Raw genomic sequence first — 57,671 nt, 5'->3', positions numbered from 1 at the left:
GTTCATTGATTAATGTACTGGTAGTAGATGATTCAGCGTTTATGAGAAAAATGCTTACAGAATTCATAAACAGCCAGGCGGACATGACAACAAAAGCGGTCGCAAGGAATGGGAGCGATGCTTTGGAGAAGCTCAGCAAGGAGTCCTATGATGTCATGACTCTGGACGTGGAAATGCCGGTAATGACAGGCATTGACGTATTAAAAAAACTTCCTGTGCAGCGTCCGGCAGTCATCATGGTCAGCTCAAAAACACAGCGCGGCTCAGACATGGCCGTTCAGGCATTGGAGCTCGGAGCTGTAGAAATAGTTGCAAAGCCCTCTGGGTCAATATCACTGGATATAGATAAAGTAAAAGAAGAATTTCTCTCCAAAATAAGGGCAGCGGCAGCGGCGGGCACGGGGAAGCTGCTGCAAAGCAGAACAAGTTTTAAAACGGTCATTCTTCCGCCTGCTGCCCCGACGGAACAAATGATTGCTACAAGCTCCAGAAATGTACTGGCGATCGGCACATCCACTGGAGGGCCGAAAGCTCTTCAGACGGTTATACCGGCACTGCCGGCATCTCTTGCTGCTCCGGTATTTATTGTGCAGCACATGCCTCCATCTTTTACAGAATCACTGGCTAAACGGCTCAATCAGCTGTCGGCTCTGGAGGTAAAAGAAGCCTCGCATAATGAAACAGCAGAAAACGGGGTTGTCTATATCGCCCCGGGCGGCAGACAGATGCGTGTAGGAAGAAAAGAAGGAAGAGTGTTTCTCTCGGTGACAGATGAAGAAGCAAACGAAGGACATCGTCCTTCTGTAGATGTTCTTTTTAAGTCTTTAGCAGCGTTAAACCATATCTCTGTTAGTGCAGCAATACTTACCGGCATGGGAAAAGATGGGACGGAAGGCGTAAAGCGTCTGCTTGAAAACCATAACGTACGAATTGCCGCTGAATCGGCAGAAACGGCCGTCATCTACGGCATGCCGAAGGCGGCAGCACAGCTAGATGGCGTGGAGAGCCTGCCGCTGGAACAGGTAGCAGCGTTTCTCACACGTTCGGTCTCCCATTAAGGCTTACTATAGAAAGGGTGCAGAGAATGAATAAGTTACTGGATGAAAGGTTGGCAGACATGCTGAGAGAGGCAGCTAATATCGGTTCCGGGCATGCTGTCAGATCGTTATCCATACTGCTTGGAGAACCTGTTACTATGCAGCCTGTTGATCTAAAGGTGGTCTCGTTTCAAGAACTTATGTCCGAATATGGAGAGAAAGAAGAAGTGATGGCTGCTTCTCTGCTCCCTTTTTATGGTGATTTAGCCGGCATCGTTTACTTACTTTTTTCGCAGGAAGATATGAACGCTTTAGCCGGTTCGCTCATAGGACGGCCGGTAACAATGGAAGAACTGAAAAAAGATCCGTATTTACATTCCATGCTGAAGGAACTTGGCAATATTTTGTCCGGGGCATATATTTCCGCTATTGCCGATTTTACTTCTCTGGATATGCAGACAGGCTCTCCATCGGCTGCCGTCGACATGGCTGTATCTCTATGGAACGAAGGATTAACCTACATGCAGGAAGCCAGAAACGAAGTGCTGTTTCTGGAATCAGAATGGAAAAGCGCCTCTCTTCCGGGCGGAACAGCCTCAGGACGATTTTTATTTCTGCCGGATGCCGCTTCTTATCAAGTGCTCGTCCAAAGGCTGGAGGAAAAGTTCTATGCATAATAGTACAGCACAGTTATATATCCGGGTTGGAATGTCCGACTGGAAAGTATCTGCAGAAAAAGAGCTGCTCCGTACCTCCGGCCTTGGTTCCTGCATTGGCGTTGTCATATATTCTCCCGTAAAACCGCTGGCAGTGATGGCGCATATACTGCTGCCCGACTGTCCGGAGGATCAATGGGAGAACAAACAGCTCAGAACAAAGTTTGCCGACACTTCTATAGAAGATATTGTTTATTTTTTCCGGCAGCACCATATTTCCAGCCGGAAACTGGCCGCAAAAATGGCAGGAGGGGCGCAGATGTTTGCTATGTCTCCTGTCAAAGAAAACAAAAGTATCGGCCTGCGCAATGCGGAAGCTGTTAAAGAAGCTCTGCAGCATTACTCTGTGCCTCTGCTTGCTGCGGATACCGGCGGGGACAAAGGCAGGACCATTACATTTGATCCGGGCTCATCCAACCTGTACATACGAAAAGCCTATGGCGAAGAGAAAGTCATTTAAAACAGCAAAAAGGGGGAACTACAATGGCAAGAACAACCTTTCATGAGCATCAGGAACTTTGGGAAAAGTGGATCGAACATAAAGACATGGAGGCGTGCAACCAGCTTATGCACGAATATCAGCCTCTCGTTCATTACCACGTACAGCGGATCGGTGCCGGACTGCCTAAAAGTGTACGACGGGATGATCTGTGGAGCCATGCAATGGCAGGTCTTTATGATGCGATGAAAAAATTTGATTTCAGCCGCGACTTGAAATTTGACACCTACGCATCTTTTCGTATAAAAGGATCGATCCTGGACGGTCTCCGGCAGCAGGACTGGATGCCCAGGTCTTTGAGGGAAAAATCAAAAAAGCTGGAAGAGACAACGGAAATGCTCGAGCAGAAGCACGGCAGGTACGTGACGGAGGAAGAAGTAGCCCAGCAGATGAACGTCACTACGGCAGAGGTTCGAAAAGTGAGCGCAGAAAGCTTTTTTGCCAACGTTCTTTCCATGGATGAGGAAAGTGCAGAAGGGGACAAATCAGAAACATTTAAAGTTGCAATACGCGATGAAAAAACCTTGAGTCCGGAAGACATGATGATGAAAGATGCTTCTATTAAGGAACTTGCAGAAGTGATTCAATCGCTTAATGACAAAGAAAAGATGGTCGTCAGCCTTTTTTATACTGAAGAGATGACGCTCACGGAAATCGGTGAAATTATGAACCTGTCCACTTCCCGCATTTCCCAGATCCATTCCAAAGCGCTTTTTAAATTAAAACAGGCCCTGGAAAAAAGAAAACTGCAGAACAACGGATGAAAATCGGTTTTGATGCCTGCAGACAATGAAATATTTTTACAAATAAATAAAGCTCATTATCTTGATTTGCCTATAAGCATATGATATATTAATTGACGGTGTTAAATACACACGCCCGGCTGATCTGTAACAAGGTGGCTGCACAGCGCAGCTCAATTGCAGAGAAGATGCAGGCGGAGGAAAAAACCTAAGGAGGAATCAATCATGGCAGTTATTTCCATGAAACAATTACTAGAAGCAGGGGTACACTTTGGTCATCAGACTAGACGCTGGAACCCGAAAATGAGCCGTTATATTTTTACTGAAAGAAATGGTATTTATATCATTGACCTTCAGAAGACGGTTAAAAAAGTAGAAGAAGCATATAACTACGTACGCGACATTGCTGCAGACGGAGGAAAAATTCTTTTCGTTGGAACGAAGAAGCAGGCACAGGATTCAGTCCGTGACGAAGCTATCCGTTCAGGCCAGTTTTATATCAATCAGCGCTGGCTCGGGGGAACTCTTACAAACTTTGCAACGATCCGTAAGCGTATTGCACGCCTAAAGGATATCGAAAAAATGCAGGAAAATGGAACTTTTGAAGTCCTGCCTAAAAAAGAAGTAATGCTCCTAGTTAAAGAAATGGACCGTTTGGAGAAATTCCTTGGCGGAATCAAAGAAATGAAGAAGCTGCCTGCAGCCATTTTCATTATTGACCCGCGCAAGGAAAGAATTGCTGTCGCAGAAGCGCACAAGCTTAATATCCCAATCGTTTCTATTGTAGATACAAACTGCGACCCGGATGAAATTGACAAAGTAATTCCTGGTAATGATGACGCGATCCGCGCTGTACGCCTTTTAACTTCAAAAATGGCAGACGCTGTTATTGAAGCAAATAGAGCTAATGAGCAGGCTGAACTTGAGAAAGAAACAGAAGAAGAAGCTGCTGAAAACCAGGAAACAATTTCATAATCACAGCATCATAACGATTGCTGTACACAAAAGGGTGGTATAAGGGGATTGCCCTTTATCATCCTTTTGCTATAGAAAAGAAACAGGCATTTATTCTGAGGAGGAATATAACAATGGCAATTACAGCTGGTATGGTAAAAGAGCTCCGCGCAAAAACAGGAGCCGGAATGATGGACTGCAAAAAGGCACTTACTGAAACAGACGGTGACATGGATCAGGCAGTTGATTATCTTCGTGAAAAAGGTATCTCCAAAGCGGCAAAGAAAGCAGACCGTGTAGCAGCAGAAGGACTTTCTTCTGTACTAATCGAAGGAAACAAAGCAGTTATTCTTGAAATCAACGCTGAAACAGATTTCGTTGCTAAAAACGAAAACTTCCAGAACCTCGTAAAAGACGTAGCATCGTATCTTCTTACCGAAGAGCCGGCTGATGTGGATACAGCACTTGCTTCTACTTTTAAAGAAGGAGTAACGCTTCAGGATTACCTGAACGATCAAATTGCAAAGATCGGCGAAAAAATTTCGCTGCGCCGTTTTGAAATTGTGAAGAAGAGCGACAATGACTCTTTCGGATCTTATCTTCATATGGGAGGCCGCATCGGCGTTCTTACCCTTCTTGAAGGAACAACCGATGATCAGGCTGCTAAAGATGTAGCGATGCACATTGCTGCGATCAATCCAAGCTACACGTCCCGTGATCAGGTACCGCAGGAAGAAGCAGATCGTGAAAGAGAAGTTCTAAAGCAGCAGGCACTTAACGAAGGCAAGCCGGAAAACATTGTTGAAAAAATGGTGGAAGGCCGCATTAATAAGTATTTCGAACAGATCTGCCTGCTTGATCAGGAATTCGTAAAGGATCCGGATCAGAAAGTCGGCAAGTATGTGAAAAGCTTCGGCGCTGAAGTGAAAGGCTTTGTCCGTTATGAAGTTGGAGAAGGCATGGAAAAGCGTGAAGATAACTTCGCAGAAGAAGTTATGTCCCAAGTGAAAAAATAATGGTGCAAGCGGGTATGCTCCCTGGATACATCCAGTGGGGCAGGCCCTCTTTCCATGTTATAGAAGAATTGTACAATAATACCTGACAATCGGGGGTAAATGATGGAAAAGTATAATAGAGTCGTACTAAAATTAAGCGGTGAAGCGCTTGCGGGAAAACTGGGGTATGGAATCGACCCGGAAGTTATCCAGTCTATAGCGATGCAGATTAAAGAAATTGTTGTATACGATGTAGAAATTGCTATCGTAGTCGGCGGAGGTAATATATGGCGCGGAATGGCAGGAAGCGCTAAAGGGATGGACCGCGCAACAGCTGATTACATGGGAATGCTTGCTACCGTTATGAACTCGCTGGCTCTTCAGGACAGCCTGGAAGACAACGGGGTTCAGTCCAGAGTACAGACTTCCATTGAAATGAGACAAGTTGCTGAACCATACATAAGACGTAAGGCGATCCGGCATTTGGAGAAAAAACGTGTTGTTATTTTTGCTGCAGGTACTGGTAATCCATACTTTTCTACGGATACAACAGCAGCTCTCCGTGCTGCTGAAATTGAAGCAGAAGTAATTCTTATGGCTAAAAATAAAGTGGATGGCGTGTATGATGCAGATCCATTTATTCATCCGGAAGCGAAAAAGTACGAGGAGCTTACGTACCTTGATCTATTAAACGGAAATCTCGGCGTTATGGATTCGACCGCTTCTACGCTATGTATGGACAATGACATACCACTTCTGGTATTTTCAATTATGGAAGAGGGCAATATTAAAAAAGCTGTATTAAAAGAAAAAATTGGTACAGTAATCAGGGGGAAATAAACATGGCAGAGAACGCAAAACAAGAAGCATCCGCAAAAATGAAAAAGTCAATCGACTCCTTTCACCGTGAGCTTGCTACGCTGAGAGCCGGAAGAGCAAACCCTTCTATGCTTGATAAGGTTATTGTCACCTACTACGGAGCAGAAACGCCGCTTAACCAGCTGGCCTCTATTTCTGTCCCTGAAGGACGGCTGCTGGTCGTAGCGCCTTATGATAAATCTTCCATCAATGACATGGAAAAAGGAATTCAAAAAGCAAACCTCGGCCTGACGCCAAGCAACGACGGCGAAGTGATCCGAATTGCTATTCCAGCTCTTACAGAAGAACGCCGTAAAGATTTATCCAAATTGATCGGGAAATATGCAGAAGAGGCTAAAGTAGCTGTCCGCAACCTTCGCCGCGATGCAAATGAATCCCTTAAAAAGCAGCAGAAAGATGGAGATATTACAGAAGACGATCTCCGTCGTCAGCAGGATGATATTCAAAAAGTAACAGACCAGCACATTGCTGAAATTGATAAAGCAGCTGCTGATAAAGAAAAAGAAATTATGGAAGTATAAGCTTCCAGACTAGTTCATAGAAAGAATGTAAAACCCTCTTCTTGCAGGAGGGTTTTTCCTTTTATAAAGCGAAAGAGAGAAAAGGAAGCGGTCCATAAAGGAAAAGTTTCCCTCATCTCTTGTGTTTGAGAGCACTAATGCTTTAAGATGAAAAAGGACTGCATAACTCTGCCGGAATAGAACACAGGCAGAAAAAATAATAAGTTACATATTAAAAGAAGGCTGGTGCCCCAACCATGATTGATAGATTTTTAAAAAATCCAGAACAACGCTCGCATCAAAAGGCCGACGCTGCTAAATCAGATAATATACCGGCTCACGTTGCTATCATAATGGATGGAAATGGGCGCTGGGCTAAGGAAAGAGGCATGCCTCGCGTAGCTGGACACCGGGAAGGCATGAAAACCATTAATCGTATTGTCGAAAAAGCCCATTTGATGGGAATAAAATATATTACCCTGTACGCCTTTTCTACTGAAAATTGGAAACGGCCGAAATCAGAAGTAGAATTTCTGATGAGAATGCCGGAGAAGTTTATTACGAAGGAACTGCCGGCGCTTATGAAAAATAATGTCAAAGTACAAATGATGGGCAGCACGGATTTACTGCCAGCCCATACGATGAAAGCTGTAAAAAAAGCGATCGACGATACGGCTGACAATACAGGTATTGTCATGAATATTGCGATGAACTACGGCGGACGGGATGAGCTGGTACGGGCTGTAAAAGCGCTTGGAGAAGAAGTGGAGAATGGCTCCATTCGGGCAGAAGATATAGAAAAAGACATTCATTCCAAACTTTTCAGCAGTGATCTTCCGGATCCGGATCTTCTTATCCGTACAAGCGGAGAAATTCGTTTGAGTAACTTCATGCTCTGGCAGCTGGCTTACAGTGAGTTTTGGTTTACAGATGTTCTCTGGCCGGACTTTAATGGGGAGCACCTCGAAGAGGCTATTAAGGTGTTTCAGGAAAGGAAACGGCGGTACGGGGGCGTTTAGGATGGGAGAGACACGATGAGACAACGAATAGTAACAGCAGTAATTGGAGGTATTATTCTACTTGGCGCTGTTATTGCAGGCGGAGTGTTTTTTACTGCCTTTGTAACACTTATCGCTTCAGCTGCGATGTATGAGCTGATTCGAATGAAACATATTAAACTCAGATCTTTTATGGGTCTGATCAGTATGCTGTTTATGTGGACTCTCCTCATTCCGGCAGATTGGCTGGACGTTGTTTTTTTAGATCATGTATCGAAGTCAGAGCTTTTCTTCGTTATGATATTATTTCTGCTTGCATGGACCGTGGTGACGAAAAATTCTTTCACTTTTGACGAGGCCGGCTTTGTGATTTTATCAGCGGTATACGTCGGTTATGGATTTTACCACTTAATTATTACGCGTCACATAGACGATATCGGACTGCTTGTTGTATTTTTCACTTTATTTATTATCTGGGCTACCGACTCCGGGGCTTATTTTATCGGAAGAAAATGGGGAAAGCATAAGCTGTGGCCGGACATCAGCCCCAAAAAAACAATTGAAGGATTTATAGGTGGAATTGGTGCCGCGCTTATCGTAGGGTGGGTATTTCACATGTTCTTTCCTATATACTCTTCCGCATGGATCGTAACGGCATTTATCTTAACGGCATCTATATTCGGACAGCTGGGGGATCTGGTGGAATCAGCGTTAAAACGTCATTACGCCGTGAAGGATTCCGGAACGCTTCTGCCGGGGCACGGTGGTGTACTGGACCGCTTTGACAGCTTAATTTTTGTCATGCCGCTGCTTCACTTTTTCTATTTTTTATCGTAGGTCGTACATACTACAGACAGGCTGATCACTAAAGGAGACGATTATGAAAAAAATCTCACTGCTTGGATCCACAGGATCTATTGGTACACAAACGCTGGACGTTATTAAAAGCCATCCCGAAGAGTTTTCGCTCGCTGCTATGACAGCCGGTAAAAATATCACTCTTGCGGCAGAACAGATAGCACTGTTTAAGCCGGCGCTTGTCAGCGTAGAACGGAAAGAAGATGCAGAACGGCTGCAAAAAGATTTTCCGAATACGCGCATACTTTTTGGCAGAGAAGGGTTGATTGAAGCCGCTTCCTACAACGAGGCGGACTTTCTCATGAATGCAGTAATGGGAAGTGTGGGACTCGAACCGACACTTGCCGCGATTAAATCAGGAAAAGATATCGGTATTGCCAATAAGGAAACGCTCGTCACAGCCGGCCATATTGTGACGCAGGCGGCTAAGGAGCATAATGTGCTGCTGCTTCCGGTTGACAGCGAGCATTCAGCTATTTATCAATGTCTTCTCGGCAATAGAAGAGAAGACGTAGATCGTTTAATTATTACAGCTTCCGGCGGAAGTTTCCGGGATTTAAACCGGGACCAGCTGCACAATGTAACAAGAGAAGATGCGTTGAATCATCCCAACTGGTCGATGGGGGCTAAAATAACGATAGATTCAGCAACAATGATGAATAAAGGGTTTGAAGTTATTGAAGCACACTGGCTCTTTGATATGCCATATGAAGATATTGAAGTTGTTATCCACCGGGAGAGCATCGTGCATTCCCTTGTGGAATACAAGGATAAAAGTGTAATTGCACATCTTGGATCCCCTGATATGAGGGTTCCTATCCAGTTTGCTCTGTCCCAGCCTAAAAGGCTTGAATTAAAAGATACAAACAGGTTAAACTTATGGGAAGCAGGAGCACTTCATTTTTCGAAGCCCGATTTTGACCGTTACCGCTGTCTGCAGTATGCTTATGATGCAGGAAAAACTGGAGGCACGATGACAACCGTTTTAAATGCGGCAAACGAAATCGCCGTAGCCGAGTTTTTAGCCGGCAGAATTTCATTTACAGCAATCGAAGAATATATAGAAAAAGCAATGCATCGGCACTCGTCCCAGCTTGCTCCTGATTTACAGACCATTCTTGAAGTGGATAAAGAAACAAGGGAATATGTGGCCTCTTTAATAGGGTAAAGGTGGGAAAAAATTGGATACATTAATTGCAATAATTATTATTTTTGGAGTGCTGGTGGCAGTCCATGAATGGGGGCATCTTTACTTTGCCAAAAAAGCCGGTATTTTATGCCGGGAATTTGCAATAGGCTTCGGCCCAAAAATATTTTCAACAAAACGCAATGAGACACTCTACACGGTAAGGCTGCTTCCTCTTGGAGGCTATGTACGGATGGCTGGTGAAGAACCGGAGCAGGTGCAGATTAAGCCTGGCTATGAAGTAGGACTTGTCTGGAACGAAGCCGGCAAAGTAAAAGAAATCATCGTGAACAATAAATCAAAACATCCTGAAGCAAAAGTAGTTTCTGTAGAGCGTATAGATCTGGATAAACAGTTGTTTATCGAAGCATATACAGACGATGAAGAAGAACTGCAGCGCTTTGATGTAGATGATGCCTGTAATATGATCGTAGACGAAAAGCCGGAACAGATTGCCCCTTACCACAGGCAGTTTGGTTCCAAAAAGCCGGGTCCTAAATTTCTTACCATATTTGCCGGACCGGCGATGAACTTTATTTTAGCCTTTGTGCTGTTTATGACGTTTGCTCTCATAAATGGTGTCCCGACTGAAGAGGCTTCCATGGGAGAACTCGTTGACGGAAGCCCCGCACAGGAAGCCGGTCTGGCAGAAGGTGATGAGGTTAATGCTGTGGACGGCCAGCAGGTCGACACGTGGCAGGAAATGACGGCAGTTATTCAGCAGAACCCGGGCGAACCGGTTCCATTTGAGATTGTACGTGACGGTCAGGAACAGACGATTACCGTTGAACCGGACAGCGTATATGATGAAATGGCAGAACAGGAAATCGGGCAGATCGGCGTGAATGCGCCGGCTCCGGAGCATTCCTTTCTCGGATCAATAGAATACGGCGCAACAAGCGTTGTTAATGTAGCTACGCTGATTTTCCAGGTGCTGAGCACGATACTAACCGGACAATTTTCACTCGATGATCTGGCCGGCCCTGTTGGTATCTACAACGCGACGGGTGAAGTGGCATCACTCGGCATTCTGGTGCTCGTTCAATGGGCCGCAATGCTGAGTGTGAATCTAGGTATTGTCAATCTTCTGCCGCTTCCGGCTTTGGATGGTGGAAGGCTTATCTTTATCGGTCTGGAAGCCATACGCCGCAAGCCGATTGATCCGCAGAAAGAAGGCATGGTCCATTTACTTGGATTTGCCCTGTTAATTCTGCTGATGCTTGCTGTGACGTGGAATGATATAAACCGTTTCTTTTTATAATAGTGCTGCAAGGCTTCAGTGCCCGAGCTTTCTCGATGGAGATAACGACTCAAAAGGTAAGCCTTTTGTCGGGAGCGGGTACTGGTGCCTTTATTTTATCCAAAAAATGATACCGGCAGAACAAGGTCTGTCTGTTTAACTTAAGGAAGAGGGTTTCTACTACTATGAGACAACAATCATTTTTCAGCCCCACAATGCGGGATGTGCCGCAGGGAGCAGACATAACGAGCCATCAGCTGATGCTGCGGGCCGGACTTATCCGTCAGACGGCTTCAGGTATATACAGCTATCTACCGCTGGGCTACAAAGTACTTAGAAAAATTGAAAATATCGTGAGAGAAGAAATGAACAACGCCGGTGCACAGGAAATTCTGATGCCGGCCGTACAGCCAGCTGAAATATGGGAAGAGTCCGGCCGCATCCACGATTACGGACCGGAATTGATGCGCTTAAAAGACAGACATAATCGTGATTTTGTTCTTGGCGCCACGCATGAAGAAGTTATTACTTCCCTTGTACGGGACGAGTTAAATTCTTATAAAAAACTTCCGGTGAACCTATACCAGATTCAAAACAAGTATCGCGATGAAAGACGGCCACGCTTTGGCGTGCTGCGCTCCCGCGAGTTTGTCATGAAAGACGCTTATTCCTTTGACAGCAGTGAAGAAGGTCTGGAAGAGAGCTATTGGAACATGTTTAGGGCCTACCAATCCGTGTTTAAACGGTGCGGCCTCGATTTCCGCCCGGTGGAAGCTGATGCCGGAGCGATCGGCGGTAAAGGCGGCACCCACGAATTTATGGCACTTTCCGATGTAGGAGAGGACACAATTGCTTATTCGGATGCTTCGGATTTTGCAGCGAATATAGAAGTGGCAAAAATTGCCGACGGTTATGAAAAACCTGCGAAGCCGGAAGCTTCCATGGAGCCGGTGGATACACCGGCGATGAAAACGATTGACGATTTGATGAAAGGTCTTTCGATAGAAAGCACCTCTATTATTAAATCTGTTCTATTTATTACAGAAGAAGAGCCTGTGCTTGTTTTAGTCAGAGGAGATCATGAAGTAAACGAGATCAAAGTAGCCAACATGCTCGACACTTCAGAAGTCAGACTTGCAGATGATACAGAGGTCGAGCGGCTGATGGGATGCAGGACAGGTTTTATCGGTCCGGTCCGCGCTCCGGACAACGTCAGAATACTAGCTGACTTTGCTGTGCGCGGCATAGCAGAGGCCGTAACAGGAGCTAATGAAGCAGATAAGCATTTTATGAATGTGCACCCGGACCGTGACTTTAAAGTCAGTTCCTATGAGGATCTGCGTTTCATAAAAGAAGGAGATCCCGCTCCGGATGGACTGGGAACCATTCGTTTTGCTAAAGGAATCGAAGTCGGCCAGGTGTTTAAACTGGGTACCAAGTATTCCAAAGCTTTAAAAGCTGATTTCCTGGACGAACAGGGAAGAGCACAGCCGCTGATTATGGGATGCTACGGCATCGGAGTGAGCCGGACTATTGCAGCGATCGTTGAGCAGCATCATGATGAATCCGGTATTATCTGGCCGAAGAACGTGGCTCCTTTTGATATACACCTGCTTGCGATGAACGTAAAGCAGGAAGATCAGGCGGCCCTTGGAGAGTCTTTATACAAGGAGCTGCGCGAAGCCGGCTTTGATGTATTATATGATGACCGTAAGGAACGGGCCGGCGTAAAGTTTAAGGACGCTGATTTATATGGTATTCCAATTAGAGTAGCCTGCGGGAAAAAAGCAGGGGAAGGCATAGTGGAAGTAAAGCAGAGAGAGGGCGGAGAAGCAGTGGAAGTAGCTGCAGCCGACCTTATGGACTATTTAAACAAGCTCGTTTAACCAAAGAATCACGCTATTATCCCATGGACCTTTGTTAGAAATGACACTTTCTAATAGAAGAAAACCATGGGATAATTTTATGAAGAACGTAATGAAAGGGGTGCTCTGCAGTGAGCGCAGACAACCGTATCAGGGAAGAAAGATTCCAGCTGCTGATGGAGCAGCTGGACGTCCCCTCTGACATAAAAGAGAGATACCTCCAGGAGGGGCGGATAGAAAAGCTTGAAATCAGTAAGCAGGAGAAAAAGTGGCATTTTTATTTATACCTTCCTGTACCGCTTCCTTATGATATTTTTGAACTAATTGAAAATAAAATGAATGCAGCATTTACTCATGTAGCATCTACTGCTTTTTCGATTCAATATAACGAAGAACAGCCATTTGACCGCCTGTCTTCCTACTGGCCGGCTATAGTTAACCGAATTGATGGAATGGCTCCTCATCTGCGCCAGCGCCTGAACGGCGGGCAGCCGGCTATCGAAAATAATACGATTACGCTGGCCTGCAAAAATGAAGCGGAAGCCTCGATGATGGAGCGTAAGCTCTCTGACTCCCTGCAGGTCATTATGCCCGGACTTGGATTTGGAAAATGTATCGTCAAAGGAGAAGTGAAAAACTCTGAGCAGGAACGGGAAGCATTCGAAGAGAAAAAGAAAGAAGAAGATCACTCCAAAGTAGTAGAGGCCATGATGGAACGTAAAAAACAGGAAGACCGCTCTAAAAAAGCCGGCGATTCTGGTTCACTTCGTATCGGCTATCCTATTAAAGAAGAGCCGGTTCCGATTGAAACGATCCAGGATGAAGAACGGCGGATTGCGATTCAGGGATACATTTTTGAAGCGGAGACAAGAGAGCTCCGGAGCGGCCGCACGTTATTAACATTCAAAATAACAGATTATACTGATTCTATCAGCGTTAAAATGTTTTCCAGAGATAAAGAAGATCTGCCGATGTATCTGGCACTTAAAAAAGGAATGTGGGTAAAGGTAAGAGGAGGCGTGCAGAACGATACGTTTGTACGCGACCTTGTCATGATCGGAAATGACGTGACGCAGATCCAGCCGGCAATAAGAACAGACAAAGCGGAACCGGAAGAAACAAGAGTCGAGCTTCATGCGCATACGAATATGAGCCAGATGGACGCGACGACCACGGCCTCCGAATATGTAGCAAAAGCAGCCGAATGGGGACATAAAGCTGTGGCTATTACGGATCACGGGGTGGCGCAGTCCTTCCCGGATGCGTATAACGCCTCGAAAAAGCACGGCGTTAAAATCCTTTACGGACTGGAAGCCAATCTGGTCGATGACGGTGTTCCCATTGCATATAACGAAGCGGACCGGGATCTTGCTGCCGGCACGTATATAGTGTTTGACGTAGAGACCACCGGACTAAGCGTTGTGTACGATACGATTATTGAATTGGCAGCCGTTAAAATTATGGATGGAGAAATTGTCGACCGGTTTGAGCGTTTTGCAAACCCTCATCAGAAGCTTTCTGAGACGATTATTGATCTAACAGGCATTACAGACGATATGCTTGAAGGCGCGCCGGAAATAAGTGAAGTACTCTCAGATTTCGAAACCTTTATGGGAGATGGAATTCTTGTTGCCCATAACGCAAGCTTTGATATGGGGTTTTTAAATGAAGGCTACCGGAAAATGGAACAGGAAAAAGTAGCAAATCCGGTTATTGATACGCTGGAACTGGGACGTTTTTTATATCCGCATTTGAAAAATCACCGGCTGAACTCCCTATGTAAAGCATTTGATATTGAGTTAGTCAGCCATCACCGGGCGATTTATGATGCGGAGGCGACAGGATATCTGTTGTGGAAAATGCTCAAAGATGCCATGAATAAAGACATTGCCAATCATAATCAACTGAATCAAAATATGGGCCAGGGGGATTTCTACCGGCTTCGTCCTTCGCACTGTACGCTCATTGCCCAGACCCAGGAGGGACTGAGAAATCTTTACACGCTCATTTCCAAGTCCCATCTGGAGTACTTTTTCCGTACTCCGAGAATTCCAAGGTCGGTTCTGCAGAAGCATCGTGCAGGGCTGATTGTCGGATCCGGCTGCGACAAAGGAGAAGTATTTGAAACGATGATGCAGAAGTCAGCGGAAGAGGCGAAGGCGGCCGCAGAATTTTATGATTATTTGGAAGTTCAGCCGCCTGGAAACTACGCGCATCTCGTAAAAAAGGAACTGCTTAAAGATGAGAATGCGATTTATGACATCACCAAAAAAATCGCCGCTCTCGGGGAAGAATTAGGCAAGCCTGTTATTGCCACAGGAAACGCCCATTATATCGAACCGGAAGACAGCGTGTACCGGAAAATACTTGTTGCCTCGCAGGGAGGCGCGAATCCTCTGAACCGTCAGACGCTCCCCGCTGTTCATTTCCGCACAACAGATGAAATGCTGGAAGAGTTTTCGTTTCTTGGCGAAGAGCTGGCAAAGAAAGTAGTCGTAACGGAATCGAGGGCTCTTGCCGACTCGGTGGAGGAGATTCATCCGATTCCGGACAAGCTGTACACGCCGACCATTGAAGGCTCGGATAAAGAAATTAGAGACATGTGCTATACGAAAGCCGCGGACCTGTACGGCTCGCCGCTTCCTGAAATTGTCGAAAGCAGGCTGGAAAAAGAACTGGCCAGCATTATCGGGCACGGATTTGATGTTATCTATCTTATCTCGCAGAAGCTGGTTAAAAAATCACTGGATGACGGCTATCTGGTTGGTTCCAGAGGATCGGTCGGCTCTTCGTTTGTAGCCACGATGACCGAAATTACAGAAGTGAATCCACTTCCGCCTCACTACGTCTGTCCGTCCTGCAAGCATTCCTATTTCTTTAACGACGGCTCTGTAATGTCCGGCTATGACCTGCCCGACAAAGCATGCGAGAAGTGCGGGAGCACATATATTAAAGAAGGACAGGACATTCCATTTGAAACGTTCCTGGGATTTAAAGGGGATAAAGTTCCTGATATTGACTTGAACTTCTCCGGCGACTATCAGCCTAGAGCCCACCACTACACAAAAAATTGTTCGGTGAGAAAAACGTGTACCGTGCCGGCACTATAGGAACGGTCGCTGATAAAACGGCGTATGGGTACGTCAAGGGCTATCAAAGTGATCATGATATGCACCTGCGCGGAGCAGAAATTGATCGGCTGGTATCCGGATGTACCGGTGTTAAACGTACGACAGGACAGCACCCGGGAGGTATTATTGTTGTACCGGAAGAATATGATATCCACGATTTCAGCCCGGTGCAGTTTCCGGCAGATGACAAAACATCGGAATGGCGGACAACTCATTTTGACTTCCATTCCATTCATGATAATCTGCTGAAACTTGATATTCTAGGACACGATGATCCAACTGTTATCCGTATGCTTCAGGATCTAAGCGGTATTGATCCGAAGACCATCCCGGTGGATGATAAAGAAGTAATGAAAATATTCAGTTCGCCGGAAGTTCTCGGAGTGACTTCGGAGCAGATTATGTGTAAAACCGGAACATATGGTATTCCTGAATTTGGTACGAGGTTCGTCCGGCAGATGCTTGAAGAAACCAATCCAACCACTTTTTCAGAGCTTCTGCAGATTTCCGGACTGTCCCACGGTGCGGACGTGTGGCTTGGAAATGCACAGGAACTGATTCAGAGCGGCACATGTCAGCTTAAGGATGTTATCGGCTGCCGTGATGATATAATGGTCTACCTCATTTACAAAGGGGTCGATGATGCCCTGGCCTTTAAAATCATGGAGTTTGTCCGAAAAGGAAAAGGGCTGCAGGAAGAATGGGTAGAGGAAATGAAAAAGCACGGCGTGCCGGACTGGTATGTAGAGTCATGCTTAAAAATTAAGTATATGTTCCCGAAAGCCCACGCATCAGCCTATGTATTAATGGCGGTGCGAATAGCCTATTTTAAAGTGCATCATCCGATGTTTTTCTACGCTGCCTATTTTACTGTGCGGGCCGATGATTTTGATTTAAATACAATGATTAAAGGCGGCACGTCCATTAAGAGCCGTATTCAGGAAATACAGGCAAAAGGATTTGACGCCACACCAAAAGAAAAAAACATTGTTACCGTGCTCGAGCTTGCTCTTGAAATGGTAGAACGGGGCTATTCCTTCCAGAAGGCCGACTTATACCGTTCCAAGGCATCAGAGTTTATTGTGGAAGGGGATTCGCTGATTCCTCCATTCAACGCACTTGACGGCGTCGGTACAAACGCGGCGATCAGCATTGTAAAAGCAAGAGAAGGCGGCGAGTTTCTCTCAAAGGAGGACTTGCAGCAGCGCAGCAAAGCGACCAAGACAGTTATTGAAAATCTTGATCTGCATGGCTGTCTGCAGGGGCTCCCGGATTCCAACCAGCTGTCCTTGTTTTAAAAACGAACGGAACGAACAACAGCAGAAGGCTAAAACGAACAACAAAAGCCTGTAAGTCGCATGAAAACAAGCTTTGGTTGCATTTCCGGGTGTTTTATGGTAATCTTTTATTCGAAAGCAATGGATATGAAGCGTCGGGAGAAGAGTGGGTAAATACCCACTCTTTCGTTTGTAAAAAAGGGTATTTTGCACTTATTTCATACATGAACAGGCGTATCGTAAAATAAACAGCTTATCTTATAAATCAAGGAGGATGGTTATGAGCGAGCGGGTCAAAGATACCGCCAGTCGACTTGTTCAGCCCATCTTGGAAGATTTAGGGCTAGAACTAGTTGAAGTGGAATATAAAAAAGAAGGAAAAAATTGGTTTCTGCGGGTGTATATAGATAGTCCAAAAGGAATAGCTATTGAAGACTGTGGAGTCGTAAGCGAAAAACTAAGTGAGAAACTTGATGAACAGGATCCGGTAAACGAAAATTATTACCTGGAAGTATCTTCGCCTGGTGCCGAGCGTCCGCTTAAATCGGAAGAAGATATCAAGCGTGCCGTAGGGAAGTATATTAATATTACGACCTACAAGCCCTTGAATGGTGATAAAGTCTTCGAAGGAACGCTTCTTTCTTTTCAGGATGGGATCCTTGAGATCAGCCAGAAAGAAAAGCAGAAGAAAGTTAGAATGGAAGTTCCTTATAATAAAGTAGCTAAAGCAGACTGGCCGTCGAATTTTAAGAGGTACCGATAACAAGGGGGAGGATAATCCGTGAATACAGACTTTATGGATGCACTAAATTCACTGGAAAAAGATAAAGGTATTGAAAAAGAAATCATTCTGGAAGCAATTGAAGCGGCACTGATTTCAGCGTACAAGCGCAACTTTAATCAGGCCAGAATGTACGGGTGGATGTAAGCCGTGATAACGGAAGCATCCGCGTGTTTGCAAGAAAAGAAATAGTGGAAGAAGTGTTTGATCCAAGACTGGAAATCTCGCTTGCAGAAGCCCGGGAGATGTACTCGGAATATGAGCTTGATGACGTTGTAGAACTTGAAGTAACACCGAAAAACTTCGGCCGTATTGCGGCTCAGACAGCAAAGCAGGTCGTGACCCAGCGGGTGCGTGAGGCAGAAAGAAGCATCATTTATTCTGACTTCATTGACCGTGAGGAAGACATCATGACTGGTATTGTTCAGCGTCAGGATCACCGCTTTATTTATGTGGATCTTGGAAAAGTAGAGGCGCTTCTTCCACAGGGAGAGCAGATGCCAAATGAAAATTATAAGCATAACGACCGGATCAAAGCATATATTACTAAAGTGGAAAAAACGACAAAAGGTCCGCAGATCGTTATCTCGAGAACCCATCCCGGTTTATTAAAAAGACTATTTGAATTAGAAGTGCCGGAAATATATGATGGTACTGTAGAGATTATTTCGGTTGCAAGAGAAGCGGGAGATCGTTCGAAAATATCGGTTCATGCGGAAGATCCGGAAGTAGATCCGGTAGGCTCCTGTGTCGGCCAGCGGGGCCAGCGCGTTCAGGCTATCGTCGATGAATTAAAAGGAGAAAAAATTGATATTGTCGAATGGTCTACCGATCCTTTTGAATACGTAGCAAACGCTTTAAGTCCTTCCAAAGTTCTTGATGTGCAGGTCGATGATGACAATAAAAGCACGCTCGTTATCGTGCCTGATTATCAATTATCGCTTGCTATCGGTAAAAGAGGACAGAATGCACGTCTTGCTGCAAAGCTGACCGGATGGAAAATAGATATTAAAAGTCAGACAGAAGCAGAAGAACTGGGTCTTTATGTCCCGAAAGAAGAAATAGAAGAAGAAGCCTGGGACGACAGCTTCGAAGAGTCATGACAGCAAGTTAGAAGGAGCGAGGACAGTTGAAACGCAAACCTCCTATTAGAAAATGCATCGTAAGCGGCGAGTCCGGAACTAAAAAAGAGCTTGTCCGTATTGTGCGTGATAAAGAAGGCGGAGTAAGTGTTGATTTCAGCGGCAAAAAAAACGGCCGCGGCGCTTACTTAACGAATGAAGAGTCCGTGTTTTTGGAAGCAAAGAAACGCGACGCCATCTCCCGCCATTTGAAAGTTTCTCTTACGCCGGAGGACTATGACCGCTTACTGCAGGAAAGAAACAAAGGGAAAAAAGGATGAATGATAAATTTTATTCACTGCTTGGACTGGCTGCGAGAGCAGGAAAAGTAAAAACCGGCGACACAGCCGTCATGAAAGATATCCGCAGCCAGACGCTCCGGCTTGTGATTGTAGCCGGAGACGCGTCGGAAAATACGCAGAAGAAGTTTAACGACAAATCCAGCTATTATCGTGTGCCGTACAGAATTACCGGAACCCGTGAAACGCTCGGACATGCGCTTGGCAAAGGGGAACGGGTGACCGTAGGGATCACCGATGAAGGATTCGCGAAAAAGCTAATCTCATTGCTGGATAATTAGAAGGTGGAGGTTAGGCCTATGAGCAAAATGAGAGTGTACGAATACGCCAAACAGGTGGACAAGTCCAGTAAAGACATTGTTCAGGCTCTTAAAAGCAAAGGCGTGGAAGTTACTAACCATATGTCGATTATTAGCGATGAGGATGTCAAAAAAATCCAAACGCCGGCCAAACCGGCTCCAGAAGCTCCAAAAGCTTCTACTAATAAAAAAACAGAAAATGAGGGAAAGAAAAATACAAATATGAATAATACTAAAAATAACTCGAAACCAAACAACCGCGGCAGTCAATCCAATCCACGAGGCAGAGGAAAAAGAAGAGGCAGTTCCCGTCAGCAGAGCAAGTCACCCCACCAGATTCTGGCTCTTCCAAAAAAGATCACCTTTATTGAATCTTTAACGGTAGGAGAATTGGCTGAAAAGCTGCACCGGGATTCATCTGAAGTGATTAAAAAGCTGATGAAGCTTGGCGTTATGGCAACAAAAATGAATCACTTGATAAAGAAACGATTGAATTAATTACCGCTGATTACGGCGTGGAAGTAGAAGAAGAAGAAGTAATCGATAAACTCGATATTGATATTTATACAGACGAAAACGACAGCGAAGAAAACCGCACCGAACGTCCGCCGGTCGTTACCATTATGGGTCACGTCGATCACGGTAAAACACCCTTCTTGACTCGATCCGCCATACTAAAGTAACGGCAGGAGAAGCAGGAGGCATTACGCAGCATATTGGTGCCTACCAGATCGAAGAAAACAACAAAAAAATTACGTTCCTCGATACACCTGGTCACGCCGCTTTACTACGATGAGAGCCCGTGGTGCACAGGTTACAGATATTACTATTCTTGTTTGCAGCAGACGACGGTGTTATGCCGCAGACTAAAGAAGCGATTGCACACGCGAAAGCGGCGGAAGTGCCGATTATTGTAGCAGTAAACAAGATGGATAAAGAAGGAGCCAACCCAGATCGTGTAATGCAGGAACTGACAGAATTTGAATTGGTTCCGGAAGCATGGGGCGGCGAAACGATCTTTGTTAACGTATCTGCTATTAAGGCGAAGGCATCGATGAGCTGGTCGAAATGATCTTCTTGTATCAGAAGTAGAAGAGTATAAAGCCAATCCGGATAAACGTGCTACAGGTACGGTTATTGAAGCAGAGCTTGATAAAGGAAAAGGACCAGTTGCAACCCTTCTTGTACAGGACGGCACGATGCATGTCGGTGACCGATCGTAGTAGGAAATACGTTCGGCCGTAATCCGCGCGATGGTCAAGATCTTGGCCGCCGCGTAAAATCAGCAGCGCCATCCACACCAGTTGAAATTACAGGTCTGAGTGACGTACCGCAGGCAGGCGATCAGTTCGTCGTATTTGAAGACGAGAAAAAAGCCCGCAGCGTTGGGGAGCAGAGAGCCGCTAGAGCGAAAGACGAAGAACGTAACTTAACAAACCGCGTCAGCATTGATGATCTATTCAGCCAGATTCAGGACGGCAACATGAAAGAAATCAATGTTATTGTAAGCAGACGTACAGGGTTCTGTTGAAGCAGTAAAAGGCTCTGGAAAATTGACGTAGAAGGCGTTAAGATCAATATCATTCATGCAGGAGCAGGTGCTATCGCAGAATCAGACGTTATTTGCCTCCGCATGCCATTATTATCGGCTTTAACGTTCGACCTGACGTGAACGCTAAGCGTACGCTGATGTAGAAAAAGTAGATATCCGCCAGCACCGTGTTATCTATGATGCAATCGAAGAGATTGAAGCGCGCATGAAAGGGATGCTTGATCCGATATTTGAAGAAAAAGTTATCGGACAGGTGGAAATCCGCCAGCTCTTTAAAGTATCGAAAATTGGTACATTGCAGGAAGCTACGTAACGGAAGGTAAAATCACGAGAGACTCTACGGTCCGCCTTATCCGTGATGGCATTGTTATTTATGAAGGTGCAATCAACGCGCTTGAAACGTTTTAAAGATGACGTAAAAGAAGTAAGTGCCGGCTATGAGTGCGGTGTACGTTAACAAGTTTAATGATCTGCGAGAAGGCGACGTTATTGAAGCGTATGTTATGGAAGAAATTAAACGCACATGATCGGAGCCGTTCATTTTGAATGCCTGATACACAGCGCTTATTCCTTAAAGGATAAGCGCTCTGTGCTTTTACGGCTGAAAAACAAAATCCGGAAGCACTGCAATGTATCTATTGCAGAAATGGACTATCACACATGGAACCTCACAGCCCTTCTGTTGTTACCGTAGCCAATTCAAAAAAAGCAGCTGAAAAAGAGCTGGCACACGTTTTAGAATGGGCAGACAGGGAAATGGAAATAGAACGAACAATCACAACGTATGAGTGGCTGTAAGAAGGAGGAAGAACGATGAGTAATATTCGCGCCAATAGGGTTGGGAGCAGATGAAAAAAGAGCTGGCTTCCATGTTTACAAGAGACCTTAAAGACCCAAGAATTGAATTTATCACAGTAACCGGTGTGGACGTGACCGGCGACCTGCAGCAGGCTAAAGTATTTATTACCGTGCTAGGTGACGATGAAAAGAAAAACGACGCGCTTCAGGCGCTGACGAAAGCAAAAGGATATATCCGCAGCGAAATTGGCAAACGGATCCAGCTTCGCAAAACGCCGGAGATTATGTTTGAGTTTGATGAATCGATCGATTACGGTAATAGAATCGAATCCCTTCTTAAAGAAATTCACCACGAAGAAGATAAATAGAAGGTATAACGAAGAAAGAACTGTCCATAAGAAGGATTATTTTCTCAAGAAAATAGACCTTGATTTATGGACAGTTCTTTTTGTTTTGCGCTAGTATAGATAGGAAGAGCGAATTGATAGATAAGAGGGGCCGTCATTATGAGTATAGAAGGTATTATTCCCGTATGGAAACCCGCAGGCATCACGTCGCATGACTGCGTTTATAAGATGAGAAAGATTGCCCGCACGAAGAAAGTGGGCCACACCGGCACACTCGATCCGGCGGTAGAGGGCGTACTTCCGATCTGTATCGAGCGCGCCACGAAAATTTCCGATTACATGATGGATCTTCCTAAAAGCTACAGGTGTGTCGTCGCGCTCGGCAGCAGCACAACGACGGAAGACGCAGAAGGGGAACAGGTGGAAACACTGGATCCGGGTGAATTTTCACAAAAAGAAATCGAAGACACGTTAGAGCAGTTTACCGGGGAATTAGTGCAGATTCCGCCTATGTATTCAGCGGTAAAAGTAAACGGCAGAAAGCTTTATGAGTATGCGCGAGAAGGAAAATCTGTAGAAAGACCTTCTAAAAAAATAACCATCTATTCGATTACCCTGAACGAAGACAGTCTGTCCTACGATAATGGTATATTTACATTTGAATGCGACATTGTCTGCAGTAAAGGCACTTACATACGGACGCTCGCTGTTGATATAGGTCGTGCGCTTAGTGTACCGGCACATATGCAAAGCCTTGTGCGCACAGGATCAGGACCCTTCAGAGAACAGGACAGCTGGACGCTGGAAAGTCTGGCACAGCTTCAGGAGGAAAGCATGCTCGAAACGGCAGTTATTCCTATTACCGACGCACTGGCTCATATTGACAGGAGGGAAGCGGCTGCCGATGAGCTGGCATTAATCAAAAACGGAGCTGTACTCTCTTATAAGGAGGACATGCCCTCCCTTTTTATATACATGTCCGGTTCTACTCCGCTGGCTGTATACGAAAGACATCCTTCAAAACCGGATAAAATAAAGCCAAAAACGATGCTCTACATTGAAGCCGGGTCGTAGCAGAAAACGAGGCGATTGGAAAGGTGAGACGATGAAAACTATCTATGTTTATCACGACAACGTACCAAAGGCCGAGGAGCTTCCGCCTTTAGTAATGGCTTTAGGTTATTTTGACGGGGTCCACCGCGGCCATCAGGAGGTCATCCGAACGGCAGGAGAAATAGCTGCAAAAAAGCAGGCAAAGCTCGCCGTAATGACATTCAGCCCTCATCCTAAAACAGTATTATCGCCGGATTATTCCGAGGAAACGATGCGCTACATTACACCGCTTCCCGTCAAGGAAGAACAGATGAAGCAGCTTGGTGTGGATTATCTGTTTGTCGTTCATTTCGACCAGCAGTTTGCGGAGCTGGAGCCTCAGGAGTTTGTAGACTCCTATTTAATTGGAGCGCGTACGGTTCATGTAGTGGCAGGTTTCGACTTTTCCTACGGCCGCCTCGGAAAAGGAACGATGGAGACACTTCCTTTTCATGCCCGGGGCAAGCTGGACTACACGACCGTTGGAAAAAAAGAATGGGAACATGAGAAAATCAGCTCTACGCTGATTAAGCAGTGTATTTTGGAGGGTGATGTGGAAAAAGCTGCTATACTGCTCGGAAGATTATACACGGTGGGCGGACTGGTTGTTAAAGGCGAACAGAGGGGGCGGACGATCGGCTTTCCGACCGCCAATGTATTAATAGAAGAACCATATATGGTTCCGGATACCGGAGTTTATGCCGTATGGTTTACAGTGCAGGGAAGACGATGGAAAGGGGTTTGTAATATTGGCTACAAGCCTACGTTTCATGATATAAGAGCAGAACGGCCGGAAGTGGAAGTGCATGTATTTGAAATGGATGAATCCATTTACGGGGAAAAAGTAGAAGTGGAATGGGTCCAGCGCCTGCGCGGGGAAAAGAAATTTTCTTCAGTGGATGATCTTATCGCCCAGCTGCACCTCGACAAAGAGAAGGCGCAGGAAATCCTTGCAGATGGACAGCCGCAGAGCAGGATGAAGGAATTATGAAAAGTAAGAAGAATGCCTTGCTTTTTCGCTGAAAAAAGCGTATTCTATTGAATGTAATCAAGCCGTTGCTTGGCCTGCACGTTCCTCCGACGTCCTGCTAGGGAATTGGCGTTAACTAATTGAAGGAGGTGCTTTGGATGGCTTTAACATTAGAAAGAAAAACTGAAATTGTTGAGCAGTACAAAACGCACGAAAATGATACGGGTTCACCGGAAGTACAGGTAGCAATTTTAACGGAGCAGATCAACACACTTAACGAACACCTGCGTACACACAAGAAAGATCACCACTCACGCCGCGGTTTGTTAAAAATGGTTGGTAAGCGTCGTAACCTGCTTACGTACCTTCGTAACAAAGATATTACGCGTTACCGTGAACTAATCAAAAGTCTTGGATTGCGTAGATAAATGTAAGAGAAGCGGGAGGGCAACTCCCGCTTTTTTTGCCATTTTAAGATATTACTACAGCCCGCGGGCTGTTATATATAGTTTTTACATGAACATATGAACGAAGGCAGCACTCTGGCAGTGCGCACTATAGAAACAGGAGGATACCCTATTGAGCACAGAAAAAGAAAGCAAATCGTTTAGTATAGATTGGGCAGGACGGGAATTAACGATTGAAACAGGGAAATATGCAAAGCAGGCCAACGGAGCGGTAATGGTCCGCTATGGTGATACAGTAGTATTATCTACAGCTACGGCATCGAAAGAACCAAAGGACCTGCCATTTTTCCCATTAACGGTAAACTACGAAGAGCGCCTGTATGCCGCCGGTAAAATTCCGGGCGGGTTTATTAAACGTGAAGGGCGTCCAAGCGAGAACGCTATTTTAACAAGCCGCTTAATTGATCGTCCCATTCGACCGTTATTTCCGGATGGTTTTCGTAATGATCTTCAGGTAATCAGCATTGTCATGAGCATCGATAAAGACTGCTCGCCGGAAATGGCCGCAATGATTGGCTCTTCTATGGCGCTCAGCGTGTCCGATATTCCTTTTGATGGACCGATCGCAGGCGTACGTGTAGGACGTGTGAACGAAGAATTCATTATTAATCCTACAATGAAGCAGCTTGAAGAAAGCGATATTGACCTTACCGTTGCAGGTACGAAAAATGCGATTAACATGGTAGAAGCAGGAGCAAAGCAGGTTACAGAAGACGTGATGCTCGAAGCGATTATGTTCGGCCATGAAGAAATTAAAAAGCTTGTTACGTTCCAGGAAAAGATCGTTTCTGAAATGAACGTAGAAAAGCGTGAGATCGAGCTGCGCACTCCAGATGAGGCACTGACAGAGCGGGTAAAAGAAGCAGCAGGAACAGATCTACGCGAAGCCGTAATGGTCAGAGAAAAGCAGGCCCGTGATGTAGCGACTAAAGAAGTATCCGACCGGATACTTGAATCTTTTTCAGAAGAAGAGCATGGCGAAGTAAAAGAAATTATTCAGGGTCTTGTTAAAAAAGAGTTCAGAAAACTAATTACAAAAGATAAAATCCGTCCGGACGGCCGTACATCCGATGAAATCCGCCCATTGACATCAGAAGTTAAGCTGCTGTCAAGAACGCACGGTTCCGGTTTGTTCACACGCGGTCAGACGCAGGCACTCAGCGTATGTACACTGGGTCCGCTCGGTGATGTTCAGATTCTTGACGGCATTGGCGAGGAAGAATCCAAACGCTTTATGCACCACTATAACTTTCCTTCGTTCAGCGTAGGGGAAACCGGACCTATCCGTGCACCGGGCAGAAGAGAAATCGGCCACGGAGCCCTCGGAGAAAGAGCGCTTGAAGCGATCATTCCCGACGAAAAGGATTTTCCATATACGATTCGTCTCGTATCGGAAGTGCTTGAATCAAACGGTTCCACCTCGCAGGCCAGCATCTGTGCAAGTGCTCTTGCGATGATGGATGCAGGTGTTCCTATTAAAGCACCCGTAGCAGGTATTGCAATGGGTCTGGTTAAAGAAGATGAAGATGTTACAGTTCTCACAGATATTCAGGGAATGGAAGATGCGCTCGGAGATATGGACTTTAAAGTTGCCGGCTCTGAAAAAGGCGTAACCGCGCTCCAGATGGATATTAAAATTGACGGCATTGACCGTGAAATATTAAAATTCGCGTTAGAGCAGGCAAGACAGGCACGTCTGCACGTATTGGACAATATGCTTTCCGCTATCGGCGGATCAAGAGAAGAGCTGTCCACGTATGCACCGAAAATCCTGACGCTTCATATCAAACCGGAAAAAATCCGTGACGTGATTGGACCGAGCGGAAAAACGATCAACCAGATTATCGATGATACCGGTGTAAAAATTGATATTGAGCAGGATGGCACCGTTTATATTTCTTCTACGGATTCGAGTGCAAACGCGGCTGCCAAGAAACGAATTGAAGATCTTGTTCGTGAAGTACAGGTCGGCGAAACGTATCTTGGTAAAGTAAAGCGCATCGAGAAATTCGGCGCCTTTGTAGAACTGTTTAAAGGAAAAGATGGACTCGTACACATTTCACAGCTTGCTGAAGAGCGCGTGAACAAAGTAGAGGACATTGTTAAGCTTGATGACGAAATTATGGTTAAAGTAACAGAGATTGATAACCAGGGACGTGTCAACTTATCAAGAAAAGTGTTGTTAAAAGAAGAAAGCAGCAATAAATAAGAAAAATAAGATCGGATTCCGACTGGACATGCAAATTGAATAGGCACGAATCCAAAAAGCTTGGCTTAGGCCAAGTTTTTCTTATATATGAGAACAAAAGAGGCAAAAAGGAGGAAGCTGTTGATAAATAGAAAAGAACTTGATAACGGAGTGCGGATTGTAACTGAACATATTCCTTTCGTCCGCTCCATCACAATAGGCATTTGGGTCGGTACCGGCTCTCGTTATGAAACAGCAGAAGAAAATGGTATATCTCATTTTCTGGAACATATGTTTTTTAAAGGGACAGACACAAGAACACCTTCGGACATTGCGGAAAACTTTGATCGTATCGGCGGACAGGTGAATGCATTCACAGCAAAAGAGTATACGTGTTTTTATGCCAAAGTGCTGGACGACCATGCCGGGCAGGCGCTTGATATTCTTTCTGACATGTTTTTCCATTCTACTTTTGATAAAGAGGAACTGGAAAAAGAGCGCAGCGTTATTTTTGAAGAGATAAAAATGGTCGATGATACACCGGATGATATTGTGCACGACTATTTGGATGCTGTTTCCTATGGAAACCATTCGCTTGGACGCCCGATACTGGGTACGACAGACACGGTCGGTTCATTTACTTCCGAATCACTGAAGGCGTATTTGGATAAATATTATACAGGCAGTAATGTTGTCATTTCCGTAGCCGGAAATACGAACGAAGCACTTTTGGAAAAGGTGGAAGAAACGTTCTCTGTTTTAAGCCAAAAAGGCTCTGGAAACCAGTCGGAGAGTCCTATATTTCTGCCGGGGAAAGCGTTCTTGCCAAGCCGGCCGAACAGGCTCATCTTTGTCTTGGATTTCCAGGGCTGGAGGCAGGGCATGATGATTCGTTTGCACTCGTCCTGTTAAACAATGCTCTCGGAGGAAGTATGAGCAGCAGGCTTTTTCAGGAAATTAGAGAAAAAAGGGGTCTTGCTTATTCCGTCTACTCTTATCAATCCGCTTACCGCGACAGCGGGATGCTGACCATTTACGGTGGGACAGGAGCAGAACACCTGGATGAAATGTTTGATTCCATGCAGGCTGTCATTAAAGATTTGTCTCAAAACGGAATCAGCCGAAAAGAATGGGAGAACGGGAAAGAACAGCTTAAAGGAAGCCTTATGCTTGGACTGGAGAGCACGAGCAGCCGGATGAACCGCAACGGCCGCAATGAGCTGCTGCTCGGTTACCACCAGAGCCTGGATGATATTTTGGAAAAAATAGAAGCTGTTACGCTCGAGGATACAGCACGTACCGCGGACTCTCTTTTAGGACAGGATTATTCGATTTCGCTGATCAGTCCTGAAGGCAGGCTGCCGGAAAATCATCAGAAGAAAACAGAAATTTCCCGTCGTTAGGCATTTCTACTGAAATATCTGCAGGCGATTCAGAATCATTTATGTTAATATAGATAGAGATAAAATGAATTTGTTATTTTGAAAGGGAGTATAACTCAATGTCAAATGAAACAGGATTCACGGTAGCAGTAGTAGGAGCAACAGGAGCGGTCGGCCAGCAGATGCTGAAGACGCTCGCAGAGAAGAAATTTCCGATTAAGGAATTAAAGCTTCTTTCCTCAAGCAGGTCAGCAGGCAAAAAAGTAGAATTTCAAGGAAATGAATATACGCTCGAGGAAGCGAAGCCGGAATCTTTTGATGGTGTTCAAATTGCCTTATTCTCTGCAGGAGGTTCAGTATCAAAAGAATTAGCGCCGGAAGCTGTAAAACGCGGAGCTATCTGCATTGATAATACAAGCGCCTACCGGATGGACAAGGACGTTCCTCTTGTTGTTCCGGAAGTAAATGAAGCCGATCTTCATAACCATAATGGCATTATTGCAAATCCGAACTGCTCCACCATTCAAATGGTTGTAGCTTTGGAGCCTATCCGTAAAAAGCACGGCCTGAAGAAAGTGATCGTTTCGACGTACCAGGCAGTTTCAGGTGCCGGGTGGGCGGCAGTAGAAGAAATGAAAAATCAGTCCCGTGATGTGCTGGATGGAAAAGACGCCGCGCCAGAAATTCTTCCTGTCGGCGGCGACAAAAAACATTTTCCGATTGCGTTTAATGCGATTCCGCAGATTGATAAGTTTCAGGATAACGGCTATACCTTTGAAGAAATTAAAATGATGAATGAGACGAAAAAGATTCTGCATCAGGATGAGCTTGAAGTAGCTGCAACCTGCGTACGTCTGCCGGTTGAAACCGGTCATTCCGAATCAGTATACATTGAAACAGAAAACGGGAATCCGGATGTGGAAGAATTAAAGACGCTTCTCAAAGGTTCTGCAGGAATTACGCTCAAAGACGATCCTGCCAATCAGGAATATCCAATGGCACTTGACAGTGTCGGCCTGCCGGACGTATTCGTCGGCCGCATCAGAAAAGATCTGGATCGCGCGAACGCCTACCATTTCTGGGTCGTTTCCGACAACCTTTTAAAAGGAGCTGCCTACAACTCCGTACAGATTGCAGAAAGCTTACTCAAACTTGGGCTTGTAAAGCCATCGTAAAATGATGAACGAGGTGCAGTATGAAAGTCATTGTACAAAAATTCGGAGGAACATCCGTTAAAGATGAAGCAACAAGAGAACTCGCGGCGGCTCATGTAGCACGTGCGGTAGAAGAGGGATATAAAGTCGTTGTCGTTGTTTCGGCAATGGGACGGCAGGGAGATCCCTATGCGACCGATACGCTGCTCGGACTGTTGAACCAAAACGGCTCCCGGATCGGCACGAGGGAAAAAGATATGCTCGTAAGTGTTGGAGAGACCATTTCTTCTGTTATTTTCACGGAGCTGCTGCAGTCTAAGAAGCTGAAAGCTGCTGCTATGACAGGGGCACAGGCCGGATTCCGCACGGACGGGCAGTATGGTTCAGCCCGTATTGTGGATATGCAGACAGATGCGCTCGTCAAGCGTCTTGAAGAAACAGATGTAGTCGTAGTAGCTGGTTTTCAAGGGGTATCCGGAGACGGAGAGCTGACTACGCTCGGCCGGGGAGGCAGCGATACGTCGGCGACGGCCATCGGCGCGGCGCTTCAGGCAGAATATGTAGATATATTTACAGACGTGGAAGGAATTATGACGGCGGATCCCCGTATAGTGGAGGAAGCAGAAATTCTTTCCTCTGCAACATATCAGGAAATCTGCAATATGGCCTACCAGGGCGCCAAGGTCATTCACCCGCGTGCTGTAGAAATTGCTATGCAGGGAAAAGTTCCAATTCGTATTCGCTCTACGGCCTCTAATGCGCCTGGAACGCTTATATCAGCTATTATCGGCGGCGCGGCAGGATCTGACCGGATCGAGCGCCAGGTGACGGGAATTGCCCATATTTCAGGCGTGACTCAGGTTACCGTAGAACATGCAGAGGGTGTTGCACAGCAGGCAGCTATATTTAAGGAACTCGCTGAAAATGATATATCGGTTGATTTTATATCGATTCAGCCGCAGCGCCTCGTTTTTACGATACCTGATGAGAAAAGTCCGGACGTGAAAGCACTGCTGGCTGCAAAACAGCTGGAAGGCAGCTTTATCCACAACTGCGCCAAAATATCCGCAGTAGGTGCCGGCATGACAGGGGTACCGGGTGTGGTTTCCAAAATTGTGGGAGCTCTTGCAGAGCAGGAGATATCCATTCTTCAGTCTGCTGATTCCCATACAACGATTTGGACGCTCGTTCACGGGGAAGATATGAATAAAGCCGTGCTGGCGCTGCATCAAATGTTTGAATTAGGCCGGCAGGTGAAACAGTAGTATAGTACAGCATTCTCCATTTTCCTATATGAAAAAACTAAAGTAAAAAGGAAAGGGGGAGGGAGAGCTTGGACTTTGGCCGAATATTGACCGCCATGGTCACTCCCTTCGACAGCGAGGGGAAGATTGACTGGCAGGGTCTAGAAAAAGTAGTAGAGCATTTGATTCTGACCGGGAGTGAAGGGTTGGTTATTGCCGGAACGACCGGCGAATCACCTACGCTCACGACCGATGAAAAGTTAAAGCTATTCCAGCGGACAGCTGAAATCAGTGGACGGCGCGTTCCTGTTATTGCAGGCACGGGCACCAATGATACAGGCTATTCCACCGCATTAACGGAAAAAGCTTCGAAACTCGGTATTGATGGAATTATGGCGGTCACGCCATATTATAACAAGCCCAGCCAGGAAGGGATGTATGAACATTTCAAAGCGATTGCGTCAGCAACGACCCTTCCTGTCATGGTGTATAACATACCGGGCCGCTGCATTATCAACCTGCAGGCGGAAACGATGATTAAACTAGCAGGCATTCCCAACATTACTTCGGTGAAAGAAGCAAGCGGAAGCCTGGATCAGATTTCTCACATCATTGCTTCAACACCAGAGCACTTCGCTGTTTACAGCGGAGATGATTCGATGACTCTTCCCATTATGAGCGTAGGCGGACACGGCGTTGTATCCGTTGCCGCGCATATTGCAGGTCACGAGCTCAGAGAAATGGTTCAGGCCTTCTCTGAAGGGTCTATAGAGCACGCCTCAGCGATTCACCGCTCGCTGCTTCCGAAAATGAAAGCATGCTTTATTGCTCCAAATCCAGCACCGGTTAAAGCGATGCTGGAACAGCAGGGGATTATATCGCGTGATACAAGACTGCCGATGCTCCCGCTGACGGATGCAGAAATTAAACAACTGGAACAATGGTTCAGCCTGGCCTGATGGCCGGGTTTTTTATTTTCCAATGCAGGATTGAAACGACTTGTTTACATATAGAAATAAAACCCAGCCCCTTTTCCGATAGTAAAGAGACCTTGTATTCTTATTTCCAGTTGCGTTATACTACAATCAAGTGCTGGACCGGGTATGCAACGTAAATAGATGACTGCTTCGATCACACTACTACAGAAGAATATAGACTATATAGGAGGAAACACATTGTCAAATCAAAATACAGACAGCATTCGTATTTTTGCCTTGGGCGGCGTAGGCGAAATTGGTAAAAATATGTATGTTGTGGAAACAGAAGAAGATATCCTAATTATTGAAGCGGGGTTAATGTTTCCGGAAGATGATATGCTCGGCGTAGATATTGTTATTCCGGATATATCATATCTCGTGCAAAACAAAGAAAAAATCCGTGGAATTATTGTGACGCACGGTCACGAAGATCATATAGGAGCCCTTCCTTACATTCTGCGTAAAATTAATGCACCCGTATATGGAACAAAGCTTACTATTGCTATCGTAGAAGATCACATTAAAGAAAACGGACTCCGCAAGAAATCGGATCTCCGCTCGTTTGATCCTAAATCCCGTCTGACGATAGGAAGCCTGCCTGTGAGCTTCTTTAGAACGACCCACAGCCTTCCTGATTCTATCGGCGTATGCATAGATACTCCGCAGGGACTAATCGTGCACACGGGTGATTTCAAGTTTGACCAAACGCCGATCGACGGCCAGCTTACCGAAATAGGTAAATTAACCAATTACGGGAAAAAAGGTGTCCTCTGTCTGCTTTCGGATAGTATCAATGCCGAAGTGCCGGGAACCACACCTTCTGAAGCAGTCGCCGGCGAACAGATGATGGATGCTTTTATTGAAACAACCGGACGTATCGTTGTCACAACGTTTGCTTCCAATATCCACCGCATTCAGCAGGTGATTAACGCTTCGGAAAAAGAAGGCCGGAAAATCGCAGTAGTGGGCCACAGTATGCTCAAAGCTATTGAAATTTCACATAAACTCGGCTATCTTCAGCGCCACGATGATACATTTATCGAAGCAAATGAAGTAGAAAGCTACGCACCGCATCAGATAACCATTCTTTGTGCGGGAAGCCAGGGAGAGCCGATGTCCGCTCTGACCCGTCTTGTAAAGGGCGCAAACCGCCAGCTTTCCATTCAAGAAGGGGATAAAGTTCTGATTGCAGCAAACCCTATACCGGGCCACGAAAAAACGGTCAGCCGTACGATTGATGCTATCTACCAAATGGGAGCGGAAGTTGTCTACGGTAAAAACAGCATTCATACATCTGGTCATGCCAGCCAGCAGGAATTAATGACGATGCTTAATATCGTCAAGCCAAAGTATTTCATCCCAATTCACGGGGAGTACCGGATGCAGTCCGCTCACGGCGAACTTGCTGAAAAAGCGGGTGTTAATCCAGCTAATATCTTTTTAGTCGATAAAGGCGAAGTTGTGGAATTTACGAAACGCAAAGCCCGCCGTGCTGGGAAAGTAGCTTCCGGAAACGTTCTAATTGATGGGCTTGGCGTAGGAGATGTCGGAAACATTGTCCTTCGAGACAGACGCCTGTTATCCGAAGACGGTATTCTTGTCGTTGTCGTCACTCTTCACAAAAAAACAGGAACCATTGCTTCCGGGCCGGACATTATTTCGAGAGGATTCGTGTATGTACGCGAATCGGAAGAACTGCTTGAAGAAGCAAACAAAAAAGTGACGGCCACTTTAGAAAAATGCATTGCAGAAAAAGAAAAAGAATGGTCTACCTTAAAAAGCAGCGTCCGGGACGTGTTAAGTCGTTTTCTTTATGAGAAAACAAAGCGCCGCCCGATGATCCTGCCTATTATTATGGAAGTGTAATAGTAAAAAAGAAAAGTCCTGCTGGTTGGAATCCTTGATTCTCCAGCAGGCTTTTTGCATCCGGAAAACGGAAAATATATGCTGTGCCGCCTTAGCAGCAAAGGCATATGCTATAATAACAGCAGGCATATCAGAGTAAAGAAGGGCTTTAAAACAACAGGTGAGAACAGATAATGAGGTGGATTCTAAGTGGCAAAAAAAAGAAAACGAACAAAAAAATGGACAAAAAAACGTAAAAGCGAAATGAAAATAGAATGGACGGGACTGGTTCTGCTTACCCTGGCTTTAACAGCGCTGTTTCAATTCGGCCTGGTAGGGGAACTGCTCGTTTCTTTTCTGCGTTTTTTTGCAGGAGATTTTCACATCGTATTGAATCTGGCTGTGATCGTTATAGCAGCAGCGTTTATTTTTAAGAAAAAATGGCCGCGTATTAATAAACGTATCGGGGCCGGTGTGTTACTGGGCGGACTATCCGTCTTGATATTCAGTCATATTGCCTTTATGAGTGGAACAGAAGGAGGCAGTCTGGCTGTCACATGGAATGCGTTCACGGAGCAGGCATCAGGTGCAGCTAACGCATCGATTGGCGGAGGCATGACGGGAGCTCTTCTTTACGCGGGTACATACACTCTGTTTGGGGTGCCCGGCTCTTATTTAATAGCCGTGCTGCTGGCCATTGTAGCGCTGATGATTATTACCGGCGTAACCATTCAGGATCTGGCCAATGGAACAAAAACAAAAGCAGCACCTGCCATGAAAAAAACCGGAGCTGTACTTAATGAAAAGTATCAGGCTTCCAAAGAACAGCGGGAACAAAAAAGGCAGGCGCGGGCAGAAGAACCAAAAGAGGCAAAAAAAACCGGCTGCCAAGGCTAAAGAGCCGGTGTACGAACAGCAGGAGCTTGTAGAACAAGAACCGGAAACACCGCTAATCTATAATTTTGCTGAGAATGCATATAATAAGCCGGAAGAACCGGAAAAGAAAGAAGCTCCTCCAGCAGCAGGAGCAGCTGAGTCACCTGTTGAATCCGGGGGAAGCAGTGAAGAGGCAGAAGAACCCGTGCTGGCCTCGTCGGCAGAAGAAGAAAACAAAAATTACATTCTGCCATCGCTCGATCTGTTGAATGCACCGGAGCGCAACACCCAGCATGTAGAAAAGCGCATGCTGAGCTCTAATGCAAGAAAACTTGAAGAGACTTTGTTAAGCTTTGGAGTGAAAGCAAAAGTAAACGAAGTTCATCTCGGACCTGCCGTGACTAAATATGAAGTACAGCCGGATACAGGTGTGAAAGTGAGCCGAATTGTTAATTTAACCGATGATTTAGCACTGGCTCTGGCCGCGCGTGATATCCGTATAGAAGCCCCTATTCCCGGTAAATCAGCTGTTGGTATTGAAATACCGAATCAGGAAGTGGCTATGGTGACGGTTCGGGAAGTGCTGGAAACAGGAATGAAAAAAGACAATCATCCGCTCGCGGTTGCACTCGGTCGGGACATATCGGGTGAACCAGTGCTGGCCGCACTGAACAAAATGCCTCACCTGCTCGTAGCAGGTGCTACAGGAAGCGGAAAAAGTGTCTGTATTAATGGCATTATTACAAGCATTCTTATGAAAGCGAAGCCTCACGAAGTAAAACTGATGATGATTGATCCTAAAATGGTAGAGCTTAATGTATACAACGGTATTCCCCACCTGCTCGCACCGGTAGTAACCGAGCCGAAACGGGCCGCGCAGGCGCTGAAGAAAGTTGTTGCTGAAATGGAGCGCCGCTACGACCTGTTTTCCCATACAGGGACGCGGAACATGGAAGGCTATAACCAATACGTAAAAAAAGAAAACGAAAAAAACGGAGACAGGCAGCTGGAGCTGCCCTACATCGTTGTTATTGTCGATGAGCTTGCTGATCTAATGATGGTCGCTTCAAGCGATGTGGAAGATGCGATTACTAGACTTGCCCAGATGGCAAGAGCTGCAGGGATTCATATGATTATCGCAACCCAGCGCCCATCTGTTAATGTAATAACAGGAGTAATTAAAGCAAACATCCCTTCCCGGATTGCATTTGGAGTTACGAGTCAAATTGACTCCCGCACCATTCTCGACAGCGGAGGTGCTGAAAAGCTTCTTGGAAAAGGGGATATGCTGTTTTCTCCGGTAGGATCCAATAAGTCGACGCGTATTCAGGGTGCTTTTATTTCCGATGGCGAAGTGGAGTCTATTGTCGCCTCGGTAATTGCCCAGCAGAAAGCAAACTACCAAGAGGAAATGATTCCTGATGACAAAGTAGAGCAGGCAGAAGAAATAGACGACTCTTTATATGATGAGGCGGTAGCTTTTGTCGTAGAAAGACAAAGTGCTTCCGTTTCGATGCTGCAGCGGAAGTTCCGCGTAGGATATACGAGGGCGGCCCGCCTTATTGATGCGATGGAAGAGCGCGGTATTGTAGGTCCGTATGGCGGAAGCAAACCAAGAGACGTTATTTCCGCTCCTCCAGCAGCTGAAGAAGAAGCACCACGGTACTAAGAAAGGGGCTCAAAGCCAATGGTAGAAAAAGAGCATATTAATACAGGAGCAGCGCTTCACCTGCTGCCGACGAAAAAATTCAAAACAACTACGATACTGCTGCAGATGCTGGCACCGCTTGAGAGGGAAACGGCTACAGAACGTTCCCTGCTTGCCCAGGTGTTAAAAAGTGCAACAGCCGACCATCCTTCACGTAAAAGCATCCGCTCCCACCTGGATTATTTATATGGAGCGGTATTTACAACGGATGTCGCCAAAAAAGGTGATTATCATCTGCTCACGTTTCGGCTTGATATTGCCAATGAGCGGTATATTGAAAATGCAGAACCACTTCTTGAGGAAGGTCTTGCTTTTCTGAAGGGAGCCGTTCTGGCGCCTTATCTGGAAAATGGCGTATTCTCCGAAAAAATTATAATGGAAGAAAAACGCAACCTCCAGCAGCGGATGGAAGCTGTTTATGACGATAAAATCCGCTATGCGAACAATCGCATGCTGCAGCATATGTTTCCGGAAGACCCATACAGATTACAGGCACAGGGAGAATTGGACCGTCTGGAGGCTATCACGGCAGACAGGCTCATGACGATCTATCATTCCATGATTCAAGAAGATAAAGTGGATATGTATATTATTGGGGATGTAGAAGAAGAACAGGCGGTCAAAGCTGCATCGGCATTTGACGTTTTTGAAAATAACCTGCATGTAAAAGAAACGGCAGGAACCGCTTACTCAGTAAGGGAAACACCTAATCACATAAAGGAAACGGATGATATCCAGCAGGGAAAGCTTCATATTGGCTGCCGGGTGCCGGTGTATTTTAAAGACTCCTCATTTGCTGCCATGCAGGTGGCTAATGCGCTGCTAGGCGGATTTCCTCATTCAAAGCTGTTTCTAAACGTTAGAGAAAAAGAAAGCCTGGCTTACTATGCAGCCTCCAGATACGACAGTTTGAAAGGCTTTGTCACGATAATGGCAGGAATTGAAACATCCCAGTATGATAAAGCGCTCGCTATTATTACAGAGCAGATTGAAGATATGAAAATAGGCCGCTTTACCGAAGACGAAGTAGAGCAGACTAAAGGAATGCTTGTTAATCAGCTGCTTGAAACAGCGGACTCTGCCAAAGGCACCGCTGATCTGCTTTATCAGGGAATCGTCGGAGAACGCCAGGTTTCCATGGATGAATGGATCAGCCAGGTAAAAGCCGTTACGCTCGAAGAAGTCGCCGACTGCGCAGCGGATATTGTCATTGATACTGTATTTTTTCTTCACGGAGAGAAGGAGGACCAATAAATGAACACGCTTGAAAAAAACACGATAGATGAAACACTTTACTACGAAGTACTCGATAACGGTCTGCAGGTATATATCCTGCCTAAAAAAGGCTTCCATAAAACATTTGCAACATTCACGACGAACTATGGTTCCATCGATAATCACTTTACACCGATTGGGAAAAGCGAGCCGGTAAAGGTACCGGACGGTATTGCTCACTTTCTTGAGCATAAAATGTTTGAAGATGAAGAAGGGGACGTATTTCAGACGTTTGGCAAACAAGGAGCGTCGTCGAACGCTTTTACAAGCTTTACAAAAACGGCCTATTTGTTTTCAAGCACGGCCCAGACGGAAAAAAATATCAGTACGCTGCTTGATTTTGTCCAGCACCCTTATTTTACAGAAGACAGCGTTGAAAAAGAAAAAGGCATTATTGAGCAGGAAATCCGCATGTATGAAGACCAGGCGGACTGGCTTGCCTTTTTCCAGCTCCTCGGCGGCATGTACCATGAACACCCTGCTAAAATTGATATCGCCGGCACGGTAGCGTCTATTTATGACATTACGAAAGAGGATTTGTATACGTGCTATGAAACGTTTTACCACCCTTCCAATATGGCGCTGTTCATTGCAGGCGACGCCGATCCGGAGGCACTGATGGCACTTATCAAGGAAAATCAGGCAGGAAAGGAGTTTCCACCTGCACCGGAGCTGAATCGAATTCTTCCGGAAGAGCCGGCAGAGGCCGCAGCTCCTAAGAAAATTTTGGAAATGAGCGTAAACACGCCAAAAGTACTGGTTGGCTATAAAGTACTTCAGGAGAGAACAGGCGAAGAGTTAATGCGCTACGAACTCGCCATGGATCTGCTGATGGATACGTTAATCGGTCCCGGGACTACCTTTTATGAATCTCTCTACGAGGAAGGCTTGATAGATGACTCCTTTTCCGGTGAGTTTCAGGTAGACCGTTCCTTCACCTTTTTCGTAGCAGGCGGCGATACGTCAGATCCGGATGAGCTGCAGAACCGTATTACCAGCCTTCTGGAATCCAAAGACCCGTCCGCCTTTGACTCAGAAATGTTTGAGCGTATTAAGCGCCGTAACATTGGTACATTTCTGCGCCAGCTCAACAGCCTGGAATTTATGGCCAGTCAATATACAAGCTATGCCTTTGCAGGAATGGACATGTTTGATACAGCTGCAATGCTGGAATCTATCACGGCAGAAGAATGTCTGGAACTATGGAAGCAGCATTTTCAAGGACCGGAACGTTCGGTTTCCCAGGTCATAAAAAAGAACAATGAGTAACAGACCATTTGTATTAGTAACAGGAGCAAGCGGAGCCATTGGAAGCGCCGCTGCTGAGAAGTTAGCCGGTGAAGGATATTCCTTGTTTCTCCATTGTCATAAAGCTCCGGAGAGCCGGATGAATCAGCTCGCCGGCAAGTGCCGGGAACATGGTGCGCAGGCATATATTCTCCGTGCCGATCTATCAAAAGAAAACGGTGCGGAATTATTGCTCAAGCAGGTGCACTCCCCGGTCAGCGGCCTGGTATACGCAGCCGGTGCCTCCCTGTACGGTCTGCTGCAAGACGCACAGCCTGAAGAAATAATGAGCCAGTTTCACGCTCATTTAATTCAGGCTGTGTTTATGTGCCAAAAGCTGCTTCCTCCCATGATTCAGGAAAAGCAGGGGAAAATCGTGTTCATTTCTTCTATCTGGGCGACCAGCGGGACAGCAATGGAAACCGTTTATTCGGCTGCAAAGGGAGGAATGGAAGCATTTATTCGTTCCCTTGCTAAAGAAGCAGCTCCAAGCGGTATAAATGTAAATGCCGTAGCCCCTGGAGTGATTGATACACCGATGAACCATATTTTTTCAGCAGAAGAGCGGGCGCAGCTAATGGAACAGATCCCAGCAGGAAGAATGGGCCGGCCGGAAGAAATAGCAGAAGCAGTTGCTTTTTTGTTTTCCACCCGGTCCGCCTATATGAATGGGCATATTTTACAAATCGACGGCGGCTTTTCATAAAAAAGCTTTGTGCCATATTTAGACAAGCGGTACAATAACAGTAACTCATCGATAAGCAGCACAGGAAAGGCAGGCGGAGATCATGGAACCGAAAGAATGGTATATGGAATATGAGATTCATGAGAACAGACCCGGCCTTCTCGGGGACATTTCTTCCCTGCTGGGTATGCTTTCGATTAACATCGTAACGATCAACGGAGTGGAGCACAGCCGGCGTGGTATGCTGATCCGCAGCCGTCATGATGATTCGGTCGTCAGGCTGCGCAGCATTATGGAAACAATCGATACCATTACGCTGCGTAAGATCCGGGAGCCAAGGCTCCGGGACCGGCTTGCTGTAATGCATGGCCGTTACATTGAGCGGGATGCCGACGATAAAAAAACGTTTCGATTCGTCCGCGATGAATTAGGGCTGCTCGTCGACTTTATTGCCGAGCTCTTTAAGAAAGACCGCCATTATCTGGTAGGAATACGAGGAATGCCGCGTGTCGGAAAAACGGAATCTCTCGTGGCGGCCAGCGTATGTGCCAACAAGCGCTGGACCTTTATCTCCTCCACTCTTCTGCGCCAGACCGTAAGAAGCCACCTTGGAGAAGATGAAAAGGGAGAAGGCCATATTTATATTATTGATGGTATTGTAAGCATGATGCGCGCGCCGCAGAAACACAGGGATCTTGTTGATCAAGTCATGAAACTGCCTTCTGTTAAAGTAGTCGAACATCCGGATATCTTTATCCGTGAGTCCCATTACACGATCCAGGATTTTGATTGTATTATTGAACTGCGTAATGATGACAGCCAGGTTATTACGTATGATGTAGTGGATTCCGGCTTTTCTTCGTTTGATATTAGTTAGATGGTAGGTGGTACAGGATGTCAGAATTAGGGGCTTTTCTACGCAATAAATGGTTGGATCAAAATATGTCTCTTGATTATCTGCAGGAAGCAACAAAAATTCAAAAACGTTACCTGCTGGCGATTGAAAACGGCCAGTACGAAGCGCTGCCGGGCGCTTTTTATGCAAAAGCGTTTGTAAAAAACTATTCCGAAGCACTCGGTCTTGATCCAGACTGGGTTATTGATCAGTACGGGGCGGAGCTGCCGGAAATTCACCATCCTGAAAGCAGGCGGAACTCACGGATCGATCGTCTTCAGCGCCGTCGGAACGCCTCTAGAAGGTCCCAGGGACGACCAACGCTTCTTCCTGTATTTGCAGGAATCCTGTTTTTAGGTATTGTCGGCTTTGGGCTGTTTTTAGCTATTCAGGGTCTAAGCGACAGCGGTGATCAGTCATCTGCTCCAGGTGAAGATCCAGGAGTGCAGGTGGAATCAAACGAAGACCCCAGTGAACCAGCTGCTCCGCAGCAGGAGGAAGAACAAGAGGAGCCGGCAGAAACGGATAATGAAAATCAGCCCGAGGAAGTCTCGAGCGAGGGTATGCTGACGACGTACGATATTTCAAATATGGAATCCCTTGAATTTGAACTGTCGTTTACGGGTGAGTCCTATATTGATACACAGGATGACAGCGGCAGTATTATCGACCAGTATGACGCAACCGCTGATATGGATCCGGTTACTTTAGATTACAGCGACAGGGATTACGTTCTCTTTAATGTCGGGAATACGTCCGGTGTCGAAGTTACCATCAATGGCGAAGCATTTGAATGGCCAAGCGATTCTATTCACCAGAACGTTGTATTTGAAAGAGCAGAGTAAAAAGCGCCGCAGTTCCGGCGCTTTTTTTAATTGCTCATTTATTAGAGCGAAGTTGGTTCAAAAAACAGACAAACAAGCCCGGTGAAGCAGTGAAAATCTCTTTACGTCTGCCGCGGCGGAGAAGAATTATGGTACAATAACAACTAACATCATTTTTTGAGGGTGTGCCCTGTTTAGACAGAAAAAGAAAAGAGGTAAGCGCCTAATGAACCTTCCCAATAAAATAACGCTGGCACGAATAGCATTAATTCCCCTGTTTGTGTTCTTTATGTTAATCCCGCCCTGGCTTGGCATGGTCGGATCAGGGACGTTCAGCATTCCCGTGTCTCATATAATAGGCGGCATTATTTTTATTGTGGCCGCAGCTACAGACTGGCTGGACGGCTACATTGCCCGCAAACGTCAGCTGATTACAAGCTTTGGTAAATTTCTGGATCCGCTTGCAGATAAGCTTCTGGTTACTGCAGCACTGCTCGTTTTAATCGACCTGCAGCTTCTGCCTTCCTGGATGGCCATTGTCATTTTAAGCCGTGAGTTTGCTGTAACCGGCATTCGTCTCGTAGCCGCAGCAGAAGGTGATGTTATAGCAGCAAGCGGCCTCGGCAAATGGAAAACGGTTTTTCAAATGGCAGCTATTACCGTATTGTTGTTTCATAACCTGCCATTCAGTCTTATTGGACTGCCGGTCGGCATGGGACTAATGTGGATTGCTGTTTTACTGACGATTGTATCCGGCGTCGATTACTTTATGAAAAACAGGCATGTGATGTTGAAATCCACCTAATAGAAAGAGGGACTGTCTTTATGAACGCAGAAATCATCGCAGTAGGTTCGGAGCTGCTTCTTGGCCAGATAGCGAATACGAACGGGCAGCATCTATCGAAGGAACTGGCGGCGCTCGGTATCAGCATTTTCAGGCATACGGTTATTGGTGATAATACAGAACGTCTCCGCGAAGCGATGGCAGAGGCCGAAAAGCGTGCAGATCTTGTCGTACTCACTGGAGGACTCGGACCGACAGAGGATGATCTAACAAAGGATGTTGCCGCAGAACACACAGGACGCAGATTATTAGAGCATTCTCCCTCTATGCAGAAGCTGACGGCATTTTTTGAAGAGCGTGGCATGGTGCTGACAGAAGCAAATAAACGCCAGGCTCTATACTTAGAAGACAGTGTGGTGCTGAAAAATCACAACGGGCTTGCATGTGGATCAGCATTTACTCAGAACGATACGCATTATATGCTGCTTCCCGGTCCCCCTCATGAAATGAAAATGATGTTTGAAAAAGAAGGAAAGCCCTACCTTCTGCAAAACAGGCAGGAGAATAAAGTCATTGAATCAAAAATATTTCGTTTTACGGAAATTGGCGAATCCACTCTTGAAGAAAAGCTGAAGGATATTATCGGTTTTCAGTCCAATCCGACGATTGCTCCGCTCGCATCAGAAGGAGAAGTGATCATCCGTGTGACAGCTGGAGCGTCAACTGTAGAAGAAGCCGATGTGCTGATTGCTGAAACCGAGAAGCAGATATTGGAGCGCGCCGGTGAATACTGCTACGCAGTTGGAGAAAAACCTTTGATTGAGCTGACGCTGGACCGGCTCAGGCAGGCAGGCAAAACAATCGCAGCTGCAGAAAGTCTGACCGGCGGATGGTTTGCCAAAAAAGCAATAGATATAGAAGGAGCATCCGACGTATTTGCAGGCGGGGCCGTTACGTATTCAGCCGATGCCAAACAGAAGCTGCTCGGCGTAAAGGCTGAAACGATCGCCTCTTATGGCACGGTGAGCCGGGAGTGTGCGGAAGAAATGGCTCTTCATGTAAAAGAATATATGCAGGCAGATGTCGGCATTAGTTTTACAGGGGTAGCCGGACCGGACGCGCTTGAAGGACATCCACCGGGTACTGTCTGGATAGGGCTCGCAGTTGACGGTATGGTTCAGGCCTTTCCGCTGCAATTAAAAGGAAGCAGAAAATTAATCAGACATTCCGCCGTGTTTCACGGCTATCGACTGCTATGGAAAGAAAAGGTGATAAGCAATGACGTTTTTTGATGATTTTTCGATTCGAAGTGAAATTAAGCAGGCTGTAAAGGAAATGGGGTTTGAAGAACCTTCTCCCATTCAGGAAAAAGCGATTCCAAAAATCCTGGAAAAAATTGATCTGATTGGACAGGCGCAGACAGGAACGGGTAAGACCGCTGCTTTTGGCATTCCTATTATCAACAGCGTTACGACCGATAAGCATGTGCAGGCTATCATACTGACCCCAACAAGAGAGCTTGCCATTCAAGTGTCTGGAGAAATTCAGAAGCTGTCCCGCCATATCGGTATCCGGACGATGCCAATTTACGGAGGACAGTCCATTGGTCATCAGATCCGTGCATTAAAAGAAGGAGTTCAGATTGTTATTGGAACACCGGGGCGTGTGCAGGATCATCTGCGAAGAGGCACGCTTGTCCTTAATCAGGTTAAAACAGTAGTGCTGGACGAAGCTGACGAAATGCTTGATATGGGCTTTGTGGAAGATATCGAAACGATTTTAAAGAGAGTCAATAAAGACAGGCAGACGCTGTTGTTTTCTGCAACAATGCCTCCAGCGATTAAGAAACTGTCCCAGAAATATATGGTCAAGCCGCAGGTAGTATCGATTAACAAAGGTGAAATGACAGCTCCATCCATCGCTCAGGTGTATTACAAAGTACTCGAGAAAAACAAACAGGATTCCCTCTGCCGGATACTCGACAGTCAGGATCCGGAGCTCGGTATTATTTTCTGCCGCACAAAAAAAGGTGTAGCAGAATTAACAGAAGCCCTTCAGGCCCGAGGCTATCTGGCGGATGGACTGCATGGGGATTTAAATCAGGCCCAGCGTGATACGGTCATGAAAAAATTCCGTGATGCATCCATCGAGTTTCTCGTAGCAACCGATGTAGCTGCCCGCGGGATTGATGTTCAGAACGTCAGCCACGTGATCAACTACGATATTCCTCAGGACCCGGAAAGCTATGTCCACCGTATCGGCCGGACCGGGCGTGCCGGCAAAAACGGCCAGGCGCTTACGATTGTAACACCAAGGGAAATGAAGCATCTGCGCTCGATTGAAGCAGAAATCAAAATGACAATTCCTGCAAATGAAGTGCCTTCCATTGAAGAAGTGGTGGAAAAACAGCAGGAGTCCTGGAAAAAGATGATTACAGATCAGTTCAGCGAAGAAGAGCATCTGAATTTATTTGATGATCTTACCGATGAATTATTAAAAGAATCTGATCCGAAAGATATTATCCGTGCCTTGATGAAAATGAACTTTTCGGGCTCACTAGGCGGAAATGATGACGCATATAACTTCGGGGAAACCGGAGGTGCTAAAGGAATGACGCGTTTCTTTATTAACGTAGGGCGAAACGTCAATATGAGCGCTAAAATTCTTATTGAAGAAATATCCGATGCAGTCGGCATTCCCGGAAAAGCGGTCGGACGCATTGATATTTTTGAAAACTTTACGTTTGTAGAGGTGCCTGATGATGTGGCGCCGTTCGTTTATGAGTCTCTGCGCTACTCAAGAATTAATGGGGCCAGAGTAAACCTCGAGCCGGCAAAGCCGCGCCCAAAACGAACGAATACGTCTCCGCGTCCGCCTGCACGTCAGACAAAATAATGCACAAGGCTGCCTGTTGTAAGCAGGCAGTTTTTCTATTTTTTCTTCTTTTTTATTCCTCTGGAAAAAATAATAAAAAAAGCGAATGGATGTTCGCAAATTAGTTGGCAAACAGAAGAAAAAAGGGTATGATGTATTTAGCGATAAAGTGCAGCAGCGATTCACCAGCGTTCCTTCTTTTTTCCAATAAATCGGGGGAGGCATTGGAAAAAACAGCATTTAATAAAAAGGAGAGATCATATGAATGATAGAAAAGCCGCGCTCGACCAGGCGTTGAAAAATATTGAAAAGCAGTTTGGAAAAGGATCTATAATGAAAATGGGGGAACAGACGGACCGTCGTGTTTCCACTATTTCAAGTGGTACATTGGCCGTGGATATTGCCCTCGGAGTCGGCGGTTATCCGCGCGGACGTGTGATTGAAATTTACGGACCGGAATCTTCAGGTAAGACGACCGTTGCACTTCATGCGATTGCAGAAGTACAGCGCGGCGGCGGACAGGCAGCCTTCATCGACGCAGAGCACGCGCTCGATCCGGCCTATGCAGCTAAACTTGGCGTAGATATTGATGAACTTCTTCTCTCTCAGCCGGATACCGGAGAACAGGCGCTGGAAATTGCAGAAGCGCTCGTACGAAGCGGCGCGGTTGAGATGATCGTAGTCGACTCGGTAGCCGCTCTTGTACCGAAAGCGGAAATCGAAGGAGAAATGGGCGACACCCACGTTGGTCTTCAGGCCCGTTTAATGTCCCAGGCTCTCCGTAAACTATCCGGTGCCATAAGCAAATCAAACTCGATCTGCGTATTTATTAACCAGATCCGTGAAAAAGTCGGCGTTATGTTCGGAAGCCCGGAAACAACTCCCGGCGGACGTGCGCTTAAGTTCTACTCTTCTGTTCGTCTTGACGTAAGACGTGCGGAAACGTTGAAGCAGGGAAATGAAATGATTGGTAACAAAACGAGAATCAAAGTAGTGAAAAATAAAGTGGCACCGCCGTTTAAAGTAGCAGAAGTAGATATTATGTACGGGGAAGGAATTTCCCGCGAAGGATCGGTGCTTGATATTGCAGCCGAACTGGATATTGTGCTGAAAAGTGGAGCCTGGTACTCATACGAAGGCGAACGCCTCGGCCAGGGACGTGAAAACTCCAAGCAGTATTTAAAGGAACATCCGGAAATATTAAATGCAATTGAACGTCGTGTCCGGGAACACCATGGTTTAACAATCACACCGGAAGAAGATGTGAAAAAAGAAACAGAGCCGGCTCTTTCTCTTGAAGACGAATAATCATACGTTTAAAACACTGTCCATGGCGGACAGTGTTTTTTTATGAGTGTGACATGCCTCACAGGCAGAAAGCGGCGCATCGGCTACACTAATACAAGAACCACTATTTTATTTCAATGAGGAGGAATAAAATGAAAGCAGCGTTATGGCATAAAGCGAAAAACGTTACAGTGGAAGATGTAGAGGAACCGGCAGCGGGAGCGTATGAAGTCAAAATAAAGGTGAAATGGTGCGGAATATGCGGCAGTGATCTGCACGAGTATCTGGCAGGACCTATTTTTATCCCTGTAGGAGAGCCGCATCCCATCAGCGGAGACAAAGCACCGATTATTATGGGACATGAATTTGCTGGAGAAGTGGTGGAAGTCGGAGAGAATGTAACGAAAGTGGTGCCAGGCGATCGAATAGCGGTGGAGCCTATTCTGGCACCTCACGAAAAAGGAGCCTATACGGATGAGAAATACAATCTGTCTCCCTCTTTAGGCTTTCACGGTCTCTCAGGGGGCGGGGGAGGTTTTTCGGAATATACGGTAGTAGGAGAACATATGGTTCATAAACTGCCTGAAGAACTTTCCTATGAACAGGGAGCGCTTGTAGAACCGGCGGCTGTTGCGCTGCACGCTGTCCGTCAGAGCAGCCTGAAAGCCGGAGACACGGCAGCCGTATTTGGAACAGGGCCCATCGGTCTGCTTGTGCTCGAAGCACTGCGCGCCGCAGGCGTGTCCAAAGTTTTTGCGGTTGAAGTTTCTGACTCCCGCAAGAATATGGCTGCGGATTTGGGTGCCTACGTGATTGATCCAACAAGAACAGATCCCGCGGCAGAAATTCAGCGGCTCACTGATGGAGGTGTGGACGTTTCTTTTGAAGTAACCGGTATTCCTAAAGTGTTAAATCAATGTATTAACAGCAGCCATCGCGGCGGGGAAACGGTTATTGTGAGTATCTGGGAATCAGAAGCCGCCATTTCTCCGAACGATCTTGTGATACAAGAAAAAACAGTAAAGGGCATCATCGCCTACCGTCATGTATATCCGGCCGTGATGGAATTAATGAAGCAGGGGTACTTCAGCGGAGAAACAATGATTACAAACAAAATTACGCTTTCTGACGTGGTGAAAGAAGGATTTGAGAAGCTGGCGCACGATAAAAGCCAGATAAAAATTTTAGTCAGTCCTGAATAATTACTTCCATGTTTTAAAATGGTGCTCCCGGCTAAAGGGGGCATCCTTTTTAGGCGGGAGCAGAAGAACATATGGTCGATTTCCCTTTTCATGCATGAAAGAATGATATGGCATACATAAAGGCAGGGCTATCGGAGAAATCGTCTGAAATCCTTATAAGATAAGGGTTTCAACGATTACAATATCTTGACATGTATCTTTCATAAGGATACAATTAAGTAGCAGATACCAGATTTAGTCGGAAGGTGTCTGGTATACATCTTCTGAAAGGTTTTTGGTATCTTAACGTTTCATGCAAAAAGTACGATGAAACGCTTTTTTCTTTTCTGGATAAAAAACAGTAAAAGCATGTCTTTTCGGCATGCGGGGATTGAAATGAAGAAAAGGGCATCCTCCTGGAGGTAACAGGAGACAAAACTAGATAGCAAGAGGAGGTGACAAGTATGGATAATATCTTACTCATCTCCATTTTGCTTATTGTCGTTGCAGCTTTAAGTGGATTTGCCGGCTATTTTGTTCGACGTTCTATCGCAGAAGCTAAAATTTCCAGCGCAGAACAAGCTGCTAAAAATATAGTGGAAGATGCAGAACGAAAAGCAGAAGCCAGCAAAAAAGAGGCTGTATTAGAAGCGAAGGACAAGGCTCATCAGCTTCGCGCTGAGGCGGAACAGGATGTAAGAGACCGACGGAATGAAGTACAAAAACAAGAATCGCGTCTGTTGCATAAAGAAGAAACTCTGGACCGTAAAAGTGAAACCCTGGATAAAAAAGAAGAATCGTTGGAAAGAAGAGAGGAAACTCTCGCTGATAAACAACGACAGGTGGACGATAAAAACAGCAAAGTGGAGGAGATTTTATCTCAACAGCAGGAAGAATTAAATAGAATTTCCGGCTTAACCCGCGAAGAAGCGCAGGATATCATACGGCGCGACGTAGAGAAAGAGCTGCAGCATGACCTGGCCGTACTCGTCAAAGAGGAAACGGCCCGTGCGAAAGAGGAAGCGAATAAGAAGTCTAAGGAAATATTATCGCTTGCGATTCAGCGTTGTGCAGCAGACCATGTCGCAGAAACGACTGTATCCGTTGTAACCCTTCCTAATGATGAAATGAAGGGACGGATTATTGGCCGTGAGGGTCGTAATATCCGTGCTCTTGAAACACTTACAGGAATCGATCTTATCATTGACGATACACCTGAAGCGGTTATTTTATCCGGATTTGATCCAATTCGAAGAGAAATTGCCCGTACGGCATTAGATAAGCTCGTACAGGATGGACGTATTCATCCGGCCCGTATTGAAGAAACGGTGGAGAAGTCACGCCGTGAAATTGATGAAATGATCCGGGAATATGGAGAGCAGGCAACCTTTGAAATGGGTATTCATAATCTGCATCCGGATTTAATAAAGATTCTTGGGCGTCTGCGCTACCGTACCAGCTACGGACAAAACGTGCTCAAGCATTCCATGGAAGTGGCCCATTTAACGGCTATGATGGCCGCAGAGCTTGGAGAAGACGAGCATCTGGCACGGCGTGCCGGCCTGCTTCATGATATTGGTAAAGCCATTGATCATGAAGTGGAAGGAAGCCACGTGGAAATTGGCGTGGAGCTTGGTCAGAAATACCGGGAAAACAGCGTAGTGATTAACAGTATCGCTTCTCATCATGGTGATACGGAAGCGACTTCTGTTATTGCCACACTCGTAGCCGCAGCCGATGCACTGTCAGCAGCGCGTCCCGGCGCAAGGCGAGAGACGCTGGAAACGTATATCCGCCGTCTGGAAAAACTCGAGGAAATATCCGAGTCTTTTGAGGGCGTGGAGAAAACGTATGCCATTCAGGCCGGACGTGAAGTCCGCATCATGGTAAAACCAGATATTGTAGACGATGTGGTAGCCCACCGTCTGGCAAGGGATATAACGAAACGAATTGAAAATGAACTGGATTATCCGGGTCATATCCGGGTAACCGTTATCCGGGAAACTAGAGCAGTAGAGTATGCTAAGTAAAGCGGCGGCAGCGCCGCTTTATTTTTTTCGTTAAATCATAACCTGACAGTTTGAAAGAAAAGAGGACGACGATAATGAAAATATTATTTGTGGGAGATGTGGTCGGTTCCCCCGGCCGCAAAATGATTACGGAGTATCTGCCGAAGTTAAAGAAAAAATTTAAGCCCGCCGTAACGATCGTTAATGGAGAAAACGCCGCAGGCGGCCGCGGAATTACTGAAAAAATTTATAAAGGATTCCTGGAAAGCGGGGCGCAGGCTATTACGATGGGAAACCATACGTGGGACAATCGGGAAATCTTTGAATTTATTGCCAGCGCGCCGAATCTTGTCCGCCCTGCCAATCTGCCGGCGGGAGTGCCTGGCATTGGCTGCACCTACGTAAAAATAAACAAGCTTGAAGTAGCGGTTATAAATTTAATCGGACGTACCTTTATGCAGACAAGCGATGACCCTTTCCAAAAAGCAGAAGAATTGATTGAGGAAGCCAGAGAGAGAACGCCATTTGTTTTTGTTGATTTTCACGCGGAAGCAACGAGTGAAAAGCAGGCGATGGGCTGGACGCTTGACGGCCGGGCTACTGCTGTTGTGGGAACACATACCCATGTGCAGACCGCAGATGAACGAATTCTGCCGGGCGGTACAGCTTATTTAAGCGATGTAGGAATGACCGGGCCGCGGGACGGGATTCTTGGGATGGACCGGGAAAGCGTCCTGTATAAGTTTAAGACCGGGCTGCCGGCAAGGTTTGAAGTCGCGCAGGGACGGGAACAATTAAGTGCAGTCCTTATTGATGCAGATGATAAGACCGGACGTGCTGTTTCCATTAAACGTATTCAAATAGACGAGGATCATCCATTCTTCGAATAAAGCACAAGGGGGATTTACCTCCTCTATGTTAAATTGTCAAAATTATTTGATTTTAAAAAACAGTTTCCATAAAAAGGAGGATTCTTTCGTTCTTCTCTTGAATAGTATAACAACAATAGTCCAGGCTATAACCCATACAAGGAGGTACTATTAATGGAAGTATTAAAAGTATCAGCCAAATCGACCCCAAATTCTGTAGCAGGTGCCTTAGCCGGTGTTATTAGAGAAAAAGGAGCAGCCGAAATTCAGGCCATTGGGGCTGGAGCCATCAACCAGTCCGTCAAAGCAATCGCGATAGCACGTGGATTCGTTGCACCGAGCGGTATTGATTTAGTATGTGTCCCTGCTTTCACGGACATTGTGATAGACGGAGAAGAGCGGACTGCGATTAAACTTATAGTAGAACCCAGATAATGGAGAAGAACAGGGCGCAGGACGCCCTGTTTTTTTATGGGTCGGTCAAGCAGGGAGCCTTGATTTTTTCTGCCCCGGGCTCTATGATGGAAAGACGAGCAAACGCAGTAACGGAGCCGTATACAAAAGGCAGGCACCTGGAAATCAGGTGTCTTTTCTATGCCTGTTGTCATTTAAAGGAGGAAATTACACATGCAGCAGCTAAAAAAACAGCTACAGCGAATTGATAAAAAAGGTTATAAAGCCTATAACGATATAAAAGGGTCATACACGTTTGAAGGGTTTACGCTTAAAGTGGATCATGTGCAGGCCGATCCTTATGCGTCGCCTTCTAAAGTACGTGTAATCTTTTCCCAGCAGGACCTTGGTATTGGGAAAGAAGAACAGTCCACACCGTCCCGGCAGACGGCACTGATTGACTATTTCGCCGAACGCATGATGAAAGAGCTGCGCACCGGCCGGGATCAAGGAGGTATTCTGATCGATGGCCCCGGGCAGGAGGTACTGGACCGGACGGCCGTTAAAATCAGCGGTCGTGAGCTGGAGGTACGGCTTTCCGTGCACCTTCCGGCAAAAGGGCGCACCATTATGGGGAAGCAGGCAGAGGAACGATTAACCGGCCGCCTTCCTTCCGCTGTGAAAAAAGCGATCCAGCAGTATGAGAAGAGCGGCCTGCAGGATGCGCTGGAGCTTGCAGACGAACAGGATGATATCCGCCGTTACCTTGCTGATAATAAAGCTGTCAGCTTTATCGCCAATGGCTCGGTGCTTCCCCGGGAGAGCGGTATTAGCAGCCGCCCGATGAAAGCAGCTGAAGCCAGGACCTTTCAATCACCTGCCTCGCTGGAAGCAACGATTCCCCTTTCCCACAGCCGCCCGGTTTCGGGTATGCTATTAAAAGAGGGCGTTACGCTGATTACAGGTGGAGGCTACCACGGGAAAAGCACCCTGCTGGAAGCAGTGGAGAGCGGCGTATACAATCACCGCCGGGGAGACGGCAGGGAATATGTTATTACGGCAGCCGACGCAGCAAAAATCCGTGCAGAAGACGGACGCAGCGTCACCCATACGGATATTTCGATGTTTATTTCCAATCTGCCGAACAAAAAAAACACCTCTCAATTTACGACGGAAAACGCAAGCGGAAGCACGTCCCAGGCCGCAAATATTATGGAAAGCCTGGAAGCGGGGAGCCGCTGTCTGTTGATCGACGAAGATACGAGCGCCACAAACTTCATGATTCGGGACAGCCGTATGCAGGAGCTGGTGCAAAGCAGCAAGGAACCGATCACGCCATTCGTATCAAGAGTCGGTCCGTTATATAAAGAACACGGCATTTCTACTATACTAGTCGTTGGCGGAACGGGCGATTATTTCAGCAAAGCAGATACCGTTCTGATGATGGATGAATATATTCCATATGACGTAACAGAAAAAGCGCACCGCATCGCAGCGGAAGATCCACGGGAAGAACCTGCAGAGAGCGCTGCTCCGCTTCCCTCCGGACGGAAAATAAAGTGGGACAGCTTTGATGCCCGCCGCGGTAAAAAGACAAAAGCAGGAGCGAAAGGCCGCAGCACTATTTTATATGGTAAAGAAACAATCGATCTGTCCAGCGTGGAACAGATTGTAAATACGAGTCAGACGGAAGCGGCGGCGCGGATCATTCAGGCGCTGGAAAAGCATTTCGCTTCCCGGGCGGTCTCGTTTGAAGAAGCGTTTCGTTATATTAATGACGTGTACAAAGAAAAAGGGCTGGATGGATTTTCCATTCACGAAGGAGTACACCCCGGAGAAATGGCGGCCCCGCGCACGATCGAAATTGCAGCAGCTGTCAACCGCTACCGCAGGCTGCGTACAGAGTAGCCTGCCGTTCTATACAGGGCGGCGTTAATATACTACAATATATAAAGAAGAAAGCTATAAGCCTTCCTTGAAGGAACAGAAAGAAAGGAGAGGGCGTAATGAACGAAGAACAGAGAAAACAACAGCTGAATGAATCACCCTCATATAACCATGACAAGAAGGATAAACCTAAGAAAGACTACAGCACCTATTTTGACTTTTCGAGTGCTTCTATAGAAGAAAAAGAGGGGCGGCAGTACATGAAAATCGGCGGCCGCAGTATCCAGATTAATGAACAGCCCGATTTTAAAAAAGGGAAAAAGCGCGGCAAAGAGGAAGTCGAAGTCCAATATGGATTTAACGTTCCTGAAGAGCTACGCCGCCTGGGCCAGGGCAAGAAATATTTAATCCGGACCTACGGATGCCAGATGAATGTGCATGATACGGAAAATATGTCCGGTATTCTTGAAGAAATGGGCTTTACAGAAACGTCGGAAACGACAGAAGCAGACGTGATCTTTTTAAATACGTGCGCGATTCGTGAAAACGCAGAGAACAAAGTGTTTGGCGAGCTGGGCCATTTAAAGCCGCTCAAGCTGGAAAAGCCGGAGCTCATTATCGGAGTCTGCGGCTGTATGTCGCAGGAAGAGACCGTTGTGAACCGGATTCTGCAAAAGCATAACCACGTGGACCTTATATTCGGTACGCATAATATTCACCGGGTGCCGGAACTTCTTCAGGATGCAATTCTTGGAAAAGAAATGGTCGTTGAAGTGTGGTCCAAAGAAGGCGATGTAGTGGAAAATATGCCCCGCAAACGTGCTGGAAAAACCCAGGCATGGGTCAATATTATGTACGGCTGTGACAAGTTCTGTACATACTGTATTGTGCCTTATACAAGAGGTAAAGAGCGGAGCAGGATGCCCGAAGATATTATACATGAAGTCCGTGATCTGGCAAGACAGGGATATAAGGAGATTACGCTCCTCGGACAAAATGTAAATGCCTACGGCAAAGATCTGGGAGAAGGCTACCGTCTCGGACATTTAATGGATGATCTGCATAAAATTGATATCCCAAGAATCCGCTTTACGACAAGCCATCCCCGCGACTTTGATGACCACTTGATTGAAGTGCTTGCCAAAGGCGGAAACCTGGTCGAGCATATACATCTTCCCGTGCAGTCCGGAAGCAGTGAAGTGCTGAAGCTGATGGCACGTAAGTATACAAGAGAGCAGTACGTGGAGCTCGCCGGCAAAATTAAGGCAGCTATTCCGCACGCTTCGTTTACAACAGACATCATTGTGGGCTTTCCAAATGAGACGGACGCTCAGTTTGAAGAAACAATGTCGCTCGTAGAGGAAATGGATTATGACATTGCCTACACGTACATTTATTCACCAAGAGACAATACACCGGCTGCAAAAATGGAAGACAACGTGCCAATGGAAGTGAAAAAACAGCGGCTGGCCCGCTTAAATAAACTAGTCAACGATATTTCCGCCCGCCGCAACGCTGAGCTTGAAGGCCAGGTAGTTGAAGTATTAATTGAAGGTGTCAGCAAGAAAAATGAAAACGTCCTTTCCGGACGGACGAGAACGAATAAAATGGTCAATGTAGCTGCTCCGGAAAGCTGTATCGGCCAGGTAATCTATACGAAAATTACAGAAGCAAAAACCTGGTCCCTGAACGGGGAGCTTGTAGAAATGGCGGAGGTGTAATGATGGAACAGAATGCAACCAAAGCAGATGTACTCGCAAAAGCAAAAGAGCTTGGCTCGATGATTGCAGAAACCGAAGAAGTGGATTTTTTCAAACGGGCGGAAACCCAGATCAACAAAAATCTGCGGGTGCAGGAGCTGATTGGAAAAATTAAAGCGAAACAAAAAGAAGCAGTCAATCTCCAGCATTACCAAAAGCATGAGGCGCTGAAAGAAACAGAGCGCGAGATTGATGAACTGAACGCAGAAATTGAAAGCATTCCGCTCGTTGTGGAGTTCCAGCAGAGCCAGACAGAAGTAAACCATCTGCTCCAGCTGGTGTCCACGTCTATTTCCAATACGGTGACGGATAAAATTATTGAGTCAACGGGCGGCGATAAGCTGCAGGGAACGACCAACCATAATCCATTTATGAATATAACGAAAAAATAGCAGTATTTTATTATAGGCAGCAGGCGCAGCGGTAAAAAGCAGCGCCTGTTTTTTTACGGAAGGATCCTCCACGGCACGCAGTAGTTAATAGTCATTCCATCGACCGTCCCTTTTATAATTTCACAAACCATAATATTTTTATATTCAAAGATTCAACCCGTTTAGGGGAAGAAATCAGCTATGCTATAATAAAAAAATACAAAGCGATAGAAGAGCTGGAGGAATGATTTTTGTGACTCAGGAAACACCAATGATGCAGCAATATAAACGAATTAAAGCAGAATATACAGATGCATTTTTATTTTACCGGTTAGGTGACTTTTATGAATTATTTTTTGAAGACGCGGTTCAGGCTTCACAGGAACTGGAAATTACGCTCACTAAAAGAGGCAGCAAAGGCGACCACGATATACCTATGTGCGGCGTACCTCATCATTCAGCAGAAGGATATATCTCCACGCTGATTGAAAAAGGCTACAAAATTGCGATCTGCGAACAAGTGGAAGATCCAAAAACTGCCAAAGGAGTCGTGAAAAGAGAAGTTGTCAATTTAATTACACCCGGTACGGTTATGGAAGGCCGGGCCATTCATGAAAAAGAAAATAATTTTATTGCTGCTCATTATCAGAATGAAGACGGAAATGCAGGCTTTGTAAAAGCCGATTTAACGACCGGGGAAATATACGGAGCCTGGCTGGAGGCAGACCGGACCGCATGGGAACAGGAAGCGTCCAAAGCAAATGTAAAGGAGCTTATTCTGCAGGAAGCTCCAAAGGACGGCGAGTGGACAGCATTTCCAGGTACGTTCTCCATACAGCAGTCCACTGAGATTCCAGAAGAGTTTACTGTACTCTGTACACACATAAGCAGTACCCCGATTCTACGTGCGTTTGGCTTATTAAGCAGCTATTTGTCCCGTACGCAGAAACGCTCTCTTGACCACCTGCAGCCGATTCATCTCTATGAACCCCGCCAGAAAATGCAGCTGGACCGAAATTCGCGCAGGAATCTGGAATTGACTGAAACGATCAGGGATCATAAGAAAAAAGGGTCTCTGCTCTGGCTGATGGATCAGACGATGACAGCAATGGGTGCGCGCCGGGTAAAAAGCTGGATGGAAGAGCCTCTGCTGCAGGAAAAAGAAATAACGGACCGTCAGAGTATTGTGCAGTCTCTGCTTGATCATTTTTTCGAAAGGGGGGATCTGCGCGACCGGCTCAAATTTGTGTATGATTTGGAACGACTTGCGGGAAAGGCCGCCTTTGGCAATGTAAACGCCAGGGAGCTCGTGCAGATGCGGCGCACGCTTCAGGAACTGCCTGAAATCATTTCACTTCTAAAGCAGGTTGACAACCCTCTTCTGCAGACGTGGACCGATCCGTTGAATCAATTTCATGATCTGCTCGAGCTTTTAGAAGATGGTCTTGTGGAAGAACCGCCTGCCCTCATTACAGAAGGGGGTATGTTTCGCAAAGGTTTCCACAGCACCCTCGATGAATACAGGGAAGCGAGCACGAACGGCCGGCAGTGGATTTCCGAGCTGGAGCGCGACGAAAAGCAGGCGACTGGAATTAAATCGCTTAAAGTCGGGTTTAACCGTGTATTCGGATATTATATAGAGGTAACAAAAGCAAATATTCCTCTTCTTCCCGAAGGAAGATATGACCGTAAGCAGACGCTTACGAACGCCGAGCGTTTTACGACGCCGGAGCTGAAAGAAAAAGAAGCATTGATTCTCGGCGCCCAGGAAAAAAGCGTAGAGCTGGAACATACGCTCTTTTTAGAATTAAGAGAAAAAGTGAAAACATATCTGCGTCCCCTGCAGGAAGCAGCGCTGGTCATCAGTCAGGTTGATGTACTGCAGGGATTTGCGGAGCTGAGTGACCGGCAGGGCTATGTACGACCGAAAATGAGCAGCGATGGCAGCGTTCATATTAAAAACGGCAGACATCCCGTCGTGGAAAAAATAGTCGGTGCCGGAGAATACGTAGCAAACGACGTCCACATGGAACAGGGAAGGAACATGCTGCTTATTACCGGGCCGAATATGTCTGGTAAAAGTACGTTTATGAGACAGGCCGCTTTAATATCGATCATGTCCCAGACAGGCTGCTTCGTACCGGCAGAGGAGGCAGAGCTTCCTATTTTTGACCAGGTATTTACGAGGATTGGAGCAGCTGATGACCTGGCGTCCGGACAGAGTACTTTTATGGTGGAGATGCTCGAAACTAATTATGCACTCTCCCATGCTTCAAAGAACAGTCTGATTCTGCTCGATGAGATTGGGAGAGGAACGTCCACTTATGACGGCATGGCGCTTGCCCAGGCCATTATTGAATATATACATGAAAGCATCGGCGCTAAAACGATGTTTTCCACGCACTATCATGAGCTGACGACGATTGCCGACTCCCTGCCGCATCTTCAGAACGTGCACGTACGGGCGATTGAAGAGGAAGGTCAGATTGTCTTTCTGCATAAAGTGGAGGAAGGAAGCGCAGATGAAAGCTATGGCATTCATGTAGCAAAGCTGGCGGATCTGCCGGATCCCCTTTTAAGCAGGGCAGGAAAGCTGTTAAAACAGCTGGAACAAAAAGATAGCAAAAACGAAACGGCGGAACAGTCGTCCTTAAAAGAAGCGGCACCTGCTAAAGAGGAGCCGACCCAGCTCACCCTGTTTCAGGAAGAAGAACTGGCAGCAGCCGCAAAAACAAAGAACGGGAAACTTCATCCTATTTTGGATGACATTCGTAAGACAGATGTGCTGCATTTATCACCGATGGAGGCGCTTGAGAAGCTGTACCGGATGCAGCAGAGACTCCGCTGATGACGAAAGGAGAAAATAATGTCTAAAATTACGAAGCTCCCGGACGACTTATCCAACAAGATTGCAGCAGGGGAAGTGGTGGAGCGTCCAAGTTCAGTTGTTAAAGAATTAGTGGAAAATGCGATTGATGCGGGAAGCGGCAGAATTCAGGTGGATCTGGAAGAAGGGGGCCTGTCTTTAATACGTGTAGTTGATAACGGAAGCGGGATGGACCGGGAAGATGCCGATCTTGCTTTTTACCGGCATGCAACGAGTAAAATTGCCTCCGAGAAAGATTTGTTTGATATTCATACACTTGGGTTCCGGGGAGAGGCGCTGCCGAGTATTGCCGCTGTGTCCCAGCTGGAAATGGAAACCGGCAACGGCCGTGACGCGGGAACGCTTCTTCGCTACCAGGGAGGAAAAAGGATTACACTAACTTCGTCCAAAAGCCGGAAAGGAACGGAAATAAGCGTCCGTGATTT

The 57,671-nt window shown here is 46.3% G+C and carries 48 protein-coding genes and 6 pseudogenes; all 54 read left to right on the top strand.

Annotated elements, in window-relative coordinates; genetic code table 11:
* Positions 1-5: 5 nt before the first annotated feature.
* Positions 6-1,058 carry a protein-glutamate methylesterase/protein-glutamine glutaminase gene (locus MMY81_RS17060; RefSeq protein ID WP_252313797.1) on the top strand — a complete coding sequence of 351 codons (1,053 nt, stop codon included), beginning with the start codon at positions 6-8 and terminating at the stop codon, positions 1,056-1,058.
* 26 nt (positions 1,059-1,084) lie between these two features.
* Positions 1,085-1,714 (top strand): chemotaxis protein CheC, encoded by a 630-nt coding sequence (locus MMY81_RS17055; protein ID WP_252313796.1) that lies wholly within the window; start codon positions 1,085-1,087, stop codon positions 1,712-1,714.
* Entirely contained in the window at positions 1,707-2,213 is a 507-nt protein-coding gene (locus MMY81_RS17050; RefSeq protein WP_252313795.1) for a chemotaxis protein CheD, read from the top strand. Before MMY81_RS17055 ends, MMY81_RS17050 begins: the two co-directional genes overlap by 8 nt.
* A gap of 23 nt (positions 2,214-2,236) precedes the next feature.
* Entirely contained in the window at positions 2,237-3,016 is a 780-nt protein-coding gene (locus tag MMY81_RS17045; protein ID WP_252313794.1) for a FliA/WhiG family RNA polymerase sigma factor, read from the top strand.
* Positions 3,017-3,220: 204 nt separating this feature from the next.
* On the top strand, positions 3,221-3,970 hold the full coding sequence (gene rpsB, locus MMY81_RS17040; RefSeq protein ID WP_120192235.1) for a 30S ribosomal protein S2: 750 nt from the start codon (positions 3,221-3,223) through the stop codon (positions 3,968-3,970).
* 113 nt (positions 3,971-4,083) lie between these two features.
* Entirely contained in the window at positions 4,084-4,965 is an 882-nt protein-coding gene (gene tsf / locus MMY81_RS17035; protein WP_252313793.1) for a translation elongation factor Ts, read from the top strand.
* Positions 4,966-5,067: 102 nt separating this feature from the next.
* Positions 5,068-5,784, top strand: coding sequence for a UMP kinase (gene pyrH, locus MMY81_RS17030; protein WP_252313872.1), 717 nt, complete (start codon positions 5,068-5,070; stop codon positions 5,782-5,784).
* A gap of 2 nt (positions 5,785-5,786) precedes the next feature.
* A complete protein-coding gene (gene frr / locus MMY81_RS17025) occupies positions 5,787-6,344 on the top strand; it encodes a ribosome recycling factor (protein WP_252313792.1) in 558 nt (185 codons plus the stop codon).
* A 236-nt stretch (positions 6,345-6,580) separates the two neighbouring features.
* Positions 6,581-7,342, top strand: a complete 762-nt coding sequence (locus tag MMY81_RS17020) for an undecaprenyl pyrophosphate synthase (protein ID WP_252313791.1) — start codon at positions 6,581-6,583, stop codon at positions 7,340-7,342.
* Positions 7,343-7,357: 15 nt separating this feature from the next.
* Complete coding sequence (locus tag MMY81_RS17015) at positions 7,358-8,158, top strand: phosphatidate cytidylyltransferase (protein WP_252313790.1); 801 nt, start codon at positions 7,358-7,360, stop codon at positions 8,156-8,158.
* 43 nt (positions 8,159-8,201) lie between these two features.
* Positions 8,202-9,347, top strand: coding sequence for a 1-deoxy-D-xylulose-5-phosphate reductoisomerase (locus tag MMY81_RS17010; protein WP_252313789.1), 1,146 nt, complete (start codon positions 8,202-8,204; stop codon positions 9,345-9,347).
* A gap of 13 nt (positions 9,348-9,360) precedes the next feature.
* A complete protein-coding gene (rseP, locus tag MMY81_RS17005; protein WP_252313788.1) occupies positions 9,361-10,626 on the top strand; it encodes an RIP metalloprotease RseP in 1,266 nt (421 codons plus the stop codon).
* Positions 10,627-10,790: 164 nt separating this feature from the next.
* On the top strand, positions 10,791-12,491 hold the full coding sequence (locus MMY81_RS17000) for a proline--tRNA ligase (RefSeq protein WP_252313787.1): 1,701 nt from the start codon (positions 10,791-10,793) through the stop codon (positions 12,489-12,491).
* A gap of 110 nt (positions 12,492-12,601) precedes the next feature.
* Positions 12,602-16,899 (top strand): annotated as a pseudogene (locus MMY81_RS16995) (PolC-type DNA polymerase III).
* Positions 16,900-17,158: 259 nt separating this feature from the next.
* Positions 17,159-17,641: a ribosome maturation factor RimP gene (gene rimP, locus MMY81_RS16990; RefSeq protein WP_252313786.1), complete on the top strand. Its 483-nt coding sequence runs from the start codon at positions 17,159-17,161 to the stop codon at positions 17,639-17,641.
* A gap of 33 nt (positions 17,642-17,674) precedes the next feature.
* Positions 17,675-18,762: pseudogene (gene nusA / locus MMY81_RS16985) on the top strand (transcription termination factor NusA).
* Between the two features lie 26 nt (positions 18,763-18,788).
* Positions 18,789-19,061: an RNase P modulator RnpM gene (rnpM, locus tag MMY81_RS16980; RefSeq protein WP_252313785.1), complete on the top strand. Its 273-nt coding sequence runs from the start codon at positions 18,789-18,791 to the stop codon at positions 19,059-19,061.
* Complete coding sequence (locus MMY81_RS16975; RefSeq protein WP_252313784.1) at positions 19,058-19,360, top strand: YlxQ family RNA-binding protein; 303 nt, start codon at positions 19,058-19,060, stop codon at positions 19,358-19,360. The genes rnpM and MMY81_RS16975 overlap by 4 nt, the downstream gene beginning before the upstream one ends.
* 18 nt (positions 19,361-19,378) lie before the next feature.
* A complete protein-coding gene (locus tag MMY81_RS33415; protein ID WP_256497948.1) occupies positions 19,379-19,876 on the top strand; it encodes a translation initiation factor IF-2 N-terminal domain-containing protein in 498 nt (165 codons plus the stop codon).
* Between the two features lie 17 nt (positions 19,877-19,893).
* Entirely contained in the window at positions 19,894-20,061 is a 168-nt protein-coding gene (locus MMY81_RS33410; protein WP_256497947.1) for a hypothetical protein, read from the top strand.
* A pseudogene (locus MMY81_RS33405) lies at positions 20,043-20,450 on the top strand (GTP-binding protein). The gene MMY81_RS33410 and the pseudogene MMY81_RS33405 overlap by 19 nt, the downstream one beginning before the upstream one ends.
* A gap of 64 nt (positions 20,451-20,514) precedes the next feature.
* Entirely contained in the window at positions 20,515-20,601 is an 87-nt protein-coding gene (locus MMY81_RS35455; protein WP_374562224.1) for a hypothetical protein, read from the top strand.
* Positions 20,595-20,909 (top strand): hypothetical protein, encoded by a 315-nt coding sequence (locus MMY81_RS35450; RefSeq protein WP_374562222.1) that lies wholly within the window; start codon positions 20,595-20,597, stop codon positions 20,907-20,909. The genes MMY81_RS35455 and MMY81_RS35450 overlap by 7 nt, the downstream gene beginning before the upstream one ends.
* Positions 20,910-21,453: 544 nt before the next feature.
* A complete protein-coding gene (locus tag MMY81_RS35445) occupies positions 21,454-21,624 on the top strand; it encodes a DUF503 family protein (RefSeq protein ID WP_374562184.1) in 171 nt (56 codons plus the stop codon).
* Positions 21,591-21,728 (top strand): hypothetical protein, encoded by a 138-nt coding sequence (locus tag MMY81_RS16965; RefSeq protein ID WP_252313783.1) that lies wholly within the window; start codon positions 21,591-21,593, stop codon positions 21,726-21,728. Before MMY81_RS35445 ends, MMY81_RS16965 begins: the two co-directional genes overlap by 34 nt.
* 15 nt (positions 21,729-21,743) lie before the next feature.
* A pseudogene (gene rbfA, locus MMY81_RS16960) lies at positions 21,744-22,096 on the top strand (30S ribosome-binding factor RbfA).
* Positions 22,097-22,234: 138 nt separating this feature from the next.
* On the top strand, positions 22,235-23,149 hold the full coding sequence (truB, locus tag MMY81_RS16955; RefSeq protein WP_253076001.1) for a tRNA pseudouridine(55) synthase TruB: 915 nt from the start codon (positions 22,235-22,237) through the stop codon (positions 23,147-23,149).
* A 31-nt stretch (positions 23,150-23,180) separates the two neighbouring features.
* Entirely contained in the window at positions 23,181-24,158 is a 978-nt protein-coding gene (locus MMY81_RS16950; protein ID WP_252313782.1) for a bifunctional riboflavin kinase/FAD synthetase, read from the top strand.
* Positions 24,159-24,295: 137 nt separating this feature from the next.
* Positions 24,296-24,565, top strand: coding sequence for a 30S ribosomal protein S15 (gene rpsO / locus MMY81_RS16945; RefSeq protein WP_252313781.1), 270 nt, complete (start codon positions 24,296-24,298; stop codon positions 24,563-24,565).
* Between the two features lie 151 nt (positions 24,566-24,716).
* Positions 24,717-26,813, top strand: coding sequence for a polyribonucleotide nucleotidyltransferase (locus tag MMY81_RS16940; protein ID WP_252313780.1), 2,097 nt, complete (start codon positions 24,717-24,719; stop codon positions 26,811-26,813).
* 120 nt (positions 26,814-26,933) lie between these two features.
* Positions 26,934-28,195, top strand: a pseudogene (locus tag MMY81_RS16935) (M16 family metallopeptidase).
* 98 nt (positions 28,196-28,293) lie between these two features.
* Positions 28,294-29,349 carry an aspartate-semialdehyde dehydrogenase gene (gene asd / locus MMY81_RS16930; protein ID WP_252313779.1) on the top strand — a complete coding sequence of 352 codons (1,056 nt, stop codon included), beginning with the start codon at positions 28,294-28,296 and terminating at the stop codon, positions 29,347-29,349.
* Between the two features lie 20 nt (positions 29,350-29,369).
* Positions 29,370-30,593 (top strand): aspartate kinase, encoded by a 1,224-nt coding sequence (gene dapG, locus MMY81_RS16925; protein ID WP_252313778.1) that lies wholly within the window; start codon positions 29,370-29,372, stop codon positions 30,591-30,593.
* A gap of 68 nt (positions 30,594-30,661) precedes the next feature.
* The gene (gene dapA / locus MMY81_RS16920) at positions 30,662-31,531 is read left to right on the top strand and encodes a 4-hydroxy-tetrahydrodipicolinate synthase (RefSeq protein WP_252313777.1); all 870 of its coding nucleotides are present in this window, start codon (positions 30,662-30,664) and stop codon (positions 31,529-31,531) included.
* A 216-nt stretch (positions 31,532-31,747) separates the two neighbouring features.
* Positions 31,748-33,415, top strand: a complete 1,668-nt coding sequence (locus MMY81_RS16915; RefSeq protein ID WP_252313776.1) for a ribonuclease J — start codon at positions 31,748-31,750, stop codon at positions 33,413-33,415.
* Between the two features lie 243 nt (positions 33,416-33,658).
* Positions 33,659-35,939 (top strand): annotated as a pseudogene (locus tag MMY81_RS16910) (FtsK/SpoIIIE family DNA translocase).
* Between the two features lie 18 nt (positions 35,940-35,957).
* Positions 35,958-37,232 (top strand): EF-P 5-aminopentanol modification-associated protein YfmF, encoded by a 1,275-nt coding sequence (yfmF, locus tag MMY81_RS16905; protein WP_252313775.1) that lies wholly within the window; start codon positions 35,958-35,960, stop codon positions 37,230-37,232.
* A complete protein-coding gene (gene yfmH, locus MMY81_RS16900) occupies positions 37,233-38,522 on the top strand; it encodes an EF-P 5-aminopentanol modification-associated protein YfmH (RefSeq protein WP_252313774.1) in 1,290 nt (429 codons plus the stop codon). It abuts the gene before it with no gap.
* Positions 38,515-39,246, top strand: coding sequence for an elongation factor P 5-aminopentanone reductase (gene ymfI, locus MMY81_RS16895; RefSeq protein ID WP_252313773.1), 732 nt, complete (start codon positions 38,515-38,517; stop codon positions 39,244-39,246). Before yfmH ends, ymfI begins: the two co-directional genes overlap by 8 nt.
* 82 nt (positions 39,247-39,328) lie before the next feature.
* Entirely contained in the window at positions 39,329-40,102 is a 774-nt protein-coding gene (locus tag MMY81_RS16890; RefSeq protein WP_252313772.1) for a DUF3388 domain-containing protein, read from the top strand.
* Positions 40,103-40,119: 17 nt separating this feature from the next.
* Positions 40,120-40,965 (top strand): helix-turn-helix domain-containing protein, encoded by an 846-nt coding sequence (locus MMY81_RS16885; protein WP_252313771.1) that lies wholly within the window; start codon positions 40,120-40,122, stop codon positions 40,963-40,965.
* Positions 40,966-41,170: 205 nt separating this feature from the next.
* Positions 41,171-41,749, top strand: a complete 579-nt coding sequence (gene pgsA / locus MMY81_RS16880) for a CDP-diacylglycerol--glycerol-3-phosphate 3-phosphatidyltransferase (protein ID WP_252313770.1) — start codon at positions 41,171-41,173, stop codon at positions 41,747-41,749.
* 20 nt (positions 41,750-41,769) lie between these two features.
* Positions 41,770-43,020 carry a competence/damage-inducible protein A gene (locus MMY81_RS16875; protein ID WP_252313769.1) on the top strand — a complete coding sequence of 417 codons (1,251 nt, stop codon included), beginning with the start codon at positions 41,770-41,772 and terminating at the stop codon, positions 43,018-43,020.
* The gene (locus MMY81_RS16870) at positions 43,007-44,623 is read left to right on the top strand and encodes a DEAD/DEAH box helicase (protein ID WP_252313768.1); all 1,617 of its coding nucleotides are present in this window, start codon (positions 43,007-43,009) and stop codon (positions 44,621-44,623) included. The genes MMY81_RS16875 and MMY81_RS16870 overlap by 14 nt, the downstream gene beginning before the upstream one ends.
* A 240-nt stretch (positions 44,624-44,863) precedes the next feature.
* On the top strand, positions 44,864-45,910 hold the full coding sequence (gene recA / locus MMY81_RS16865) for a recombinase RecA (RefSeq protein WP_252313767.1): 1,047 nt from the start codon (positions 44,864-44,866) through the stop codon (positions 45,908-45,910).
* A 131-nt stretch (positions 45,911-46,041) separates the two neighbouring features.
* Positions 46,042-47,091: a 2,3-butanediol dehydrogenase gene (locus MMY81_RS16860; RefSeq protein WP_252313766.1), complete on the top strand. Its 1,050-nt coding sequence runs from the start codon at positions 46,042-46,044 to the stop codon at positions 47,089-47,091.
* Between the two features lie 443 nt (positions 47,092-47,534).
* Positions 47,535-49,100, top strand: a complete 1,566-nt coding sequence (gene rny / locus MMY81_RS16855; RefSeq protein WP_252313765.1) for a ribonuclease Y — start codon at positions 47,535-47,537, stop codon at positions 49,098-49,100.
* Positions 49,101-49,174: 74 nt separating this feature from the next.
* Positions 49,175-49,969 (top strand): TIGR00282 family metallophosphoesterase, encoded by a 795-nt coding sequence (locus tag MMY81_RS16850; RefSeq protein ID WP_252313764.1) that lies wholly within the window; start codon positions 49,175-49,177, stop codon positions 49,967-49,969.
* A gap of 153 nt (positions 49,970-50,122) precedes the next feature.
* A complete protein-coding gene (locus MMY81_RS16845) occupies positions 50,123-50,383 on the top strand; it encodes a stage V sporulation protein S (RefSeq protein ID WP_120192197.1) in 261 nt (86 codons plus the stop codon).
* A 192-nt stretch (positions 50,384-50,575) separates the two neighbouring features.
* On the top strand, positions 50,576-52,249 hold the full coding sequence (locus tag MMY81_RS16840; protein WP_252313763.1) for an ABC-ATPase domain-containing protein: 1,674 nt from the start codon (positions 50,576-50,578) through the stop codon (positions 52,247-52,249).
* A 98-nt stretch (positions 52,250-52,347) separates the two neighbouring features.
* Positions 52,348-53,949, top strand: coding sequence for a tRNA (N6-isopentenyl adenosine(37)-C2)-methylthiotransferase MiaB (miaB, locus tag MMY81_RS16835; RefSeq protein ID WP_252313762.1), 1,602 nt, complete (start codon positions 52,348-52,350; stop codon positions 53,947-53,949).
* Between the two features lie 2 nt (positions 53,950-53,951).
* Entirely contained in the window at positions 53,952-54,380 is a 429-nt protein-coding gene (locus MMY81_RS16830; RefSeq protein ID WP_252313870.1) for a YlbF/YmcA family competence regulator, read from the top strand.
* A 223-nt stretch (positions 54,381-54,603) separates the two neighbouring features.
* Positions 54,604-57,207: a DNA mismatch repair protein MutS gene (mutS, locus tag MMY81_RS16825; RefSeq protein WP_253076000.1), complete on the top strand. Its 2,604-nt coding sequence runs from the start codon at positions 54,604-54,606 to the stop codon at positions 57,205-57,207.
* 18 nt (positions 57,208-57,225) lie between these two features.
* On the top strand, positions 57,226-57,671 hold a 446-nt coding region (gene mutL, locus MMY81_RS16820; protein ID WP_252313761.1), incomplete at its 3' end, for a DNA mismatch repair endonuclease MutL.

It is taken from the genome of Sinobaca sp. H24 (assembly GCF_023845525.1).
The sequence above is the reverse complement of the archived record's forward strand: the minus strand, read 5'-3'. Positions and strand labels throughout refer to the sequence as shown.

Excerpts from the sequence above, each read along its gene's own strand:
- MMY81_RS17055 (WP_252313796.1), top strand. The coding sequence starts at position 1,085 with ATGAATAAGTTACTGGATGAAAGGTTGGCAGACATGCTGAGAGAGGCA.
- MMY81_RS17050 (WP_252313795.1), top strand. The coding sequence starts at position 1,707 with ATGCATAATAGTACAGCACAGTTATATATCCGGGTTGGAATGTCCGAC.
- MMY81_RS17045 (WP_252313794.1), top strand. The coding sequence starts at position 2,237 with ATGGCAAGAACAACCTTTCATGAGCATCAGGAACTTTGGGAAAAGTGG.
- rpsB (WP_120192235.1), top strand. The coding sequence starts at position 3,221 with ATGGCAGTTATTTCCATGAAACAATTACTAGAAGCAGGGGTACACTTT.
- tsf (WP_252313793.1), top strand. The coding sequence starts at position 4,084 with ATGGCAATTACAGCTGGTATGGTAAAAGAGCTCCGCGCAAAAACAGGA.
- pyrH (WP_252313872.1), top strand. The coding sequence starts at position 5,068 with ATGGAAAAGTATAATAGAGTCGTACTAAAATTAAGCGGTGAAGCGCTT.
- frr (WP_252313792.1), top strand. The coding sequence starts at position 5,787 with ATGGCAGAGAACGCAAAACAAGAAGCATCCGCAAAAATGAAAAAGTCA.
- MMY81_RS17020 (WP_252313791.1), top strand. The coding sequence starts at position 6,581 with ATGATTGATAGATTTTTAAAAAATCCAGAACAACGCTCGCATCAAAAG.
- MMY81_RS17015 (WP_252313790.1), top strand. The coding sequence starts at position 7,358 with ATGAGACAACGAATAGTAACAGCAGTAATTGGAGGTATTATTCTACTT.
- MMY81_RS17010 (WP_252313789.1), top strand. The coding sequence starts at position 8,202 with ATGAAAAAAATCTCACTGCTTGGATCCACAGGATCTATTGGTACACAA.
- MMY81_RS17000 (WP_252313787.1), top strand. The coding sequence starts at position 10,791 with ATGAGACAACAATCATTTTTCAGCCCCACAATGCGGGATGTGCCGCAG.
- rimP (WP_252313786.1), top strand. The coding sequence starts at position 17,159 with ATGAGCGAGCGGGTCAAAGATACCGCCAGTCGACTTGTTCAGCCCATC.
- MMY81_RS16975 (WP_252313784.1), top strand. The coding sequence starts at position 19,058 with ATGAATGATAAATTTTATTCACTGCTTGGACTGGCTGCGAGAGCAGGA.
- MMY81_RS33415 (WP_256497948.1), top strand. The coding sequence starts at position 19,379 with ATGAGCAAAATGAGAGTGTACGAATACGCCAAACAGGTGGACAAGTCC.
- MMY81_RS35445 (WP_374562184.1), top strand. The coding sequence starts at position 21,454 with ATGATCGGAGCCGTTCATTTTGAATGCCTGATACACAGCGCTTATTCC.
- MMY81_RS16965 (WP_252313783.1), top strand. The coding sequence starts at position 21,591 with ATGGAACCTCACAGCCCTTCTGTTGTTACCGTAGCCAATTCAAAAAAA.
- truB (WP_253076001.1), top strand. The coding sequence starts at position 22,235 with ATGAGTATAGAAGGTATTATTCCCGTATGGAAACCCGCAGGCATCACG.
- MMY81_RS16950 (WP_252313782.1), top strand. The coding sequence starts at position 23,181 with ATGAAAACTATCTATGTTTATCACGACAACGTACCAAAGGCCGAGGAG.
- rpsO (WP_252313781.1), top strand. The coding sequence starts at position 24,296 with ATGGCTTTAACATTAGAAAGAAAAACTGAAATTGTTGAGCAGTACAAA.
- asd (WP_252313779.1), top strand. The coding sequence starts at position 28,294 with ATGTCAAATGAAACAGGATTCACGGTAGCAGTAGTAGGAGCAACAGGA.
- dapG (WP_252313778.1), top strand. The coding sequence starts at position 29,370 with ATGAAAGTCATTGTACAAAAATTCGGAGGAACATCCGTTAAAGATGAA.
- yfmF (WP_252313775.1), top strand. The coding sequence starts at position 35,958 with ATGGTAGAAAAAGAGCATATTAATACAGGAGCAGCGCTTCACCTGCTG.
- yfmH (WP_252313774.1), top strand. The coding sequence starts at position 37,233 with ATGAACACGCTTGAAAAAAACACGATAGATGAAACACTTTACTACGAA.
- ymfI (WP_252313773.1), top strand. The coding sequence starts at position 38,515 with ATGAGTAACAGACCATTTGTATTAGTAACAGGAGCAAGCGGAGCCATT.
- MMY81_RS16890 (WP_252313772.1), top strand. The coding sequence starts at position 39,329 with ATGGAACCGAAAGAATGGTATATGGAATATGAGATTCATGAGAACAGA.
- MMY81_RS16885 (WP_252313771.1), top strand. The coding sequence starts at position 40,120 with ATGTCAGAATTAGGGGCTTTTCTACGCAATAAATGGTTGGATCAAAAT.
- pgsA (WP_252313770.1), top strand. The coding sequence starts at position 41,171 with ATGAACCTTCCCAATAAAATAACGCTGGCACGAATAGCATTAATTCCC.
- MMY81_RS16875 (WP_252313769.1), top strand. The coding sequence starts at position 41,770 with ATGAACGCAGAAATCATCGCAGTAGGTTCGGAGCTGCTTCTTGGCCAG.
- MMY81_RS16870 (WP_252313768.1), top strand. The coding sequence starts at position 43,007 with ATGACGTTTTTTGATGATTTTTCGATTCGAAGTGAAATTAAGCAGGCT.
- recA (WP_252313767.1), top strand. The coding sequence starts at position 44,864 with ATGAATGATAGAAAAGCCGCGCTCGACCAGGCGTTGAAAAATATTGAA.
- MMY81_RS16860 (WP_252313766.1), top strand. The coding sequence starts at position 46,042 with ATGAAAGCAGCGTTATGGCATAAAGCGAAAAACGTTACAGTGGAAGAT.
- rny (WP_252313765.1), top strand. The coding sequence starts at position 47,535 with ATGGATAATATCTTACTCATCTCCATTTTGCTTATTGTCGTTGCAGCT.
- MMY81_RS16850 (WP_252313764.1), top strand. The coding sequence starts at position 49,175 with ATGAAAATATTATTTGTGGGAGATGTGGTCGGTTCCCCCGGCCGCAAA.
- MMY81_RS16845 (WP_120192197.1), top strand. The coding sequence starts at position 50,123 with ATGGAAGTATTAAAAGTATCAGCCAAATCGACCCCAAATTCTGTAGCA.
- MMY81_RS16840 (WP_252313763.1), top strand. The coding sequence starts at position 50,576 with ATGCAGCAGCTAAAAAAACAGCTACAGCGAATTGATAAAAAAGGTTAT.
- miaB (WP_252313762.1), top strand. The coding sequence starts at position 52,348 with ATGAACGAAGAACAGAGAAAACAACAGCTGAATGAATCACCCTCATAT.
- MMY81_RS16830 (WP_252313870.1), top strand. The coding sequence starts at position 53,952 with ATGGAACAGAATGCAACCAAAGCAGATGTACTCGCAAAAGCAAAAGAG.
- mutS (WP_253076000.1), top strand. The coding sequence starts at position 54,604 with ATGATTTTTGTGACTCAGGAAACACCAATGATGCAGCAATATAAACGA.